The organism is Marinobacter sp. ES-1, assembly GCF_000475255.1.
GTDB classification, from domain to species: domain Bacteria; phylum Pseudomonadota; class Gammaproteobacteria; order Pseudomonadales; family Oleiphilaceae; genus Marinobacter; species Marinobacter vinifirmus.
Genome location: NZ_AXBV01000083.1, coordinates 1 through 43,790, shown reverse-complemented (window position 1 = coordinate 43,790; position 43,790 = coordinate 1). Strand labels below are relative to the sequence as shown.

Here is a 43,790-nt window from a genome sequence, read left to right as displayed (position 1 = left end):
GCTCAAGACAAAACTCAATTTTCGACGAGTCACTGTCCTGATATTTCGTATCCGAAATACCTCGGCCAGCGCCCACACGAATTACTTGGTTAACTTTTTAAAGAGCGTTGAGCTGTCGCTCAATCAAGGCCGCGTATTCTACATTGTTTCGCCACCTTGTCAACCGTTGATTTCGAAGAATTTTTAAAGCAATTTTTCGAATACTTTCAATCGGTTATCGCTGAGATGTTGCTCCGTTTCCGGCGCCGCCCCTCAAGCGAGATGCGCATTCTACAGAGCTTTGGGCAGGAGTCAACGGCCAATCTGAAAAAAAATCAAACCGGCCACCAAGGGCCCTGGCTCAGGCAACAATCACCACCCGGGCGATCTTCTTCTTGCCGGCCTGAATAACACAGTCATCACCTGCTACAAACATGCGTTCGCCTTCGAACTGCGAACCATCAACATAGACAGCACCACGGCCCAGCACATCCCGCGCTGCCGCTCCGTTCTTAACCAGCCCCGCCATGCGCAGGACCGCAGGCATCGGCAGACCATCCTGCCCCTCAAGGGAAACCTCAACTACCGGCACATTCTCCGGAATCTCGCCCAGCGCCACGCGATTGCCCGCCGATTTGTGCGCAGACTTTGCAGCCTCTTCGTCGTGGAAACGGGTGATCAATTCCTCCGCCAGGATCTTTTTGTAGTCCTGTGGATTGGCGCCTGCGCTGACTGCAGCACGGTATTCGTCAATCTCCGCCATCGGGCGGAAGCTGAGCAGCTCGAAATAACGCCACAGCAACTGGTCCGGCATGGACAGCAACTTGGTGTACATCTCACCCGGGGAATCGCTCACGCCGATATAGTTGCCCAGAGACTTGGACATCTTCTGAACGCCATCAAGCCCCTCCAGGATCGGCACGGTCAGAATTGCCTGCGGCTTCTGGCCATAATGCTTCTGAAGAATGCGCCCCATCAGCAGGTTGAATTTCTGGTCGGTACCGCCAAGCTCGATGTCCGCCTTCAACTCGACCGAGTCGTAACCCTGGATCAGCGGATACAGGAACTCGTGAATCGCAATCGGCTGCTCAGATCGATAGCGCTTGGTGAAGTCATCCCGCTCCAGCATCCTGGCGACGGTGTACTGGCCCGCCAGCCGGATCATGTCGGCGGCAGACATCTTGCCCATCCACTCGGAATTAAATACCACGCGGGTCTTGGCGGGGTCCAGGATCTTGAAAACCTGCTCTTTATAGGTGATCGCATTCTGGCGCACCTGCTCTTCCGTCAGCGGCGGCCGGGTAGCACTTTTTCCGGTAGGGTCACCGATCATGCCGGTGAAGTCGCCGATCAGGAAAATCACCTCATGGCCGAGATCCTGGAACTGACGAAGCTTATTGATCAGCACGGTGTGGCCAAAATGGAGATCCGGCGCAGTGGGGTCAAAGCCTGCCTTTACCCGCAGGGGGCGACCTTCCTTCAACTTTTCAATCAGATCCTCTTCGGGAATCAGCTCGTCAATACCGCGCTTGATGATAGCCAACGCTTCGTCTAGTGATGCCATGAACCTTTTGTCCCCAGTTTTAGGTGCAACAGGGCCTGCCGGTTACAGAGATCTACAAAAGACATCTGCGCGTTACCGGCTCCCTTGGTAAAGTAGCTCCTGATCACAAATCGATCAGGCTGAATATAATAAGGCCGGCATTATATCAGCGGCATAGCAGGTTGTACGACCAAGCAAAGACACCAACTGTAATGTTGCACTCTGTCCTGTTTATGTCATATACGGTAATCTGATGGTCTATACTTGAACTGGCGCTTTAATTAGCCGGCACAACCAACTGGAATACCGATTAAAACGGGTGAGCCACGTGCTGAAAAAATTTCCCAAGACACATATAACTCTGGCCGCAGCCGCCACCGTGGTTGTTACCACCGCTGCGCTCATGAGCCCCAGCGCCGATGTAGAAGCCCGGCGCATGTCTTACACCATCGACATTGAGCAGGGTGCCGCACCGGGCAACCCGGTTCCCGTCAAGCAAGCCACCAGACAGGCCGAACCGATTGAAGCTGCAGCAGAAGCCAACGCGCCAGCCGAAGTGCCCGCAACCGACGACCTGCCTGCAGTTCCAGCCGTTGTTGACACCGAGCCCACGCTGAACTGGAAAGAATTTGACATCAAATCCGGCGAGACGCTGTCATCCCTGTTCAAGAAGGCAGGCTTTAACGATGGCGTGATGCTCTCGGTGATTCACGGAGACGGCGAGGCTGACAAGCTACAGCGCCTGTACGCCGGTGAGCATATCCGCTTTGGTATCGATGACGAAGGCAGCCTGGCCGCCATCGAGCTGCAACGCAGCCTGCTGGAAACCCTGAAGATTGAAAAGACAGACTCCGGCTTTGTTGGCGAAACCGATATCCGCGAACCAGAGGCCCGCCCGGCATTTGCCACCGGCGTTATCGATGGCTCTCTATACCTGGCCGCTCGCGATGCCGGCCTTGATGACCGACTGACCATGGAGCTGGCCGGGATTTTCGGCTGGGATATCGATTTTGTTTACGATGTTCGCAAAGGCGACAGCTTTGAAGTGGTCTACGAAGAACTGTATGTAGACGGAGAAAAGTTCGACACCGGCCGCATTCTGTCTGCCCGCTTTATCAACCGCGGCAAAGAGAATGTAGCCCTGCTGTACACGGACACCAACGGCGACAGCGACTATTACACCCCGGAAGGCCAGAGTATGCGCAAGGCGTTCCTGCGGGTACCCATCAACGCCCGGCTGTCATCGCCCTTTAATCTGCAGCGCCGGCACCCGGTCCTGGATATCGTTCGCCCCCATGAAGGCACAGACTACGCAGCGCCTCCGGGCACACCCATCAAAGCCGCAGGTAACGGCCGTGTGCAGTTTGCCGGTTGGAAAGGTGGCTATGGCCGTACCGTTGTTCTCCAGCATGGCGACAACATTTCTACCCTGTATGCCCACATGAGCAAGCTGGGCAAGGGCATAAAGAACGGAACCCGTGTAAAGCAGGGCCAGACGATTGGCTATGTGGGCTCATCCGGCATGGTTACCGGCCCGCACCTGCACTACGAGTTCCGGGTTAACGGCGTTGCCAAGAACTCCCGGACCGTCAAGCTGCCAGATGCCCAGCCGGTGCCCAGTACCGAGATGGCGCGCTTCAAGCAACATACTGAACAGCGCCTGGCACAGTTCAACGTGTTCCGCGAAAGTGGCCGCCAGCTGGCATTCGCCTCGGATAACTGATCATGACGCTCTGGCTCGGCCTGATGTCGGGCACCAGCATGGACTCTGTCGATGCCGTGCTGGTGTCCTTCAGCGAGTCCGGCGTAACCATCCACGGTACGCTGTCTCTTCCATACCCTGAACAACTTCGCCACCGTCTGCTACAGGCGGTGCGCAACCAGGCCGACCCGGATGAAATTGGTGAACTGGACACACTCACCGGCCAGCACTTTGCCAAGGCCGCCAGCGACCTTATCCACCAGTCCGGAGTCCATCCGCAAGAGATCCGCGCCATCGGCAGCCACGGGCAGACTATCCGCCACCAACCGTCCGGCGCCGCGCCTTTTTCCATGCAGATTGGCAATGCTGCCTGGATTGCGGAAGCCACCGGCGTAACCACCGTTGCCGATTTCCGCTCGCGGGACATGGCCGCCCATGGCCAGGGTGCCCCCCTGGTTCCAGCCTTTCATCGCTGGCTGTTCGGTTCGGCGCAGCAGGATCGCTGCATTTTGAATCTTGGGGGCATTGCGAACATCACCTGGCTCCCTGCCGGGCAACGCAAACCGGTTATCGGTTTTGATACCGGGCCGGCGAACGCACTGCTCGATGCCTGGTGTCTGGACCAGACCGGCCGCCACTATGATGAGAACGGCCACTGGGCCCATGAAGGTGCCACTAACCCGGACCTTCTGGCCAGCCTGTTATCAGATGCCTATTTCAGCAAGGCTCCGCCCAAGAGCACCGGCAAGGAACGCTTCAATCTCGACTGGATTCACACCCACCTCCAGCGTTTTCCGGATTTGCCACCGGAAGACGTGCAAAGAACCCTGCTACAACTGACCATAACCACCATCCTCCAGCAACTGCCCCAGGAGAATGCCGATATGGCAGTGTTCGCCTGCGGCGGCGGCACCTTCAATCCGGTATTGATGAATGAGTTGAGACTGGGTTTGGGGTCGGTACACCTGGCCACAACTGCAGAGCTGGGGCTGGATCCGCAATGGGTGGAACCGGTAGCGTTTGCCTGGCTGGCCCGGCAAACCATAGCCGGCCTGCCGGGAAATCTGCCTGAGGTAACAGGCGCTTCAGGGGAAAGAATTCTGGGCGCGATTTACCCGGCCTGAATGCTCAGATAGAGAAGGAACTACCACAACCGCAGGTGGAACTGGCGTTCGGGTTTTGTACCACGAACTGAGAGCCCTGCAGTCCTTCCTGGTAATCGATGGTTGCGCCAACCAGGTACTGGTAGCTCATGGAGTCCACCAGCAGTTTCACGCCGTCCCGCTCGATCACCGTATCGTCGTCTTCCTGGTTCTCATCAAACGAGAAACCATACTGGAATCCGGAGCAACCACCGCCCGTAACAAATACGCGCAGCTTGAGACCAGGATTCTCTTCTTCCTCGATCAGCTCACGCACTTTGGCAACGGCGTTGTCACTGAAGAACAACGGGGTGGCCATTTGTTGGACTACACTCAAGATCTGCCTCCGGCAACGTATGACTGACTCACGATTATGGTATTCCTGACTAAAACAATCAACTATTCGGATTTACCCTCATCGGCTTCGGCCTTTGCGCCGTCATGAGTCAGCAGGCCACTGTTTTCGGTTTCCCGAACCAGGTTGCCGTTTACCGAAGCCCCCATGGCCATTTCGACCAGTTTGTAATAGACATTACCGGTGATCGACGCTTTTTCCGCCAGCTCAAGGTGGGCAGAGGAACGCACGTCACCCTTCACCTGGCCATTGATGATGATGTGCGGGGCAATCACATCGCCGGTGATCTCGCCAACTTCCGATACCCGGACTACCGCGTCGCTGCCTTCCTCGGCAATGACCCGGCCGCGAATCTTGCCGTCCACATGCAGGCCACCGGAAAAGTGCACATCACCTTCGATGGTGGTCCGGGACGAAATCAGGGTATCGAACTGCCCGGTCGCGCGGCGCGGTTTCTGTTTTTTCTTGCCCATCATCTATTCAGTACTCCGCTATCTGTTGCCAGTCGAAGGTGCGCTCAGCCTGTGACGCCTTGCGCCCTTCAGCCTGAGCCACTACCTGGATTTCAAGGGGTTCAAAGTTTTCAGGAAGCATCAGGCTACCTTCCACATCCTGAAAATACCGGAACCGGAATGCCACGCCGAGGTCTTCGATTTCATCGGACAGATCCCGCAGCGCGATCACTTCTTTTTCGCCGTCAAGGTTACCGATAACATTCACCGCCACAACCCCGGAAATGTAGCTTTTGTTATCTCCCACCTGGGTCAGCACCAGTTTGAAATCGAAGGCCCGGTTGTCCCGCCCGGGTAGCAGGGTAAAGCGGTCTACCTGCAGGCCCTCGGCCGTTTCTGAGGGTGCCATGATGTTGCGGTAGAAGGTCAGGTCCGCTTCCAGCTCGGAAATCCGGGTTTCCAGGTTGACCATGGTGTTCCGGGCTTCCCGGAGCGCGTGCTCGTCAATCGCCCGACCCCGCTCCAGGTTGACCATGTTCTGCCGGGCCTCACGATATTGGCCCCGCAACGTCTCTACTTCTTCCACCAGTTGCTCGCTGGATGCCTCGACCGAAGACAGCCGAAAGCCGCCCTGAGCCAGCCCGGCCACGTAGCCTGCCACGGCAGCAACCACGGTAAAGGTGAGCAGAATCACCGTCCGGCGCAGGCGGTGGCCCGGCCGGTGGCGGATAACAACATATTCTTCGGAAGGTTTGCGCGTGTCGCTCACAACTCAGCCTCAGGGCAGCAGAGCAGGTGCTTTCAGCCCCAGGGTTTCATCCAGGCCGAACATGATATTCATGTTCTGGATCGCTTGCCCGGCAGCGCCTTTAACCAGGTTGTCGATCACCGAGGTTACGATCACGATGTTGCTCTGTTCCTGGCGGTGAAGGGCCATACGGCAGCTATTGGCGCCGCGCACACTGCGGGTTTCCGGGTGGCTGCCGAAGGGCATGACATCCACGAACGGCTCGTTGCGGTACCGCTCTTCATACAGCGCCTGCAGGCGGTCGAAATCGGCGGCATCAGACAACTCGGCGTACAGTGTTGCTTCAATACCGCGAATCATCGGCACCAGGTGGGGTACAAAGGTAACACCCACGCTGGTTCCTGCGGCTTGGCTCAGGCCCTGGCGGATCTCCGGCAGGTGACGGTGCCCGGAAGCACCATAGGCCTTGAAGCTTTCCCCGACTTCGCCATGCAACATGCCGATCTTGCCCTGCCGGCCGGCACCGCTGGCACCGGACTTGGCATCGGCAATCAGCCGGGACGGATCCACCAGCCCGGACTCCAGCAACGGCAGGAAGCCAAGCTGCACGGCTGTCGGATAACAACCGGGATTGGCCACCAGCTGCGCCTGGCGGATTTCATCACGAACCACTTCCGGCAGGCCATAAACGGCTTTCTCTGCCCACTCCGGGCTTTCATGGGGCATACCGTACCAGTCGGCCCAGACATCCAGGTCTTTCAGGCGGAAATCCGCCGAAAGATCCACCACCCGCACGCCGGCTTTCATCAGCTCTGGCACTGCGCGCATGGCCACACCGTGGGGCGTGGCGAAAAACACCAGGTCGCACTCCGCCAGCACCGCGGGGTCCGGCTCGGAGAAAGCCAGGTCATAGTGACCACGCAGGTTGGGGTACATATCAGCCACCGGCATACCGGCTTCTGAACGGGAAGTGATGCAGGTAACTTCCGCTTCCGGATGAACCGCGAGGATTCTCAGCAGTTCCACACCTGTGTATCCGGTACCACCCACAATGCCTGTCTTTATCACACTAATCTCCAAGGTGTTCTGGCCAGAATTTGCCTGTAGTCTACCATGATAATCCAAGGACTTATTGCAGCCTTCAGACCCGGAGCTACAATGTCCGCCCAAACCCATTGACCAGGCCGTGTCAGCAACCGGAATCCCGCGCCAATGCGTAGTATCAGGCAACAGATTACCGAACATCTGATCCCCGTTTTCCGGCGGAGACTGTCCGGTGTGGATGCCCTGCCCCAACTGGCGGTGCTTGGCCTGTTATCCGGCATTGTAACCGGCGTGGTCATCCTGCTGTTCCGGCTTGCCATCGAATGGCCGCTGGAGTACTTCCTGCCGGGGACCGGTTCCGAGAACTTCGAGCAACTGGATATCCTTACCCGGGGCCTTCTGCCCCTGGCCGGCGCGCTGGGGCTCGGGCTGCTGCTGCACCGGCTCGCCATCCACGATCGCAAGGTCGGGATTGTGCACGTCATGGAGCGCCTGAATTACCACCAGGGCTACATTTCATTCCGCAGTGCCGTGGTGCAGTTTGTCGCCGGGGTGGCTACCGTGGTCAGTGGCCAGTCCGCCGGCCGGGAAGGCCCGGCGGTGCACCTGGGGGCTGCGTTTTCCAGCCTGCTCGGCCAGTGGATGCGCCTGCCCAACAACAGCATTCGTACCCTGGTGGCCTGTGGCTGTGCAGCGGCCATTTCCGCCTCGTTCAACACGCCCATTTCCGGCGTTATCTTCGCCATGGAAGTGGTGATGATGGAATACACCATTGCCGGATTTACCCCTATCATCCTGGCCGCTGTGAGCGCCGCCATTGTCACCCAGGTGGTTTACGGTTCCGAACCGGCGTTCAGCGTGCCTGCCCTGACCATGAACTCGATGCTGGAAATTCCCTGGATTATCGCCATTGCGGTGATTATCGGCATTGCTGCAGCGGCGTTTATCCAGCTGGTGGACAGCATGGGGCGTTTCCATCACCGGCCGGTGCTGTTGCGCATTGCCATGGCCGGCCTGCTGATGGTGCCTTTTGCTGTATTCATCCCGGAAACCATGGGCATCGGCTACGACACGGTCAGCCAGACCATTCACGGCGAAATGGCGTTCTGGCTGCTGCTCGGAGTGGGTGCCGCCAAGCTGATCATTACCGGCATTTCCATCGGCCTGGGCATGCCCAGCGGGGTGATCGGCCCCACGGTGTTTATGGGCGCCACCCTCGGCGGCGCCATGGGGCTGATCGGGGCCCAGATTTTTCCGGAGCAGGCTTCATCTGTGGGTTTCTACGCCATGCTGGGAATGGGCGCCATGATGGGCGCTGTATTGCAGGCTCCGTTGGCGGCCCTGATGGCACTCATGGAACTTACCCGTAACCCGAATATCATCCTGCCGGGCATGCTGATCATTACCACCGCCAGCCTGGTAACCAGTGAAGCCTTCGGCAAGAAATCGCTGTTCCTGACGATCCTGAAAAGCCAGGGGCTCAGCTACCAGAACTCCCCGGTGATCCAGGCCCTGCGCCGGGTTTCTGTGGGCGCCATCATGGACCGGAGCATTCTGCGCACCGAACGGGAACTGACAGTTGAGGAAGCCAGGAAGGCGCTCAAGTCCGAACCCAAGTGGTTGCTGATAGATGGCAGCAACGGACCCACGGCACTGCTGCCAGCGGTCGACCTGGCCCGTTACCTTGAAGACACCGCCAAGCAAGTGGCCGAAGAAGGTATCGAGGCGCCGGAGACGGTTGACCTGATGGAGATTCCGGCTAACCGGCGGGACGTTGCCCCGGTACAATACCAGGCCACCCTGGAAGAAGCCCTGAACGAGTTCGACAACTCCCAGGCCGAAGCGCTATACGTACAACGCCATGTGGCTCCGATGATCCAGCGGGTTTATGGTGTGGTCCTCCAATCCGATATCGAAAGTTATTACCAATACCGACGGAGCTGACAGATGCTGTGGGTTAAAGCCTTCCACATAATTTCCCTGGTGTGCTGGTTTGCCGGCATCTTCTACCTGCCCAGGTTGTTTGTGTATCACGCAGCTTGCGAAGACAAGCCCGGGCAGGAACGCTTCAAGATCATGGAGCGCAAGCTGTACCGCGGTATTACCACACCCTCGATGATTGCCACGGTGATCTTTGGTGTATGGCTGCTCAGCTATAACGTATCCGGTTATTTCAGCCAGGGCTGGCTGCACGTAAAGCTGCTGCTGGTGGCCCTGTTGATTGTCTACCACTTCTATTGCGGCCACCTGGTGAAGGTGTTCCGTGATGACAAAAACCACCGCAGCCATGTGTTCTACCGCTGGTTCAACGAACTCCCGGTATTTATCCTGCTGGCCGTGGTGATCCTGGCCGTTGTTAAACCTTTCTGAGGAGGCACAGCATTAACAATTACACCCGCCCACACGTTCTTGTACTGTCTGGCCTCGATCCGTCTGGCGGTGCCGGCATTCAGGCCGACATCCAGGCTATCACCTCACTGGGCGGCCACCCCCTGCCGGTTGTTACCTGCCTGACCGTACAGGACACCAACAACGTGTATGGCGCCGAAGCCGTTGACGCCCAGCTGATCCGCCAGCAATTGCAGTGCCTGGACAAAGACATCACCATCCACGCGGTAAAGACCGGGGCACTGGGCAACGCCGCCATTGTCGCTGTACTGAAGGACTTCCTGGACAGCCAGGATGACGAACTGCCCCTGATTGTCGATCCGGTCATCAAGGCCGCCGGTGGTGGCGACCTGGCCGATGACGAGCTGGTCCAGGCCATGAAGGACAAACTGTTCCCTCGCGCGGAAATGATCACCCCGAACGACGAAGAGCTGACACAACTCGGCGGCAGCGATGATGCCGACCAGGCCGCCCTGAACCTGCTGCAAGCCGGCTGTCGCTCCGTACTGGCAACCGGCGGCCACGGCACTGGCATTCACATTACCAACACCCTGTACAATCACTCCCCGGAACCCATGCACTGGGAAGTCGAGCGGGTTGGCAGTAACGAATACCACGGTACGGGTTGCACCCTGGCTGCCGCCATTGCCGCCGGGATGGCCAGCGGGTTATCAGCCCGGGCGTCCATCTCCCAGGCCCAGAACTATGTGCACCGCACCCTGCTGCATGCCCTCACCGTGGGCCAGGGCCAGCGGATTCCGGACCGGGGCATCCTGTGGGAACGCTGAGCCAGAAGTTGCAACCCGGGCTGTATGCAATCACCGACAACCGGCTGACACCCCCGGAAACCCTGCTGGATTCCGTTGAAGCCGCGCTGCGCGGTGGTGCCGTACTGGTGCAATACCGGGACAAGGGATCATCCTCCGCAGAAAGGCTGCGCCAGGCTGCAGACCTCAACAGCCTGTGCCGCAACGCCGGCGTGCCCCTGCTGATCAACGACGACCCGGAGCTGGCACACCGGGTTGGCGCGGCGGGCGTTCATATGGGCCAGGACGACGGCGCTCCGGTCGAAGCCCGCCGCCTGCTGGGCCCGGAGGCGATTATCGGCATCACCTGCCACCATCGCCTCGACCTGGCCCAGGCAGCAAAATCCGCCGGCGCCGATTACCTGGCCTTTGGCCGCTTCTACAACTCCGGCACCAAGCCCGGGGCGCCGGCGGCCAAGGCAACCGTGTTGACCGAAGCCAGGACACTGGGTTTGCCGATTACCGCCATTGGCGGCATAACCGCCGATAACGCCGAGCCGCTGATTCTGGCCGGCGCAGACCTGCTGGCCGTGGTCGGCGGTCTGTTCGGCGGCACACCAACCGAGATTGAAGCCCGGGCAAAGCAATTCTGCCAGCTGTTTGCCCGGCACCATCCGCTTTACACACATTCCGACTGACAGGAGCTCACTGTGACTCACTCTGAAGATCTGTTTGAACAGGCCCAGAAATACATCCCCGGCGGCGTTAACTCTCCGGTGCGGGCATTTCGTGGCGTGGGCGGCACCCCGGTGTTTTTCAACCATGCCGAAGGCGCCTACCTTTACGATGAAGACGGCAAGCGCTACATCGATTACATCGGCTCCTGGGGCCCGATGATCCTCGGTCATTCCGACCCGCGCATCAAAGCGGCACTGCACGCACAGGTCGACCTTGGCGTTGGCTACGGTGCGCCTACCGCCATCGAAACCGAGATGGCCAAGAAGGTGTGCGAACTGGTGCCGTCCATCGAGCTGGTTCGCATGGTCAACTCCGGCACCGAGGCCACCATGAGCGCCATCCGCCTGGCCCGTGGCTACACCGGCCGCGACAAGATAGTGAAGTTTGAAGGCTGCTACCACGGCCACGTGGACTCGCTGCTGGTGAAAGCCGGCTCCGGCGCCCTGACCCTGGGCGTGCCCAACTCCCCGGGCATCCCGGCCAGCCTGGCCGAGCACACCATTACCCTTACCTACAACGACATCGACAGTGTGCGGGAAACCTTCAAGGAGATCGGCGACCAGGTTGCCGCGATCATCGTGGAGCCGGTGGCCGGCAACATGAACTGCATTCCGCCGGTTCCGGGCTTCCTGGAAGGTTTGCGGGAAGTGTGTGACGAGCACGGCACCGTGCTGATTTTCGACGAAGTGATGACCGGTTTCCGGGTCTCCCTCGGCGGCGCCCAGGGTTACTACGGCATCACCCCGGACCTGACCGCACTGGGCAAGGTAATCGGTGGCGGCCTGCCAGTCGGGGCCTTCGGCGGCAAGCGGGAAATCATGGAGCACATCTCTCCGCTGGGCCCGGTTTACCAGGCAGGCACCCTGAGTGGTAACCCGCTGGCCATGACCGCCGGCCTGACCACCCTGAATGCCATTTCCGAGCCCGGCTTCCACGACAAACTGATCGAGAAGACCAACCAGGTGCGGGACGGCTTCAAAGCTGCAGCCGACGAAGCAGGCATTCCGCTGACCGTGCAGTCCGCCGGCGCCATGTTCGGTTTCTTCTTTACCAAGGAAGACTCCGTTACCCGCTTTGACCAGGTCATGGAGTGTGACGTAGAGCGCTTCAAGAAGTTCTTCCAGGGCATGCTGGCCGAAGGCGTGTACCTGGCACCGTCTGCGTTCGAGGCAGGTTTTGTGTGTGCCGCGTTGTCTGAAGAAGACATCGAGTTCACCATCGCCGCTGCGCGCAAGGTGATGGCTACCCTGTAACGGGTAAGCAAGCAGCCCCGGCCCGGGTCATCATCGGGCCGGGGCAACCTGTTGCTTTCAGAATACCCCTTCCAGCGAGACCGTCAGCGTATGCCGGTCGTAGTCATACCGGTCAATTCCACTGTCCTGGTTGCGATACAGCCACTGGTTGCGCACCAGCCACTGCCGGTTCAGCCAGTATTCCGCCATCAGCCCCAACTCCAGACGGGTGTCCTTCCGCCTGCGCTCCACCAACACATCCTGTTCCAGCCACTGGTGTGGTGAGTCATAGCGGCTGTGCCGCAGCGCGCTCTCTGCGCCTACCAGCAAATCCGGGTGTAACGGGTATATCGCCTCGATGCCGATTTCATGGTGGCGTGGCGAGACATTCACCACATAGCCTTCCTGGCTGAAATTGTCCCGGTTGTTGGACTCCCAGCGGTAGAAACCCTCCAGTAACCAGCGTTCAATCGTCCGTTCCCCCCGGGCTTCAAACCGATACCACTGGCCGTCATAGGCGCCATAACCGGGGCCGCCGTTTACCTGCTCTGCCGCCAGCTCAAAGGAACAACCGTGCAACAGGGCCGCCCCAGCACAGGCATCGGTGCGGGCCAGTAACGCCAGCCCGGCCCGGGTTTCCAGTTCATCGCCGCCAAGCCAGGCCCTGGAGCCGCCCCCACGTATTCCCAGTTCCCAGACATCGACCACCTGCAAAGCGGTTATCCGAGCCTGCAGTACCGAGGTGTCATAGTCGCTGTCGTGGTGATAGTCCTGGCCATAGAACACGCCATCCCAAACCAGTCGCCAACGCTCCGTGGCCTGGTAGCCAAGGCTGCCAGCCGCCACCAGCTCGGCAAAGGCGCTGCCGCGATTACTGGGTGAATCCTCGGGCACCCCGGCCATGTTGCTGTCGTAGCCCAGACCCGCAGAGATATAGCCCTGTCGGGCCAACATGGACTGCTGCCGGGAAGCGTTGTTCTGAACTGAAAGGTCCGCAAGCTGGCGCTCCGCAAGCTGCCGCACTTTATCCGGTGCGTCATCGGCTGCCGCCTGGCCAAACCAGTCGCGGGCCTGTCCGGTCCGGCCCTCAGCCAGTGCCACCAATCCGAGGTTATAACGGGCCAGGGCCTGGCTGTCGCCATTGAGTAACGTCGAAAAATGATTACGGGCCGCGGCATAGTCGCCGGTTTTGTAGCAGACCACGCCCAGGTTGTAGCGGAGTGCGGGCGTGTCGGCACCCAGCCCCAGCGAGCGCTCAAAGTGCTCCCGGGCCAGGGGGTAATTGCCTTCGCGGAATTGTTCGATACCGGCGGTCATCGCTTGCCCGGCAGAGTTATCGTCACTGGCACAGGCAGCACCGGCCAGTACCAGCAGGCTCAGAACAAGCAGGAATCTGAACAACAGGAAACCCCGAGGCTAGTGATTAGCAGATAAGCCCGGGTAAGGCCGGGCTGTCAGGGTTTTGAGGTTACCATAAGTGAGAAATTACGGACGTGACGATTGTGGCGGCATATCTGGCTTGCGCTCACGGGCATCCAGAGCCGGCTGTGGCAGCCGGTCAATTGCCGGTTCCGGCTTTTTTTCCCGAGCTTCCCTGGCCCGTTCAGATACTGACTGGCCAAAGTCGCGGCCACGCTCGCGGGCATCTTTTGACACTTCACGCCCCGGAGCATCCGGACGAGCCCGTCCCTGGTCGCCTGCCTTGCGCTGCAACACCGGTAATTCCGGCAGGCGGATTTCGCGGGTAACCGAGTTGGTCAGGTCTTCGCTGTCTTCCACCATACGCATGGTGACATCCAGGTCATTCGCCGCAGCTAAGGGCGCCACAACCAGCAAACTGGTGGTCAGCAGCCAACCGCCAAACGTTATGTTTTTACCAACACTCATGTTGCCGGTTCCTCCTGCTCATTGGGCACACTGTTACCGGGATGCTGGGGCACAACCGCCCGGAACACCTTCTGTCGCCCGTTGGCATCCAGTTCTGCAATCAGCTCACCGGCACCGGGAAACAGGATTTTCAGGGGCAGGGCCAGCACGTTATCGCCCTGTTCAAGGCTGACCTGCCAGCTAACCCGGTGCTGGCCCGGCAATCCGGACAGTTCCACATGGGGCGGCAACGCCAGGGTAAGCGTGACATTATCCAGGGGCTCACCGGCCGTGAAGGCCAGCCGTACCGTTCTGTCCACGGGCTCCGGCATCGGGCCAGCACTCTGCTCCTCCGGCGCCGGCTCACTGGCCAGTTGCGGCACAGGGTCCGGCTCCGGCATTCCACGCCCCAGCATCAGCCCGAGTACCAGGGCGGCAGCTACCGCACCACCCCAGGCCAGGTGAACCTTGCGGCCCTGACCGGAACCGGATGCCGCGGCCAACACCCGGCTTTCGAAATCCGCCGAAGCGGCCGGTACCGCATAGCGACTGGCCAGCTCGTCCTTCAGGACCGCTTCGATCTCTGCCTGCCGGGCACAAGACTGGCAGTGCTCCAGGTGCGCGCGCACCTGCTGCGCCTCCCCGGAAGCCAGCTGATTCCTGACCAAGTCAGGCAATTGTGATCGAATTTGCGAACAGGACATAGTCATCACCTCACAGTTCCTGACGCCCGGAACCGGGTTCCGGTTCCATGCATTCCTGAAGAAATTTTCGCAGGTTGGCCCGGCACCGGTGCAAGCGGGATTTTACCGTTCCCACCGGCACACCCAGCACCTCGGCAACATCTTCCTGACGCCAGCCATCCACATCGTGCAGCAGCAACAACGTGCGCTGATCCGGTGACAATCGTGCCAACGCCTTGTCCAGCATCGGGCCCAGCTGCGCCTGCCCCAGGGCCAGTTCCGGTGAATGGTCGTCCGCTTCCAGTGAATCCAGCCAGTCTGACTGGCTGTCGGCATCCATCAGGTCACTCACCGGCTGATCCGCCTGGCGACTCTTCTTGCGCAGGCCATCAATAAACTGCCGGTACAGAACCCGGTTCAGCCACGGGCGCAGCTGGTCTACGGATTCGAGTTCATCAAGCCGGGGGTAAAGTTTGACCACCACATCCTGCACAAGGTCTTCGGCATCCTGGCTGTTGCCGGTCAGTCGCCAGGCGAAGCTGTGCATAGCTTGCAGGTGCGGCTGCACCAGCCGCTGAAAACGCTTCTGGGCTGAGGGACGAAACGGAAGGATTGCCAAAAAACGACTGCCTGGTTGCGGTTTCGGGAAGCGCGCAGTCTATAACAGCTGCGCCCGCCATGCACTTGCCACGCACTATGGCCAAAACATGTGCAAATGTTAATCAAAGTGATGGAACCCCACCCGCAACGGCTTCGTGAGCTCAATACTGGCGACCACAACGCCGGACTTACAACGGAAAGAATACAAACCGGAGGATTTATGAAGAATTCAACCAAGGTATTCGCAGTTTCCGCCCTCGCCGGCGCCCTGGCTGCCTGCGGTGGCAGTGGCAGCGACGGAGGCAGTACCGGACAAACAGGTACAGTTTCGGTAGGACTGACAGATGCGCCTGTAGACCATGCCGAGGCCGTAAACATCGAAGTCACAGCTCTTGTACTCAAGCACCAGGATGGTTCTCCGGTGAGATACGAGCTGGAGATTCCCGAGCCGGTCAACCTGCTTGATTACCAGAATGGTCAGGTAAAGGCACTTCTGGACCGGGAAGAGCTGGATGCCGGCGAGTACCAGTGGGTAAGACTGGAAATCGGCGAAAACAACAACATCGTGATTGACGGCGGGGAAAACCCGCTTACCACTCCCTCAGCCCGAGGCATTCAAACCAGCGGATTCACGGTGCCTGCTGGCGGCGAAGTAGCAATCACCATTGATTTTGACGTCAGGAAGTCGATCGTTAACCCCCAGAACGACCCGAACAGTTACAAGCTGAAGCCGGTACTTCGCCTGGTTGATAACGCCCAGGTTGGTACGATTACCGGCGCAGTCAGTGCGGAACTGATCACTGAGGCTTGCGGGGGCGTGGCCACAACAGATGGTTTCTTGGGCAATATTTATGTGCATGCCGGAGCGGACCAGACCCCTGATGACATTGGCAGTGCCAACGAGCCATTGGTCGTGGTGCCAGTCGAATATGGAGAGGAGTACAGCTACCAGGCAAGCTTCATTCCGGAAGGTGACTACACGGTCAGCTACACCTGCGACAGCGACCTGATCGAGGATACGGAAGGCAACCCATCAGACGATGAACTGAACTTCACCAACGGCCAGAACGCTACCGTAACGGCTGGAGAAACAACCACTGTAAACTTCTAAACCATTACGGGGCTGCCAATTAGCAGCCCCGTTCAGCCTTACAACGCCCGTGCCCGATCCTCGGCCTGGCTGGCCCCCGCAACATTTCCCCTCGCCCGACGAATATCCGCCAGCAACAGCCAGCCTGAACGCTGCAGGCTTGAGTTGTTGCCCGCCAGCGACAGCCCCTTCAGGGTGAACTGCTCCGCCGCACCCAGGTTGTCACCGGCCACATAGGCTTCTGCCAGCTTGAAATAGACCTCTGCCGAACGGGGCGCGATTCGCTGTGCCCGCTCCAGACTGGAGATTGCTCCGGCAGAATCCCCTTGTTGCAAACGCTGGTCGGCGTCCCGAATCAGGGTTACCGCCGCTGCCGGCAGGGCGTCCCCGGATTCCCGGTAGCTAGGGGTACGGGACGGCTGTTCCGGCTCGCTCACGGCGGGCTCTTCGCTTTTGCGCCAGACACGAGGCTCCTGTTCAGAATTCTGTTCAGGCTCCGCAGTTCTCGGCGGCTCGGGTGCCCGGGAGGGTTCGCCGCCGCCCATCGGCGCATAAATGGAGCCACCACCGGGGCCGCTGGCACAACCCGCCAGGGCCAGCGCCAGGGCAAGCGGTGCGAAACGGATACTGGTTACTTTTATCATTGGAACAATCCTTCAAACCAACTGCGAATTTGCCGGCCGATATTGCCGTTGCAATCTGTGCTCATTACCGGCTCGCTGCCGGTAATAAATGGCACCAGCCGGGCATTGGCACAGCCCTCACCGGTCAGAGCCTGGGCCTCGGCATCTACCCAATGATACTGCACGCCGTCCGGCATTACCGGTGAAAACCCGTGCTGGGGAATCTGCGACATCATGGATGACCACACCGGCAGCGCGCCAGAGGCGCCGGTCAGCACCGTTGGCCCGTTGTCGTCACGGCCCACCCAGGCTACCGCCAGCAAGTCGCCGCTGAAGCCGGCAAACCAGGCATCCCGGCCATCATCGGTGGTGCCGGTCTTACCGGCCAGGGTGAGCTGGTCAGGCAAGGTATAGTAGGCAGAGCGGCCGGTGCCTTCCTGCATGGTTTCCTGCATGGCGTACTGCACCAGGTGCACGGCGGCCGGGTCTGCCACCTGGTCCACTTTCAGGTTGTAGCGGGACAACGGCTCGTTGTCGGCATCGGTCACTTCCCGGATGGTGCGCAAGGGGGTGTTGAAACCGCCGGTGGCCAGGCCCTGATACAGCTGGGCCACATCCACCGGAGCCAGGGACACAGAACCCAGTAGCATCGACGGGTAATCGGATATCGGCGTGGTCACCCCGAAATCCCGGAGTGTTTGCTGAACATTCGGAATGCCGATATCCAGCCCCACCCGCACCGCAGGCAGGTTATAGGATTTGGACAGGGCCAGGTGCAAAGGCACTTCGCCGCGCTCTTCCTTATCAAAGTTTTTCGGCTGCCAGAGCCGGCCGTCATCGAATTCCAGGGTGAACGCCTGGTCTTTCACCGGCGTGATCAGCGTGTAGCGATCCGGCTGTTCCAGGGCGGTCAGGTAAACAAACGGCTTGATCAGAGAACCCATCGGCCGGTGGGCATCCACCGCCCGGTTAAAGCCGGCAAATTGCGGATCCTTGCCACCCACCAGTGCCAGTACCTCGCCGGTATCCTTTGCGGTGACCACCAGTGCGGCTTCCAGTTCATCCGCATTGGCCAGTTTCGGCAGGGTTTTGCTGACCGCTGTTTCCGAAGCATGCTGCACCGCAGGGTCAAGTGTAGTGAAAATACGCAGCCCCTCACTCTGCAGGTCTTCCTGCTGGTAATCCCGGGCCAGGTGCCGGTGCACCAGGTCGATGTAGGCAGGGTAACGGTTCTCGGTAAACGAAGGCTTTGCGCTTACGCCCAGCGGCCGTGATTTCTGCTTCGCCAGCTCCGGTTCGGCCAGCAGCCCGGCCTCGGCCATTTCATCCAGCACCAGGTTCCGGCGCGACGTGGCCCGTTCCGGGTGTCGGCGAGGATTGTAATAGCTGGGGCCTTTTACCATACCAATCAACAGTGCCAGCTGGTGCGGGGCCAGGTCTTTCAGGCTTTCACCAAAATAGAACTGGCTGGCCAGGCCGAAGCCATGAATGCTGCGGGTGCCCGCCTGCCCCAGATACACTTCGTTCAGATAGGTTTCCAGGATGTCGTCTTTGTCGTAATGCAGCTCCAGCAAAATCGACATCAGGGCTTCGTTGCCTTTACGAACCAGTGTCTGCTCCCGGCTCAGGAAGAAGTTTTTCACCAGCTGCTGGGTCAGGGTACTGCCGCCCTGAACAATCCCGCCCGCCTTGATATTGGCCAGCATGGCCCGGGCAATGGACAGCGGCGCAACGCCAAAGTGATCGTAGAAACGGCGGTCTTCCACCGCCATCAGGCCCAGCGGCAGCAATTCCGGAACCTCTTCCAGTTGCACCAGTACCCGGTCTTCCCGATGGGCCGGGTAGATACCCCCAATGCGTGCCGGTTCCAGCCGCACAATCGCAGCCGATGGCCCCGCCAGTACTGAGAACGAGCTGACCCGGTCGCCACTCACCACCAGCGATAACCGGCGCCGGGCTTCTTCACCGTCCGGGAACAGGAAACCACGGGTACTGATGACAAAACGGCCACCATTACGCTGATAAGTGCCGGCCCGCACGCCATCACCCGGCCGATAACCGGACAGCTCCAGTTCACGCACCAGGCTCCCTGCGCTTACGCTGGCGCCGTCATACAGTTCCAGTGGCCGGGCATACACCCGGGATGGCACCTCAAAGCGCCGGCCTTCGAAACGGGAGGTGACCACCGCATCCAGGTACACCATCCAGCCGGCCAGCAACACCAGCCCCAGGGCACCGGCCCGGAACATGAAACGCCAGAACCCGGATTTCCGGTTTCCGGAGCGGGATTTGGGAGATTTTTTACGGGAAGAAGATGATTTACTCATGCCGCGATTATAACGAAGCCACATGGGCGACCGGCAGGCCTGTAATGTGTTATTTCTGTAATCTGCCCGCTATGATAGGCCAAGAAAAATCAACGAGTTCAGGGAACCCAGGAGAACAATGTGAGCGAGAACGCCCCGGATACACTGGTGAAGGCACTGCAGAACCCGGAATTGTACGACCACCCGGTGAAGGATTTCCGGGTTATCGAAACCCATATTTCCCAGGTTCTGCTGACCGGCGACTACGCCTACAAAATCAAGAAGCCCATGGATTTCGGCTTCCTCAATTTCTCAACCCTCGAACGCCGCAAACACTTCTGCGAAGAGGAGCTTCGGCTTAACCGCCGGCTGGCCTCGGAGCTTTACCTGGAGGTACTGCCCATCACCGGCAGCCCGGAGCAACCGCAAATCGGCGGAGCAGGCGAGCCCTTCGAATACGCCATCCGCATGCGCCAGTTCAATCAGGACGAGCTGTTCGACCGTCGCCAGGAACGGGGCGAGCTGACGGCCGAGCTGCTGGCCAGCGTGGCAAGGCAGGCTGCACAGTTTCACGACAGCCTGCCCCCCATTACCGATGACAAGCCGCTAGGCACACCGGAAGCCGTCTACGCCGCCATGCAGGAGAACTTCGACCAGGTCCGCCCCCTGCTGGAAAACAAGGCCCTGCTGACCCAGCTGGACGCCCTGGAAGACTGGACCCGCACCACCTTTGAACGCCACCGCGAGCTGATCGCCAGCCGCCGGGCCAACGGCCTGGTGCGGGAGTGTCATGGCGACCTGCACCTGGCCAATATTACCGTATTCAATGACAAGGTAACGGTGTTCGACTGCATCGAATTCAACGAGCCGTTCCGCTGGATTGATGTGATTAACGACCTGGCCTTCCTGCTGATGGACCTGGAATCCCGGAACGAGCCGGCGCTGGCCAACCTGGTTCTGAACACCTATCTGGAATACCGCGGCGACTTCGAAGGGCTGGCACTGCTGCCCCTGTACAAAGCCTACCGCGCCATGGTTCGGGCCAAGATTGCCCTGTTCACCATGGGCAACCCGAGCCTGAACGATCAGGAGCGGGAAGAACTGATGCAGCGCTATCGCGGCTACGCCCAGCTGGCGGAAAACTACGGCGCCATTCCCAATCATTACCTGCTGGCCACCACCGGGCTTTCTGCCAGCGGCAAGACCTGTGTAAGTGCCGCCATGGCCGGCGAGTTGGGGCTGATTCGGCTGCGTTCGGATGTCGAGCGCAAGCGCCTGCATGGCCTGGGGCCGCTGGACAGCAGCAAGTCAGGCCTGGGTGAAGACCTGTACAGCCCGGAAGTAACAGAGCAAACCTATCAGCACCTGGCGACCCTGGCCGGTGACCTGCTGGCCTCCGGCGCCTCGGTGATCGTGGATGCCGCCTGCCTGAAGGAACATGAACGCAACCTGTTTGCCAGTGTTGCGGAGAATCAGGGCGTGCCCTTTGCCCTGCTGCACTGCGAAGCACCGGAACAGCTGCGCCGGGCATGGGTGCGCAAGCGCAAAGGGGATGCTTCCGAGGCTACCGAAGAGCTGCTGGATGCCCAGCAAAGCTGGTTCGAACCCCTGACAACGGACGAGAAAACCCACACCGTGCACCTGCACACCGAGCAGGAGCATGTGGCCGAGGCCGTGGCAGACCGTATCCGCCAGCACCTGGGCCTGGCTCCGGCCCAGTAAGCCCTCAGGGTACCGGTCAGGGCTCCAGGTTGACCGGTACCGCCTCTGTCAGGTCCAGCCGGCCGGTGGGATTACCATCGTCACCGGCCAGGGCAGACCGATAAGCCACCACTTCCACCCCCGCTTCACAAGCCTGGCGCAGTAACTGGCCATAACGGGCGTCGATGTGGTCTGCCGGGCGTACTTCTTCGATACCGGTGTGGTTCACCAGGAAGAACAGCACCCCACGGTCGCCCTTTGCCACCTGCGCCATCAACTCACGCAAGTGCTTCTGGCCCCGCTCGGTGACCGCATCCGGAAAATAGCCCCGCCCGCCTTCGGCCAGGGTGACATTCTTGACCTCCACCCAGGCATCCGGCTCGCTGGCATGGCCGGAGAGCAGCAGGTCAATCCGGCTTTTTTCCTCACCGTACCGCACTTCGCTACGGACGGTACTGTAGCCGGCCAACTCCTCTACCACGCCGCTTTCAATGGCATGCCGGGCCTGGGCATTGGGCCGCGCCGTATTCACACAGGCCAGCACCCCGGGTGAGGTTTCCACCAACTCCCAGGTGTATTGCAGCTTGCGCTTGGGGTTGTCGCTGCGGCTGAGCCACACCCTGGCGTTCTCCGGCTGGCACCCCAGCATGGAACCGGTGTTGGGACAATGAGCGGTTACCTCCTCGCCACCGGGCAGGCGGACATCCGCCAGAAAGCGTTTGTAGCGCCGGATCAGGCGCCCTTCCACCAAAGGTTCAGGAAACTTCACGTGATCTCCCCATAAAGTCGGCGTTACAGGGCTGGCACCCCCGTAACTTATCTGCTATTTTCCGCAAACTCCCGATTCAGGACGAATGCTTTATCCAGGGTTAAACCGCGCAGCCACGCTGGCGCGGCGGAAGCAAAGCGTTCTTGTGAAGTACAAACAAGAGGCCGGGTTCAATGGCAAACACTGCAGAACAACCACGCGAACGTTTTACCAACTTCACCCCTTATGAAATGAAGAAGGGTGAAGAGTATATGAGTGCTGACATGCTGCAGCACTTCAAAGATCTGCTCCTGCAATGGAAACAGGAGCTGATGGAAGAAGTGGACCGCACCATGCACCATATGCAGGAAGACGCCGCAAACTACGCGGATCCCAGCGATCGCGCAACCCAGGAAGAAGAGTTCAGCCTGGAACTGCGCACACGGGACCGTGAGCGTAAACTGATCAAGAAGATTGACCAGACCATCGACCGCATCGACAAAGACGACTACGGTTTTTGCGACCAGTGCGGCGTGGAAATCGGTATTCGCCGGCTGGAGGCCCGCCCGACAGCCACGCTCTGCATCGACTGCAAAACCCTGGCAGAAATCCGCGAGCGCCAGACTGGCATCTGATCACGCCTCAATGGCCGGCAGCACCCGCTGCCGGCCAGATGACTCCCTATGAAGCAACCCCGCTACCGCGGGCGCTTTGCGCCTTCCCCAACCGGCCCCCTGCACTTCGGCTCCCTGGTTACGGCCCTGGCCAGCTGGCTGGAAGCCCGAACCGCTGGCGGTGACTGGCTGGTACGAATCGAAGACCTGGACCCACTGCGGGAACCACCCGAAGCCACCGGACAAATCCTCCATTCCCTGGACTGCCACGGCCTGTTCCCGGACGAACCGGTACGCTTTCAGTCAAAGCGCCATGACGCCTATCAGGACGCCATCAGCCAGCTGCTGGAATCCGGCAAGGCTTATCGCTGCCGCTGTTCCCGCAAACAACTCCAAGCCCATGGTGGCCGGCACCCGAACCACTGTCGCAACGGCACTGCCGGCGTTGGCAACGAGCCTTTCGCCATCCGCTTTGCCCTGCATGACGAAACCAGCCACTGGCATGACCAGCTGCTGGGCCCGCAGCAACAACAGGTACATGCCGAAATCGACGACCCGGTCATCCTGCGCAAAGAAGGCTTCTACGCCTACCAGCTGGCGGTGGTGGTGGACGACATCGACCAGGGCATCACCCACATTGTTCGTGGCTCAGACCTGCTGGACATGACCGCCCAGCAACAACAGATCTACCGGGCCCTGGGCGCACAGCCGCCCCACTGGCTGCATATTCCGGTGATCCTGAATGACCAGGGCCAGAAACTGAGCAAACAGACCCATGCCCCGGCACTGGACGATACCCGCCCGGCAGAGAACCTGGTTCAGGCACTGCAGGCGCTGGGACAAAATCCGCCATCGGAACTGGCCACTCGCGGTGTGGACGCGATACTGGCCTGGGGCCGGGCAAACTGGCAGCGACAGGCTATTCCCCTGACATCCCGGCAGGCCCGTGGTATAACCCCCGGTACACACACCCGTTCGGACCACTGAGCCGATGTACATTTACCGTCTGGTTTTTCTTCTGGTACTGGCCATCTATATTTTTTCCCCGAACATCCTGGATTGGTGGACGTCGCCGGATAACGTCTGGTACAGCCCCTATGTGATCTGGGGCGGGCTGATAGCCATCGGCGTCTGGCTGGAATGGCGACGGGATCCCAATGAGTTTTAGTGCCACCGGCCTGTTACTGGCCAGCCTTCTTTACCTTGTCCTGCTGTTCGGTATTGCCTGGGGCACCGAACAGGGCACAATGATGCGCCGCTGGGTGCGTCACCCCCTGGTGTATACCCTCAGCCTCGGGGTCTATGCCGGCATCTGGGCCGTGTATGGCGCCATTGGCATGGCAGCGGAGTCCGGCTACGGCTTCCTGGCCTATTACCTGGGCATCAGTGGTGCGTTTTTGCTGGCACCGGTGCTGCTTAACCCCATTCTGAGAATTGCCCGGGCCTACCAGCTCACATCCCTGGCCGACCTGTTCGCCTACCGGTATCGCAGCCAGTGGGCGGGCACCCTGGTAACCCTCTGTTCCGCCGCCGCTATCCTGTCCTTGCTGAGCATGCAGATACAGGCGGTTACCGTATCTGCCAGCCTGCTGGCGCCGGCCACCTCACCGGAAGCCATCAGCGTGATGTTTGCCCTGATCGTGGTGTTGTTCACCATGCTGTTCGGGGCACGACGGCATCAGAGTTCCGGCAACCATCAGGGCCTGGTACTGGCCATTGCCTTCGACTCGCTGGTGAAGGTCATCGCCCTGCTGGTGCTTGGCGGCGTCATCCTGTTCGGTGTCTTCGATGGCACCCGCGGGCTGGACGACTGGCTGGCGCAGAATTCCCACCCGGAAGCAGCCATGACCATGGCGATCAACGACGGCAGTTGGCGCGCCCTGCTGCTGATGTCCTTCGCCGCCGCCCTTGTGCTGCCACACATGTACCACATGACCTTCAGCGAAAACCCGTCACCCCGGGCGCTGGCCAAGGCCAGCTGGGGCCTGCCGCTGTACCTGCTGCTGGTGGGCCTGCCGGTTCCGCTGATTGTCTGGGGCGCCCAGGCACTGGACGTCACCTCGCCGCCCGCCTTCTTCAGTATCGGTGTTGCCCAGGCGCTGGGCAGCCCGGCCCTGACCATGCTGATGTACATTGCCGGTTTGTCTGCCGCCAGCGGCCTGATGATTGTCAGCACCCTCGCCCTGGCCGGCATGGTGCTGAACCACGTTGTGCTGCCTCTGAAAACCCCGAAGGATCAGGGCGACATCTACCGCTGGCTGCAGTGGGTCAAGCGCCTTCTGATCGCCGTTATCCTGTTCCTGGCCCTGCTGTTCCACGAAACCATCGGCCAGAAGCTGGACCTGTCCATTCTGGGCGCGATTTCCCTGTCCGGTACCCTGCAACTGCTGCCCGGCGCGCTCGGAGTCATCTACTGGCCGGAAGGCAATCGCCGGGGGCTGGTCGCGGGTCTGGTTACCGGCCTGACCATCTGGCTGTTTACCCTGGTACTGCCGTTCTCGTCTGCCACGGATCTGCTGTACTGGCTCGACCTGCCCATCAACCCGGGCTACGACAACTGGCACATCTTTACCTTTATCAGCCTTACGGCGAATATCTCGGTCTTTGCCCTGGTCTCGATCATCAGCCCCGCGTCGGCGGAAGAAACCAGCGCTGCCCAAGCCTGTTCCATGGGCGCACTGTCCCGGCCCCAGCGCCGGGAACTGCTGGCAGCATCCTCCCAGGAATTCATCCAGCAACTGGCGGATCCGCTGGGCCAGAGCGTGGCACGGCGGGAAGTGGAGCGGGCCCTGGTCCAGCTGAAACTGCCCAATGTGGAGTTCCGGCCGTACCAGCTGCGCCGGCTGCGGGACCAAGTCGAAATCAACCTGTCCGGCCTGCTGGGGCCCTCGGTGGCCCGGGATATTGTAAAGCGGCATCTGGGCTTCAAGCCTCTGACCCACGGCGTCACCGGCCAGGATATCCGCTATGTGGAGCGGGCGCTGGGGGATTACCAGAACCAGCTGACCGGCCTGGCCGGGGAACTGGACAACCTGCGCCGGCATTACCGGCAAACCCTGCAGAACCTGCCAATCCCGGCCTGCTCGGTGGGCGAGGACGGCGAAATCCTGATGTGGAACCACGCCATCGAGGCACTCACCGGCATTTCCGCGGACGAAGTGGTGGGCGCCCGGCTGATGGCCCTTCCCGAGCACTGGCACACCCTGCTGGATGACTTTAACCGGGGCTCGGAGCTACACCGCTACAAGCACCGGCTGGACCTGCGGGGCAAGCCCCATTGGCTGAACCTGCACAAAGCGGCCCTGAGCGGCCCGGACCACACCGAAGGCGGTTCCATTATCCTGGTGGAAGACCAGACCGAAACCCGCCTGCTGGAAGACGAACTGATGCACAGCGAACGGCTGGCCTCTGTTGGCCGCCTGGCCGCTGGCGTGGCCCATGAAATCGGCAACCCGGTCACCGGCATTTCCTCCCTGGCCCAGAACCTGAAGCTGGAAACCGACGACCCTGGCATCCTGGAAACCGCAGACCAGATACAGCAGCAGACCCGGCGCATTTCCGCCATCCTCCAATCCCTGATGAACTTCGCCCGTACCGGCAACCATGCCCACGCAAACCGCTATGAGCCGGTCAACATTCACCGCTGCGTGGAAGAATCCATCAACCTGCTGTCACTCAGCGAACGGGGCATGGGCATCCGCTTTGTTAACGACTGCCCGCCCTCCATGCAGGTGCTGGGCGACGAGCAGCGGCTGGTTCAGGTATTTGTTAACCTGTTGGCCAACGCCAGGGACGCCTCGCCAGACGGAGGTACCATAACGGTCAATGGTAAGGGCGACGGCTACTCCGCTATCATCGAGGTGATTGATGAAGGCTCCGGTATACCGGCAGATCAGCTGGACCACATATTCGAGCCCTTTTACACCACCAAGGCCCCCAACAAAGGCACGGGCCTGGGGTTATCCCTGGTGTACAGTATTGTTGAAGAACACTATGGCAACATCCAGGTAGAAAGCCCGGCCGACAAAGCCGCCGGCCGCGGCACCTGCATGAGGCTGCGCCTGCCCGCCTACGAGCCAGAAACCGATACCGGCAACAGCAGCCCGAACGAAAGGTCGTGAACGCAATATGCCCCGTATTCTGATAGTTGAAGACGAAGACATTATCCGCTCGGCAGTCCGCAAACTGCTGCAGCACGCCGGCTACGAAGTGGCCGATGCCGTCTCTGTAGAAGAAGCCGAAGGGCTGGACCCCGACAGCTTTGACCTGATCATCACCGATCTGCGCCTGCCCGGCGCGCCCGGCACCGAAATGATCACCCGGGCGCCGGACACCCCGGTGCTGATCATGACCAGCTATGCCAGCCTGCGCTCCGCCGTAAACTCCATGAAAATGGGCGCTGTGGACTACATTGCCAAGCCCTTCGACCATGACGAAATGCTGGCTGCCGTGGAGAACATCCTGGCCCGAGGCCACGAGCCCGCCAGCAGCCGGGCCGATGAAGACCCTGACCGAACCGCAGACACCCCATCCGGTGACCCGTCGACCGTCATGTTTGGCACCTGCGAGCCGATGCAGCGGGTATTCACCCTGATCCGCAAGGTAGCCCCCACCGAAACCACGGTGCTTATCCAGGGCGAATCCGGTACCGGTAAGGAACTGGCCGCCCGGGCCCTGCACCTGCTCAGCCCCCGGGCCAACAAGCCCCTGATTTCGGTAAACTGCGCCGCCATCCCCGAGAGCCTGATTGAATCGGAACTGTTCGGCCACGAAAAAGGCGCCTTTACCGGTGCGGTTTCAGCCCGTACCGGCCTGATCGAAGCTGCCGACGGTGGCAGCCTGTTCCTGGACGAAATCGGCGAATTGCCCGCCGAAGCCCAGGCCCGCCTGTTGCGGGTACTGCAGGAAAGCGAAATACGCCGGGTAGGCTCTACCCAAAGCCAGAAAGTAAACGTGCGGATGATCGCCGCTACCCACCGTAACCTGAAAGCGATGACCCGCACCGGCGAGTTCCGGGAAGACCTTTATTACCGCCTGAACGTGATGCAGATCCGTATTCCGCCACTGCGGGAACGCCGGGGCGATGTGCTGGGCCTGGCCAGCCGGTTCCTGAAACGGCAAGCAGAGAAACTCGGACGCCCGGACCTCAGCCTGAGCCCGGAAGCCATGCAGGCCCTAGAGCGTTACCGCTGGCCCGGTAACGTGCGGGAACTGGAAAACGCCATCGAGCGGGCGTCAATCCTGACCGATACCGACGTCATCACCCCCTCTGTGCTGGACCTGGACAGTGATTACGGCGACGAATACATCCCGGAAACCCTGGTGGAAGGCGACAACGAACAAACACCCACCCGCGACGCAGATTCTGCCAACGACTTGTCCCTGGAAGACTACTTCCAGCACTTTGTTCTTGAAAATCAAGATCGTATGAGTGAAACCGAGCTGGCCCAGAAACTCGGCATCAGCCGTAAATCGCTGTGGGAACGCCGCCAGCGGCTGGGCATCCCCCGTAAAAAAGGCGCCGGCAGCTAACCATCCGAAAGGTAACAAATGAGCCCCTGTTCATTTGTTACCTCCCTGTTCCTCACGGTAACACTCCCTCCCCAGATAACGTGACACAGGTAACACTTCCAGCGGGTACGGGGTAACACTTATATCTGCATTTTTCGTAACCCGCTGTTAATAAACACTTTTCAAAAACTGGCACGCCCCCTGCAACCTATTAAGCGCACAACAACAAAAACAAGAGTGACAACGCGGCGTCAAAACAAAAACAAAAAGCTGCAAGAGCGTCCGGTAACAAAAACAAAAACAGGACGCGAGCGAACTGAGTGTTTTGGGTACTTTGCTTTTTTAGTGGTCCCACAACATGCGCGAGTTGTAGAAGTGGAGAAGAATCGTCTTCCAGGCGACACCGCAACTGCTGTAAAGCCCGCGCCATGTTTCTGACTGCTCATGTATTCAAAGCTTTCCGTTTGCGTTGCTTATAAGCCCTGACCTTGGGGCAACACGGTGGGGTAGAAAAATCAAAAAGAATCCCGACAACAACAAGAACAATGCAGATCGTCAACGCTTTCAGGGCGGGTTCGTAATCGCGAACCCGCCTTTTGATTATCTGGCTTCCGCAAAAGCCAAACACCTTCCCGAAACACCCCCTGAAACGACTTTATTGCCAGCGATTCCCGCCAAACGTGTGCAATTCCTGCGCAAACCGTTAAAATCCCCGTTTTTGCGGCTCGCAAACACGGAATTCCATGCCTAGACGACTAGTAGAAAAACTCCGCTCTTTCATGCCCGGCAACGGGAAAAAGAAAGCCAGACACTACCAGCGGCAAGAGATCCCGAGGGATCAGCACAACGTGTCCCGCTCGATGATCAGCGAGCCGGCCAAGAAAGTGCTGCACCGGCTGAACAAAGCTGGCTACGAAGCCTACCTGGTGGGTGGCGGCGTGCGGGATATCCTGCTCGGCGGCAAACCCAAAGACTTCGACATCGCCACCAATGCCACCCCTGAAGAGGTCCACGACCTGTTCCGGAACTCCCGCCTGATCGGCCGCCGGTTCCGTATTGTGCACGTGGTGTTTGGCCGTGAAGTTATTGAAGTCACCACCTTCCGGGGCAATGCCCGGGATGCCGAAGACGATGTTGCCGACGATGAGCACCGCACCAGTGAGCACGGCCTGCTGCTGCGGGACAACGTATATGGCAACCAGGAAGAAGACGCCCTGCGCCGCGACTTCACCATCAACGCGCTGTACTACTGCATCCGCGACTTCAGCATTATCGACTTCGCCAATGGCGTGGAAGACCTGAAAAATCACCAGATCCGCCTGATCGGTGATCCGGAAACCCGCTACCGGGAAGACCCTGTGCGCATGCTGCGGGCCATCCGCTTTGCCGCCAAGCTCGGGTTCGAGATCGAACCGGAAACCGAAGCCCCGATCCGGGAGCTGGCGCCCCTGCTTAGCCACATTCCGCCGGCCCGGCTGTTTGATGAAGTTCTGAAACTGTTCTCCGCCGGCCATGGCGAAGCCACCTATAACCTGCTGCAGCAATACAACCTGCTGGAGCCGCTGTTCCCGGAGACCGCCCGTGCTATTGAAGCCGGCGAACCCGACGAACTGATCCTCCAGGCCCTGCGCAACACCGATGCCCGCATCGCCCAGGGCAAATCGGTAACACCGTATTTCCTGTTTGCCGCCATGCTGTGGCCTGCCCTGCAGGTGGAATGGCGCCGCCGCCAGGACAACGGCGACCCAGTGCAACCGGCGCTGCACGGTGCTATCGGCAAGGTTATCGGCCGCCAGGTTCAGGCCACATCCATTCCCAAGCGTTTCTCCGGCCCCATGAAAGAAATCTGGGAAATGCAGATGCGCCTGCCCCGGCGCCAGGGCAAGCGGGCCTTTGCCACGCTCACCCACCCCCGCTTCCGGGCTGCCTACGATTTCCTGTTAGTACGGGAATCTGCTGGTGAGATTGAACCCGGCCTCGGCCAGTGGTGGACCGAATTCCAGAGAGTGGACGAGCGCGGCCAGGAAAGAATGCTGTCCCAGCTTGGCTCGGCCACGGCGCCCCGCAAACGCCGGCGCAAGCGCAGCCCGGTAAAACGGCCGCCTCAGTCATGACCGTGCTGGCTTACGTTGGCCTGGGCAGCAACCTGCAGGACCCCGCTGCCCAGCTGGCTCGCGCCGTGTCCGCGCTGGCCAGCCTGCCGGACACCACGCTGATGGCACAGTCGCCGTTCTACGCCAGCCGACCCGTGGGCCCGCAGGACCAACCGGATTTTGTGAATGGCGCTGTCGAACTGCGCACCGCCCTGCGCCCACACCAGCTGCTGGACCACCTGCAGGCCATCGAGAAGGCCCAAGGCCGGGAACGGCTGCGCCACTGGGGGCCACGCACACTGGATCTTGACCTTCTTCTGTATGGCGACCAACAGCTGGCGGATAAGCGGCTGACGGTACCCCACGCCGAGCTGGCAAACCGGGATTTCGTGCTGCAACCCCTGCTGGATCTGAACCCGGAACTGAGCCTGCCCGATGGCCGCCGAATCGACCAGCTGCGGTCCCGGTGCCCGGACAATCAACTGCGCAAGCTGCCGCCCACAGGCGGACACAACTGATCACCGGGCGGCAACTCCGTGCTACTCTTGAGTCTGATATACCCCGGCATTAATCTAACCAGAAGGCTAGGATCTTATGGCAGTTACCATCAACACCCTGCGGGAATACAAGCAAAAGGGCGAGGCCTTTTCTGCCCTCACCTCCTATGACGCCACCTTTGCACAGGTGGTCAGTGAAGCGGGCGTAGACGTGATCCTGATTGGTGACTCGCTCGGCATGGTCCTTCAGGGCAATGACAGCACCCTGCCGGTGACCATGGAGCACATGGTTTACCACACCAGCTGTGTGGCCCGGGGCAACCGTGGTGCGCTGATCATGGCCGACATGCCCTTCATGTCTTATGGCACCGTGGCCGATGCCCTGGATAATGCAGCAGAACTGATGCGCGCCGGCGCCCACATGGTGAAGCTCGAGGGTACCGACTGGATGCGCGACACCATCGAAGCCCTGAGCGAGCGAGGCGTTCCGGTATGCGCCCACCTGGGCCTGACGCCTCAGTTTGTGAACAAGTTTGGTGGTTACAAGGTACAGGGCCGCGATGAAAAAGCCGCCGAAGCGATGATCGAACACGCCTGTGAACTGGAAGCCGCCGGTGCCGACGTGATCCTGCTGGAATGCGTACCCGCGCCGCTGGCTGCCCGCATCACCCAGGCAGTCAAAGCCCCGGTCATCGGCATCGGCGCCGGCAACGGCACCGACGGCCAGGTGCTGGTACTGCACGACATGCTCGGCGCCACCACTGGCCGCAAGCCGCGCTTTGTGAAGAATTTCCTGGCAGACACCGGCTCCATTTCCGAAGCCATTGCCGCCTACGCAAAAGCCGTTAAAGACCGCTCATTCCCGGCCGAGGAGCATACGTTCAAGGCATGAGAACCGTACACTCACTGAAAGAACTACGCAGCATCCTTCGCACTTACCGACAGCAGGGTAAAACCATCGCGCTGGTGCCCACCATGGGCAACCTGCACGAGGGGCACATTTCCCTGGTGCGCAAGGCCACGGAAGCCGCCAACGTCGTGGTCACCAGTATTTTCGTCAACCCGATGCAGTTCGGTGCCGGCGAAGACCTCGACAAATACCCGCGCACCCTGGCCGAAGACCAGCAGCTGCTGGAAGACGCGGGCAACACCCTGGTGTTTGCGCCAAGCGCCGATGAAGTCTACCCGGAAGGCCTGGCCAACCAGACCAAGGTGGTGGTGCCGGGCGTCAGCGAAGGCCATTGCGGAGCCAGCCGCCCCGGGCATTTCGAAGGCGTAGCCACGGTGGTCACCATGCTGTTCAACATGGTACAGCCTGACATCGCCATCTTCGGCGAAAAGGATTTCCAGCAACTGGCCGTCATCCGCAAGATGGTGCGGGACCTGATGATGCCCATCGAAATCATTGGCGCCCCGACCATCCGCGAAGACGACGGCCTGGCCAAGAGCTCCCGCAACGGCTACCTGTCTGACCAGGAAAGAGCCATTGCCCCGGTGGTGTACAAAACACTCACCAGCATCGCCAGCCAGCTGGAACAGGGCCGCTCGGACTTCAACACGCTGGAGCAGGAAGCTAAAGAGGCACTCGCCAGCGCCGGCCTGCGCCCGGATTACTTTAATATCGTGAACAGCCTGAGCCTCAAACCCGCAGCAGAAGCCGACCGTGAGCTGACCCTGCTGGTTGCCGCCTTCCTGGGTACCACCCGGCTGATTGACAATATTTCCGTAACCCGCTGAACCCGGAACTGCGGCCGCCACCCCGGAGGCCGCAGACAGAAAGGACATTCTGATGCCAGATAGTACGGCTACACTGACCCAAAGGCGCGAGTGGCAGGCGCTGACCCGGCACAAGGAAAACCTCGCCGAAAACCCGATGCGTAACCTGTTCCGCGACGATCCCGGGCGCGCCACCCGCTACCTGCTGGAGGCCGCCGGCCTGACCCTGGACTTCTCCCGCAACCGGCTGACCGATGAAACCCTCACCGCCCTGGCCAACCTGGCCCGGGCCTGCGGCCTGGAGCAGCGCACCGAAGCCCTGTTTACCGGCGGCATCGTCAACATCACCGAAAACCGGCCAGCCCTGCACACCGCCCTGCGCCAGCCAGCGGACACCGAAGTAACGGTGGAAGGCCGCAACATAATGCCGGAAGTGCACAGCACACTGGCGCGCATGGAACAGCTGGTTGAAGCGGTTCAAAGCGGCCGACACTGCGGCCACACCGGCAAGCGCTTTACCGACGTGGTGAGCATTGGGATTGGCGGCTCCTTTCTGGGCCCCAAACTGGTGGTCGAGGCCCTGAAGCCCTACTGGCAAGGCGACCTGAACTGCCACTTTGTTGCCAACATAGACGGCACCGACATCGCGGAAACCCTGAAACAACTGAACCCAGAAACCACCCTGTTCCTGGTTCAGTCCAAATCCTTCCGCACCCAGGAAACCCTCGATAACAGCCTGGTGGCCCGGCAATGGTTCCTGGCCAATGGCGGCTCCGATACGGCTATCGCCAGCCACTTTATGGCGGTCACCACCAACATCGAAGCAGCCACCGGCTTTGGCATTGCCGCTGACAACATCTTCCCCATGTGGGACTGGGTGGGCGGTCGCTATTCGCTGTGGTCCGCCATCGGCCTGCCCATTGCCCTGGCCCTCGGCATGGACCACTTCCGGGCCCTGCTGGCCGGCGCCCATGCCATGGACTGCCATTTCCGCAACACCCCGGCCGAGCGAAACCTGCCGGTGGTGATGGCCATGCTGAGCGTCTGGTACAACAACTTCTGGGGTGCCGAAAGCCACGCCGTACTGCCCTACGATGAATACCTGAAGCACCTGCCCGAGCACCTGCAACAGCTGGACATGGAAAGTAACGGCAAGCGGGTAACCCAGACTGGCCATCCTGTGGATGTCGCTACCGGCCCGATACTCTGGGGGGGCGTGGGCGCTAACGGCCAGCACGCCTACCACCAGCTGATCCACCAGGGCACCCGGTTGATTCCGGCAGACTTTGTGATTCCCCTGACCTCGCATAACCCGGTGGAACACCACCACGCCACCCTGTTTGCCAACTGCCTGAGCCAGGCACGGGCCATGATGGCAGGTAAAACCCGGGACGAAGCCATTCAGGAACTGCGGAATAGCGGCATGGCTGAAGAGGCGGCGCTGGCACTGGCCCCGCACAAGGTGATCCCGGGCAACCAGCCCAGTAATATCCTGATGATGGAACAGCTAACGCCAGAAACGCTGGGCGCACTGGTTGCGCTGTATGAGCACCGCACCTTTGTGCAGAGCGTTATCTGGGATGTGGACTGCTTTGATCAGTGGGGCGTGGAGCTGGGCAAGCAGATTGGCAACGAAATCCTGCCGCGCCTGCTCGGCGAAAAGGGCGACGGCACGTCAGGCGACAGCGCCACCGACCACCTGATTGCGCGGTTCCGTTCAGCCAACGGCCTGTGAAATCAGTCGCCCCTGCCAGATGAAATCCACCGGCCAGAGCTTCTGGCCGGTGCTATAGGCCTGCCACAGCCGGCCATAGCTTTCGCCACAGACCGGGTGCAACTCGTCCGGCGCGATATCGGCCAACGGGCGCAGCACAAAGGCATTCTTCACAATCTCGGCCCGGGGCAATTCAACGCCATCGGTTACGCCGGTAACATTACCCCAGGTCAGGATATCCAGGTCCAGCGTTCGCGGGCTGAACTTGGGAGCATCCGGCTTGCGCCCGTTTTCCCGCTCCAGCTGCTTGAAACAGGCAGACAACTCGCCAACCGGCAAGTCGGTCTCCACCCCCACCACCAGGTTCAGAAAGTCCGAACCGTCAAAGCCCACCGACTCGCTCTCGTAGACCGGCGAGATCACCAGCTCACCAAACCACTGTTGCAGGGCATCCAGTGCTGCCGTTACATGCCGGTAGCGGTCGATGTTACTGCCGATACTGATATACACCCTGGCCATCACCGCTCTCCCCTTTCAATTTTTACACCCACCGCCCTGGCCGCCGGCACGGCGCCGGGCTTTCGCAGGGTTAATCGCAACCAGCGTACCCCGAACTCATTCAGCAGCACCCCGGCCAACTCTTCCGCCGCCCGCTCCAGCAACTTCGGTTGCAGCGCCTGCAGCACGGCCGTTACCCGCTCGCTCACCGCAGCATAGTCCAGGGCATCGGCCACATCATCACTGCCCCCCGGGCGACGGTTGTCCCATGCCATTTCAAGGTCTACCAGCAGCCGCTGGGTGACGTCGCGTTCCCAGTCGTACACGCCGATAACGGTCTCTACCGCCAGGCCTTCGATGAAGACGATGTCTGTTGAAGCATCTGCCAAACCGGACTCCAGGATGTTCCACTCAAGGCTGATTGAATTATGCACAGGCAAGCGATACTGTGGCTGATCACCTGCCTGCCGGATTGTAAGGGCGGGCATTTTCTCACAGAACACCCGGTGCCGTCTGCGCACCTGCGATGCAGCCATGGATGTAACCAGCAACCCGATTGTGATTGTACTGCTCTGCTTCGGCGCCTACCTGGCCGGCTCGGTCCTGTTTGCCGTGCCCGTATGCCGCGCGTGGCAGTTGCCCGATCCGCGCGCGCTAGGTTCCGGCAACCCCGGAGCCACCAACGTTTACCGGGCCGGCGGCTGGAAACCGGCGCTGATCACCCTGGCGCTGGATGCCTTCAAGGGCTGGCTACCGGTGTGGCTGGCACACCTGGCGGGGCTGTCTATCCTGGTGCAGGCCATGGTGGCCCTGTGCGCGGTAACCGGCCATATGATTCCGCTGTTCTACCGGTTCAAGGGCGGCAAGGGCGTGGCAACAGCGCTGGGTGCCGGCCTTGCGCTGGCGCCGGTCACGACCCTGATCATGGCCGGCATCTGGCTGGCGATCATGTGGCGCTGGCGCATTTCTGCGCTGGCCTCATTGATTGCCATTGCCAGCGGGCCGGTCATCAGCGCCCTGCTGGAGCCGGACACCCTGCCGCTGTTTGGCCTGCTTACCCTGCTGATTGTGGTGCGCCACCGCAATAACCTGATCCGGCTGGCTCAGGGCCGGGAAACCGGCTTGTAATACTCAGTCTACAAGGCCGTTAGCCCGGGGCTCATTCACCGCCGGCAGGGTATTCATCGGCCAGCGCGGCACCGACACAATCCGCTCACCATCACGCTGCCCGGCCCGCAGCCGCTGGGCACCGGCGTAGGCAATCATGGCCCCGTTATCGGTGCAGAATTCCGGGCGGGCATAGAACACCGAGCCACGCAGCTTCGCGGCCATTTTCTCCAACCCGGCCCGCAGCCGCTTGTTGGCACTCACGCCACCGGCAATCACCAGCCGCTTGCAGCCGGTTTGCTCCAGTGCCCGCTTGCACTTGATGGTCAGGGTATCCACCACTGCCGCCTCGAAGGCCAGGGCGATATCGGCTTTTACCTGTTCGTCCAGGTTGCCGTTATCCCGGGCCGCATTCACCGTGTTCAGGGTAAAGGTTTTCAGGCCACTGAAACTGAAGTCCAGGCCGGGGCGATCGGTCATCGGGCGCGGAAACCGGTAGATGCCATCGCGGCCCTTTTCCGCCAGCGCCGCCACCCGCGGGCCACCGGGGTAATCCAGGCCCAGCATCTTGGCGGTTTTATCAAAAGCCTCACCGGCGGCGTCGTCTACCGATTCGCCCAGCATTTCATACTCGCCAATGCCGTCTACCCGCACCAGCTGGGTGTGGCCGCCGGATACCAGCAGCGCCACAAACGGAAATTCCGGCGGGTTGTCTTCCAGCATGGGCGCCAGCAAATGGCCTTCCATGTGGTGCACACCCAGTACCGGAATATCCAGCGCAAAACCCAGGGCATGGGCCACCGAGCCACCCACCATCAACGCGCCAACCAGGCCCGGGCCGGCAGTGTAGGCAATGCCCTCAAGATCCTTGCGGGTTTTGCCGGCCTCGGCCAGCACCTGGTCGCACAGGGGCAACAATTTGCGCACGTGATCCCGCGAGGCCAGCTCCGGCACTACGCCGCCGTAGTCGGCGTGCATGTCAATCTGGCTGAACAGGGCGTGGGCCAGCAGCCCCTGCTCGTCATCAAACAGCGCAACGCCGGTTTCATCGCAGGAGGTTTCAATACCAAGAATCAGCATAGTCAGGCCGTGTCCGCAGGAGGAGAAATGAAAGCTGCCGGCATTTTAGCAGAAACCCGAAAGCCTCCGGCAGTTTCGTTGAACAATGATTGACCTCAGCAAGTCCAGCCGTTATCATTGCCGCCCTAAATTAGCACTGGTCGAGTTTTAGCCAATCTGACCAGGGATCGAGCCCGCATGGCAAAGGCCGGCGGAACCAATTGAAACCGAATCTATCAGGTAGGTGATTTTCGAATGCCAGCTGTTAAAGTGAAAGAGAATGAACCGTTTGACGTAGCACTGCGTCGCTTCAAGCGTTCCTGCGAGAAGGCCGGTGTACTGTCTGAAGTACGTCGTCGTGAGCACTACGAGAAGCCGACCGCTGTACGTAAGCGCAAAGCAGCTGCCGCCGTTAAGCGTCATCTCAAGAAGCTTCAGCGTGAGCAGCGTAAGTTCGAGCGTCTGTACTGAGTTCAGAACGCATCGACAGCAAGACTGATTGCCGGAACGGCGTTTCGCCCTACCCGGCAAACTGAAAATGCCGCCGAGGCCTGGCTTCGGCGGCATTTTTGGCTATGGTGAATAGCGTCTTACCCCGGCACCAGGCTGAAGTGGAGCCACCATGAGCGGACTGATCCCTCAACGATTTGTTGAAGACCTGCTGGATCGTATCGACCTGGCGGAGCTGATCGGTTCCCGCGTTACCCTGAAAAAAGCCGGCGCCAATTATAAAGCCTGCTGCCCGTTCCACGACGAAAAAACACCTTCGTTCAACGTTCGGCCAGACAAAGGCTTCTACCACTGTTTCGGATGCGGCGCCCACGGCGATGCCATCAGCTTCGTTCGTGAGTTCGAGGGCCTCGGGTTTACCGAAGCAGTGGAAGAACTGGCCAGGCGCGCAGGGCTTGAAGTGCCTTACGACAAGGCTGCCAGGCAGGAAATGCAACAGGCCAGGACGCTGACAGACGCGCTGGACTTTGCCAGCCGCTTTTACCAGTCTGCCCTGGCCGGCCAGCAAGGTGCCTACGCACGGGACTACCTGAAGCAGCGCGGGCTGGACGACGCCATCATCCAGCAGTACCAGATCGGCTTCGCCCCGGGCACCGGCACGGCCCTGTACGACGCGGCCCCGAAAGACCTGAAGGGCCCGCTGGTTGAAACCCGGACGGTTTCCGATCAATACGGCCGCCCCAGGGACCTGTTCCGCAACCGGGTCATGTTCCCGATCCGGAACACCCGGGGCAAAACCGTCGCTTTCGGTGGCCGCACGCTGGGCGACGACAAAGCCAAGTACATCAATTCGCCGGAATCGGACGTATTCCACAAGAGCCGTGAAATCTACGGCCTGTTCGAGGCCCGGCAAGCCATCCGCCAGCTGGACAAGCTGCTGGTAGTGGAAGGCTACATGGACGTGATCGCCCTGGCCCAGCACGGCATTCACTACGCCGTTGCCACCCTGGGTACAGCGACCAACCAGGACAGCCTGAACGCCCTGCTACGGCAGGTAAGACACATCGTATTCTGCTTTGACGGCGACCAGGCCGGCTTCCGTGCTGCCGACCGGGCCATGGAAAACGCCCTGGAGCTGATGGCAGACGGACTGCACCTGCAGTTCCTGATGCTGCCGCAAGGCGAAGACCCGGACACCCTGATCCGAAAAGAGGGTGCCGAGGCCTTCCAGAAACGCATAGACGGCGCCACTCCGCTCTCGCGCTACCTGTTTGACCGCCAGAGCGAAGGGCTCGACCTGCAACTGCCGGAACACCGGGGCGAACTGAGAGCCCGGACCGAGCCGCTACTGAACAAAATGCCCCGCAGCACACTGCGGGACGCCATGTGGCACGAAATGCTGCGACTGTGCGGCGGCCGCAACCAGTGGCAGAACCGCCAGCAAGGCCAGAACTACAAGGCCCGGGGCTGGCGCAACGAAGGCCAGAACCGGCCGACAGAAGAGCGGATAGACGTAAAGCTCAGCAAAGACAGCACCTTGTGCCTGGCCCTGCTGGAAGCGCCGGAACTGGCCTCGGAAGTGAAAGCTCTGGCCGACCGCACACGACAGCTGGAACAGGCCGGGCGACTGGCCCGCTGGCTGCTGGACAAGGACATCCAGACCCGCAAGGCACTGGTAGCGGGACTGGCAACCGATAAGCAGGCCCGCGACAGGTTCTACAACCTGTTCGACGGACTGGAGCACATACCGGCGCGGGAAAGCACACTGGCTGCGGCCAGAGAGCTGTTAAGCCCGAACGAAGAAGCCGCGCGCCAGCAAAGGCTGGCAACCTTGCTCCGGAACCTGACAACACTCACCCCGGAACAACGGGAAGAGCTGAGAACCCTCAGCGCGGGTACGTTAAACCCGAAAGCGGAGGAGTAGAAACTTGAAACTATCGCAATTGATCACCATCTAACCGGTTGGTGACAGCAAAACCGAGCGACAGCTATAATAGCTGTTTAACTTTTTTCCTTTTTAAAAGCGAGTTCACAGGGTGTCTATGTCAGGCAATTCGCAGAAATCACGTTTGAAAGACCTCATCGCACGAGGCAAGGAACAAGGTTACCTGACTTACGCCGAGGTAAACGACCACCTGCCGGAAGATATCGCAGACCCGGACCAGGTTGAAGATATCATCCGGATGATCAACGACATGGGTATCCAGGTGTGCGAAGAAACGCCGGACGCCGATACCCTGCTGATGACCGAAGGCGATTCCACCGCCGACGAAGCCGCTGCTGCAGAGGCCGCCGCTGCCCTGGCCGCCGTGGAAACCGATGCCGGTCGCACCACCGACCCGGTGCGCATGTACATGCGCGAAATGGGTACCGTTGAACTGCTGACCCGCGAAGGCGAAATCGTCATCGCCAAGCGCATCGAAGAAGGCATCCGCGACGTAATGGCGGCCGTTGCGCACTTCCCGGGCACCGCCGGCACCGTTATTCAGGCCTACGAGCGCATCATCGAGAACGAAGGCCGCATCAGCGACATCGTAACCGGCTTCCTTGACCCGGACGACGCCGAGCCGTTCATGGGTGAAGAAACCGCCGAAGACACCTCTGCGGACGAGTCTGACAGCGCGGACGATGACGACGACACCTCCAGCGATGACGACAACGATAGCGGCCCGGATCCGGAAGAGACCCGCCTGCGCTTCGAGCTGCTGAAAGAAAAGCTCGATGCCGCCGACAAGGCCCTGGCCAAGCATGGCCGCAGCCACAAGAAAACCCAGGAAGCCCTGAACGAACTGGGCCAGGTTTTTGCCCCGTTCAAGCTGGCCAATAAGGCGTTTGACGAGCTGGTGAACGTAGTTCGCTCCACCAACGATCTGGTGCGCGAGAACGAGCGGGCGATCATGCAGATTTGCGTACGCGACTGCAAAATGCCCCGTAAAGACTTCATCAAGTGGTTCCCGGGCAACGAAACCGACCTTGAGTGGGCGAAGGAAATCGCCGCCACCAAGAAGCCTTACGCCGCTGCCATCGGCGAGCGCATCGACGAAATCGTGCGCCTGCAGAAGCGTATCCAGAACGTGCAGACCGAAGTGGATCTGGATGTGGCCGACATCAAGGAAATTAACCGCCGGGTGTCTATCGGTGAGGCGAAAGCCCGCCGCGCCAAAAAGGAAATGGTCGAGGCCAACCTGCGTCTGGTTATCTCCATTGCCAAGAAGTACACCAACCGTGGCCTTCAGTTCCTGGACCTGATCCAGGAAGGCAACATCGGCCTGATGAAGGCCGTCGACAAGTTTGAATACCGTCGCGGCTACAAGTTCTCAACCTACGCCACCTGGTGGATTCGCCAGGCCATCACCCGCTCTATCGCGGACCAGGCCCGCACCATCCGGATTCCGGTGCACATGATCGAAACCATCAACAAGCTCAACCGGATTTCCCGCCAGATGCTGCAGGAAATGGGCCGCGAGCCCACACCGGAAGAGCTGGGCGAGCGCATGGAAATGCCGGAAGACAAGATCCGCAAGGTACTGAAGATCGCCAAAGAACCGATCTCTATGGAAACCCCGATCGGCGATGATGAAGACAGCCACCTGGGCGACTTCATCGAGGATATCCAGGCCCTGTCGCCGGTGGATTCCGCCACCGCCGAAGGTCTGCGCGAAGCGACCCGCTCCGTGCTGGCCGGCCTGACCGCTCGCGAATCCAAGGTGCTGCGCATGCGCTTCGGTATCGAAATGAACACCGACCACACCCTGGAAGAAGTCGGCAAGCAGTTCGACGTAACCCGTGAGCGTATCCGTCAGATCGAAGCCAAGGCCCTGCGCAAACTGCGCCATCCTTCCCGCTCCGATCACCTGCGCGGCTTTATTGACGATCAGGGCAACGGTTAATCCGCAACACAGTAGCGGGCGCCACCCCTCGCGGGTATAATGGCGCCCGTTTTCCTTTCCGGGCCTATAGCTCAGTTGGTTAGAGCAGGGGACTCATAATAGAATGCGCTAACGGCTTGACGGAGAGATAAAGCAGAGTAAATACAGCCGCTTACCACTTGTAAGCGCTAAAGCCGAAAAGCCAATGTAACAGCTATGTAAGCGGCAAAAACAGTTTCGGGCCTTTAGCTCAGTTGGTTAGAGCACTCGACTCATAATCGATTGGTCGCTGGTTCAAGTCCAGCAAGGCCCACCATACAAAGCCCTGAGCCATAAGGTTTTCAGGGCTTTTTATCGGCTCTCGGCAATCGAAGTTGATTGCCGAAAAACTGCTTACATTGAGATGTAGTAGTGATTTTTTACAGAAATTTACTACAAATGTTTATTCGCAGTGGCTACACTGCGTACGAGGGTGGCATAACCCCCTATAAGGAGGTTCGTATGAAAGCTGCTAAGAAAAATGCACAGAACGAGAATGCATTAGCAAAGGTAGCTCGATCCGTCAGTTTTAGCTCGGATCGTCTTTCTAACAAAAGAACAGTCTCAAAGGATCGAGAGCGCTACATTAAGCGAGTAAGTGCACAGGCACTATCAGCTGTCAGCGCCTAAGAAAAAAATTAAGATTTTATGAGCGCCCCATCACTGGGGCGCTTTCGTTTTGAGGGGAAAAAGACTTGGCCAGGAAGTGGGTATTTGAATCTCTTGTTAACAATGATCAGGATTCAATTGGTCTGATAGCCTATGCCCTCTACAAGCACAAGAAGCATACGTTAGCCACATCGCTGAGGCAGGCTGGCAACGACGAGGATTACATCCAGCAACAGGTGCAGACCTTTCATGATCAAACTCTGCAAAATAACTCGCTGGAAGACTACAGAGAAAAAGCCAAGAACTTCTTAAATAAGATCTTCCAAGAAATTGAAGAAGATATCAGCGCGAAGTTTGAGAAAGAAATAGCTCAGGTCGAAAAGCAACACAAAAAAGAGCTGACAAACGAGAAGCGAAAACTCTTTAGAAACATCAAGGAATACCAGCACGCGAATCGAGCTTGGTATGAAAAGCTCGGAGCGTGGCTGCTATCCGGCATTCCTGGAATTGTGTCTTCGTTTCTCGTCACCTGCCTGATCATTGGCGCATCGATACTATTCATTTCGGAAGATAAGCGGCAGGACATGCTACGCAGCCTCTGGGCAGAATATTTTGGCGTGCAACAACAGGTTACCACTGAGCCCCAGAAGCCTGACACCAGCCGCCAGCCCTAGACTCCACGTAAATATGACGGCGGCATTTCAACTTAAAGGAGTGCAAGCGCTTACGCAGTGCTTGCACTGCGTTCTGACCGCCAAAGAAATACCAACAAAATCATTGCCTTAATTGACTTAAACCATTAACTCCGACTTATTCGTTCTGCATGGGCAGTGTCGCGACTTGCCGCCTTCTACGCCGCTAGCGTACTGGTGGCCTGCCGATCGTCGCCTGTGCCAGCCCACAACGAGCGCAAACGACAGCGCCCCGAGACATTGCTGCCAAGGGGCGCTGAAGGCTGGGTCACAGATCGTGGAGCGGGTGACTGCCCCAACTGAGGCGGTTTGATTTACGTGCGACTCACCTCTATGGCACAGCTCCCGGACCGGAGACACTTTTACCCAATGGCGACAAGTACGAGATGGCTCAAGTCTCCCTTGTCGTACTGCGGAGGGCAGTCCTTCTTGATATTCGCTTTCAGTTCCGCTTGCATGTTGCTGGCAATGGCTCCCCACTCGTCAACGGGCATCAACTCGGGAAACAGGGCCACAACCTTCCTTTGACCACGCACCCGTTCCAAGGCCTCCAGCCGTTTCAGTGTGGCCATTGATACCCGCGCTCTCATGTCACACCCGCCAGCTTGGCAATCATCTCAACCCGCACGGCGTGGGATGGATGGCGGCAAGCAATCAAATCAGCTGCACCGTTGAACGCGGTAAAGGTATCCGCCTCGTCGCGGGGGATGCGTGTCTCAATGATCGTTCCTTCGTGCTCTTTCCAGAGCCACGGTTTTCCCTATCAAAGACCTGCATACTGACGCAGAGGTTGATAGCAATCTTCCAGACGTCCTCCAACTTCGTGTATTTTCGAAACCACCAGACAACCACCCGCAGAATTATCAGGTGGTTGCAGCCGGACTTCGGGGGAAGCTGGGCCCACCATTTCTTTCTATTCTCCCTCTGCCTTCCGAAGCCGCCGCAACCACACCGTCAAAAAACTTACACCTCACTTTCAGAACTTCCGAAAACACTCCTGAATACAAACAACTAAGAAGCTGGCACACATACTGCTATCTCTCTAGCGAGAAAGGACAAGATTACGAACCGCAACGAAGGAGTGTCACATGTACCGCTCAACAATAACCAAAACACTATTGCTTGCCGGCATTGCTGCCGCCGGGATGGCGGCCCTCGCTTCCAAACCAATGCAGAGCTAATGCTGGATGCGCCAAACCTTCATCTGCCAATCGAGGGTCTGCTTGCGCATAACCTGTTTAGCTATCCGCTCACCCTTGAACTTGACGGGCCAATTACGTTCTTTGATGACGGCCGGATGCAAGTTGAACAGCGCAACCTGAACGTTCCTGAGATCACCGTCGACGTGGCGGGATCGAGTGATGCCTCCACCGGCCTGCTCGGCTTCTTGAGCTGCCTGGGTAGTATCTTTACCGGCGGCGGCCTCGACGCCTGTGAAGAATTGGCCAGCGGAAACGGGAAAGCCGTGCAATTGCCACTGAAGATTCCCGAGCAAGGCGTCTACCTGAACTTCATCTCCAACCCGGTAAAAGACCTGCCGGTCCAGTACGAGCAGCAAACCGCTCAGTAAGTTAACCAGGTAATACGGACCCTCCTCAGGCCAGCCTTCGGGCTGGCCTTTTTTGTTTGCCCGGCG

Annotated in this window: 42 protein-coding genes and 1 tRNA gene; 26 read left to right on the top strand and 17 right to left on the bottom strand. The window is 59.7% G+C overall.

All coding sequences use genetic code 11. The features are described from left to right. Positions 1 to 340: 340 nt before the first annotated feature. On the bottom strand, positions 341 to 1,543 hold the full coding sequence (gene tyrS / locus Q668_RS14050; protein WP_022990258.1) for a tyrosine--tRNA ligase: 1,203 nt from the start codon (positions 1,541 to 1,543) through the stop codon (positions 341 to 343). Between the two features lie 307 nt (positions 1,544 to 1,850). On the opposite strand from tyrS, the gene Q668_RS14045 reads away from it, so the two are divergent. Together Q668_RS14045 and Q668_RS14040 are read left to right on the top strand one after the other, a co-directional pair. Continuing rightward, entirely contained in the window at positions 1,851 to 3,245 is a 1,395-nt protein-coding gene (locus tag Q668_RS14045) for a peptidoglycan DD-metalloendopeptidase family protein (protein ID WP_036220093.1), read from the top strand. A gap of 2 nt (positions 3,246 to 3,247) precedes the next feature. After that, positions 3,248 to 4,348, top strand: coding sequence for an anhydro-N-acetylmuramic acid kinase (locus Q668_RS14040; RefSeq protein WP_022990256.1), 1,101 nt, complete (start codon positions 3,248 to 3,250; stop codon positions 4,346 to 4,348). Between the two features lie 4 nt (positions 4,349 to 4,352). Here the strand turns inward: Q668_RS14040 and erpA are convergent, their stop codons facing one another. The 4 genes from erpA to argC all read right to left on the bottom strand — a co-directional run bounded on the left by erpA (position 4,353) and on the right by argC (position 6,989). Then, a complete protein-coding gene (gene erpA / locus Q668_RS14035; RefSeq protein ID WP_022990255.1) occupies positions 4,353 to 4,685 on the bottom strand; it encodes an iron-sulfur cluster insertion protein ErpA in 333 nt (110 codons plus the stop codon). 80 nt (positions 4,686 to 4,765) lie between these two features. Then, positions 4,766 to 5,197 (bottom strand): bactofilin family protein, encoded by a 432-nt coding sequence (locus tag Q668_RS14030; protein ID WP_022990254.1) that lies wholly within the window; start codon positions 5,195 to 5,197, stop codon positions 4,766 to 4,768. A gap of 4 nt (positions 5,198 to 5,201) precedes the next feature. Continuing rightward, a complete protein-coding gene (locus Q668_RS14025) occupies positions 5,202 to 5,942 on the bottom strand; it encodes a DUF6776 family protein (protein ID WP_022990253.1) in 741 nt (246 codons plus the stop codon). 9 nt (positions 5,943 to 5,951) lie between these two features. Continuing rightward, a complete protein-coding gene (argC, locus tag Q668_RS14020; RefSeq protein ID WP_036220073.1) occupies positions 5,952 to 6,989 on the bottom strand; it encodes an N-acetyl-gamma-glutamyl-phosphate reductase in 1,038 nt (345 codons plus the stop codon). Between the two features lie 144 nt (positions 6,990 to 7,133). Here argC and Q668_RS14015 point away from each other — a divergent pair, with 144 nt between their 5' ends. Genes Q668_RS14015 through hemL form a run of 5 tightly spaced genes read left to right on the top strand, consistent with a single transcriptional unit; the run spans position 7,134 to position 12,090 of the window. Continuing rightward, a complete protein-coding gene (locus Q668_RS14015) occupies positions 7,134 to 8,909 on the top strand; it encodes a chloride channel protein (protein ID WP_022990251.1) in 1,776 nt (591 codons plus the stop codon). 3 nt (positions 8,910 to 8,912) lie between these two features. Continuing rightward, a complete protein-coding gene (hemJ, locus tag Q668_RS14010) occupies positions 8,913 to 9,335 on the top strand; it encodes a protoporphyrinogen oxidase HemJ (RefSeq protein WP_022990250.1) in 423 nt (140 codons plus the stop codon). 44 nt (positions 9,336 to 9,379) lie between these two features. Then, on the top strand, positions 9,380 to 10,141 hold the full coding sequence (gene thiD, locus Q668_RS14005) for a bifunctional hydroxymethylpyrimidine kinase/phosphomethylpyrimidine kinase (RefSeq protein WP_036220069.1): 762 nt from the start codon (positions 9,380 to 9,382) through the stop codon (positions 10,139 to 10,141). Beyond that, complete coding sequence (thiE, locus tag Q668_RS14000; protein WP_036220090.1) at positions 10,138 to 10,797, top strand: thiamine phosphate synthase; 660 nt, start codon at positions 10,138 to 10,140, stop codon at positions 10,795 to 10,797. Before thiD ends, thiE begins: the two co-directional genes overlap by 4 nt. 12 nt (positions 10,798 to 10,809) lie before the next feature. Next, a complete protein-coding gene (gene hemL, locus Q668_RS13995; RefSeq protein ID WP_022990247.1) occupies positions 10,810 to 12,090 on the top strand; it encodes a glutamate-1-semialdehyde 2,1-aminomutase in 1,281 nt (426 codons plus the stop codon). Between the two features lie 57 nt (positions 12,091 to 12,147). Here hemL and Q668_RS13990 read toward each other — a convergent pair whose 3' ends face one another. The 4 genes from Q668_RS13990 to Q668_RS13975 all read right to left on the bottom strand — a co-directional run bounded on the left by Q668_RS13990 (position 12,148) and on the right by Q668_RS13975 (position 15,237). After that, positions 12,148 to 13,470: a tetratricopeptide repeat protein gene (locus Q668_RS13990; RefSeq protein ID WP_022990246.1), complete on the bottom strand. Its 1,323-nt coding sequence runs from the start codon at positions 13,468 to 13,470 to the stop codon at positions 12,148 to 12,150. Between the two features lie 84 nt (positions 13,471 to 13,554). Next, positions 13,555 to 13,956: a hypothetical protein gene (locus Q668_RS13985; RefSeq protein ID WP_022990245.1), complete on the bottom strand. Its 402-nt coding sequence runs from the start codon at positions 13,954 to 13,956 to the stop codon at positions 13,555 to 13,557. Further along, positions 13,953 to 14,639 carry an anti-sigma factor family protein gene (locus Q668_RS13980; protein ID WP_227498367.1) on the bottom strand — a complete coding sequence of 229 codons (687 nt, stop codon included), beginning with the start codon at positions 14,637 to 14,639 and terminating at the stop codon, positions 13,953 to 13,955. Before Q668_RS13980 ends, Q668_RS13985 begins: the two co-directional genes overlap by 4 nt. A 10-nt stretch (positions 14,640 to 14,649) precedes the next feature. Continuing rightward, positions 14,650 to 15,237: an RNA polymerase sigma factor gene (locus Q668_RS13975; protein WP_022990243.1), complete on the bottom strand. Its 588-nt coding sequence runs from the start codon at positions 15,235 to 15,237 to the stop codon at positions 14,650 to 14,652. Between the two features lie 201 nt (positions 15,238 to 15,438). Between Q668_RS13975 and Q668_RS13970 the strand changes: the two genes are divergently transcribed. Next, complete coding sequence (locus Q668_RS13970; protein ID WP_022990242.1) at positions 15,439 to 16,329, top strand: DUF4382 domain-containing protein; 891 nt, start codon at positions 15,439 to 15,441, stop codon at positions 16,327 to 16,329. Positions 16,330 to 16,367: 38 nt separating this feature from the next. Here the strand turns inward: Q668_RS13970 and Q668_RS13965 are convergent, their stop codons facing one another. Both Q668_RS13965 and mrcB read right to left on the bottom strand, forming a co-directional pair. Continuing rightward, positions 16,368 to 16,952 (bottom strand): tetratricopeptide repeat protein, encoded by a 585-nt coding sequence (locus Q668_RS13965; protein ID WP_022990241.1) that lies wholly within the window; start codon positions 16,950 to 16,952, stop codon positions 16,368 to 16,370. After that, on the bottom strand, positions 16,949 to 19,258 hold the full coding sequence (mrcB, locus tag Q668_RS13960) for a penicillin-binding protein 1B (RefSeq protein WP_036220081.1): 2,310 nt from the start codon (positions 19,256 to 19,258) through the stop codon (positions 16,949 to 16,951). Before mrcB ends, Q668_RS13965 begins: the two co-directional genes overlap by 4 nt. A 120-nt stretch (positions 19,259 to 19,378) precedes the next feature. Here mrcB and Q668_RS13955 point away from each other — a divergent pair, with 120 nt between their 5' ends. Further along, positions 19,379 to 20,959: an AAA family ATPase gene (locus Q668_RS13955; protein WP_022990239.1), complete on the top strand. Its 1,581-nt coding sequence runs from the start codon at positions 19,379 to 19,381 to the stop codon at positions 20,957 to 20,959. A gap of 16 nt (positions 20,960 to 20,975) precedes the next feature. Here the strand turns inward: Q668_RS13955 and sfsA are convergent, their stop codons facing one another. Next, positions 20,976 to 21,707 (bottom strand): DNA/RNA nuclease SfsA, encoded by a 732-nt coding sequence (sfsA, locus tag Q668_RS13950; RefSeq protein ID WP_022990238.1) that lies wholly within the window; start codon positions 21,705 to 21,707, stop codon positions 20,976 to 20,978. Between the two features lie 173 nt (positions 21,708 to 21,880). Between sfsA and dksA the strand changes: the two genes are divergently transcribed. The 10 genes from dksA to pgi all read left to right on the top strand — a co-directional run bounded on the left by dksA (position 21,881) and on the right by pgi (position 33,852). Then, entirely contained in the window at positions 21,881 to 22,321 is a 441-nt protein-coding gene (gene dksA / locus Q668_RS13945) for an RNA polymerase-binding protein DksA (RefSeq protein ID WP_022990237.1), read from the top strand. A 48-nt stretch (positions 22,322 to 22,369) separates the two neighbouring features. Then, on the top strand, positions 22,370 to 23,287 hold the full coding sequence (gene gluQRS / locus Q668_RS13940) for a tRNA glutamyl-Q(34) synthetase GluQRS (protein ID WP_022990236.1): 918 nt from the start codon (positions 22,370 to 22,372) through the stop codon (positions 23,285 to 23,287). A 4-nt stretch (positions 23,288 to 23,291) separates the two neighbouring features. Further along, the gene (locus Q668_RS17325; RefSeq protein WP_022990235.1) at positions 23,292 to 23,468 is read left to right on the top strand and encodes a hypothetical protein; all 177 of its coding nucleotides are present in this window, start codon (positions 23,292 to 23,294) and stop codon (positions 23,466 to 23,468) included. Beyond that, positions 23,458 to 26,421, top strand: coding sequence for an ATP-binding protein (locus Q668_RS13930; RefSeq protein ID WP_022990234.1), 2,964 nt, complete (start codon positions 23,458 to 23,460; stop codon positions 26,419 to 26,421). Before Q668_RS17325 ends, Q668_RS13930 begins: the two co-directional genes overlap by 11 nt. Before the next feature lie 7 nt (positions 26,422 to 26,428). Next, on the top strand, positions 26,429 to 27,832 hold the full coding sequence (locus Q668_RS13925) for a sigma-54-dependent transcriptional regulator (RefSeq protein WP_022990233.1): 1,404 nt from the start codon (positions 26,429 to 26,431) through the stop codon (positions 27,830 to 27,832). A gap of 722 nt (positions 27,833 to 28,554) precedes the next feature. Then, complete coding sequence (pcnB, locus tag Q668_RS13920; protein WP_036220063.1) at positions 28,555 to 29,925, top strand: polynucleotide adenylyltransferase PcnB; 1,371 nt, start codon at positions 28,555 to 28,557, stop codon at positions 29,923 to 29,925. Continuing rightward, on the top strand, positions 29,922 to 30,422 hold the full coding sequence (gene folK / locus Q668_RS13915) for a 2-amino-4-hydroxy-6-hydroxymethyldihydropteridine diphosphokinase (protein ID WP_022990231.1): 501 nt from the start codon (positions 29,922 to 29,924) through the stop codon (positions 30,420 to 30,422). Before pcnB ends, folK (Q668_RS13915) begins: the two co-directional genes overlap by 4 nt. Before the next feature lie 76 nt (positions 30,423 to 30,498). Beyond that, positions 30,499 to 31,293 (top strand): 3-methyl-2-oxobutanoate hydroxymethyltransferase, encoded by a 795-nt coding sequence (panB, locus tag Q668_RS13910; protein WP_022990230.1) that lies wholly within the window; start codon positions 30,499 to 30,501, stop codon positions 31,291 to 31,293. Further along, entirely contained in the window at positions 31,290 to 32,138 is an 849-nt protein-coding gene (gene panC / locus Q668_RS13905) for a pantoate--beta-alanine ligase (protein ID WP_022990229.1), read from the top strand. Before panB ends, panC begins: the two co-directional genes overlap by 4 nt. A 52-nt stretch (positions 32,139 to 32,190) precedes the next feature. Continuing rightward, positions 32,191 to 33,852 (top strand): glucose-6-phosphate isomerase, encoded by a 1,662-nt coding sequence (gene pgi / locus Q668_RS13900; protein WP_022990228.1) that lies wholly within the window; start codon positions 32,191 to 32,193, stop codon positions 33,850 to 33,852. Here pgi and folK (Q668_RS13895) read toward each other — a convergent pair. Next, a complete protein-coding gene (folK, locus tag Q668_RS13895) occupies positions 33,835 to 34,350 on the bottom strand; it encodes a 2-amino-4-hydroxy-6-hydroxymethyldihydropteridine diphosphokinase (RefSeq protein ID WP_022990227.1) in 516 nt (171 codons plus the stop codon). The two genes, pgi and folK (Q668_RS13895), sit on opposite strands and share 18 nt — an antisense overlap. After that, positions 34,350 to 34,718: a dihydroneopterin aldolase gene (gene folB, locus Q668_RS13890; RefSeq protein WP_036220078.1), complete on the bottom strand. Its 369-nt coding sequence runs from the start codon at positions 34,716 to 34,718 to the stop codon at positions 34,350 to 34,352. Before folB ends, folK (Q668_RS13895) begins: the two co-directional genes overlap by 1 nt. A gap of 145 nt (positions 34,719 to 34,863) precedes the next feature. Between folB and plsY the strand changes: the two genes are divergently transcribed. Continuing rightward, the gene (gene plsY, locus Q668_RS13885; RefSeq protein ID WP_022990225.1) at positions 34,864 to 35,457 is read left to right on the top strand and encodes a glycerol-3-phosphate 1-O-acyltransferase PlsY; all 594 of its coding nucleotides are present in this window, start codon (positions 34,864 to 34,866) and stop codon (positions 35,455 to 35,457) included. A gap of 3 nt (positions 35,458 to 35,460) precedes the next feature. On the opposite strand, the gene tsaD is transcribed toward plsY, so the two are convergent. Further along, positions 35,461 to 36,516 (bottom strand): tRNA (adenosine(37)-N6)-threonylcarbamoyltransferase complex transferase subunit TsaD, encoded by a 1,056-nt coding sequence (tsaD, locus tag Q668_RS13880; protein WP_022990224.1) that lies wholly within the window; start codon positions 36,514 to 36,516, stop codon positions 35,461 to 35,463. Positions 36,517 to 36,750: 234 nt separating this feature from the next. Between tsaD and rpsU the strand changes: the two genes are divergently transcribed. From rpsU to Q668_RS17320, 6 genes are all read left to right on the top strand, one after another. Next, entirely contained in the window at positions 36,751 to 36,966 is a 216-nt protein-coding gene (gene rpsU, locus Q668_RS13875; protein WP_007153483.1) for a 30S ribosomal protein S21, read from the top strand. A gap of 151 nt (positions 36,967 to 37,117) precedes the next feature. Next, entirely contained in the window at positions 37,118 to 38,869 is a 1,752-nt protein-coding gene (gene dnaG / locus Q668_RS13870; protein ID WP_022990223.1) for a DNA primase, read from the top strand. Between the two features lie 118 nt (positions 38,870 to 38,987). Beyond that, on the top strand, positions 38,988 to 40,835 hold the full coding sequence (rpoD, locus tag Q668_RS13865; RefSeq protein ID WP_036220059.1) for an RNA polymerase sigma factor RpoD: 1,848 nt from the start codon (positions 38,988 to 38,990) through the stop codon (positions 40,833 to 40,835). A gap of 218 nt (positions 40,836 to 41,053) precedes the next feature. Then, positions 41,054 to 41,130 (top strand) — tRNA-Ile (locus Q668_RS13860). Positions 41,131 to 41,315: 185 nt separating this feature from the next. Further along, a complete protein-coding gene (locus tag Q668_RS17220; RefSeq protein WP_161628533.1) occupies positions 41,316 to 41,483 on the top strand; it encodes a hypothetical protein in 168 nt (55 codons plus the stop codon). 65 nt (positions 41,484 to 41,548) lie between these two features. Next, positions 41,549 to 42,136 (top strand): hypothetical protein, encoded by a 588-nt coding sequence (locus Q668_RS17320; RefSeq protein ID WP_022990221.1) that lies wholly within the window; start codon positions 41,549 to 41,551, stop codon positions 42,134 to 42,136. A 380-nt stretch (positions 42,137 to 42,516) separates the two neighbouring features. On the opposite strand, the gene Q668_RS13850 is transcribed toward Q668_RS17320, so the two are convergent. Both Q668_RS13850 and Q668_RS17545 read right to left on the bottom strand, forming a co-directional pair. Further along, a complete protein-coding gene (locus tag Q668_RS13850; RefSeq protein WP_152521793.1) occupies positions 42,517 to 42,726 on the bottom strand; it encodes a hypothetical protein in 210 nt (69 codons plus the stop codon). 605 nt (positions 42,727 to 43,331) lie between these two features. Continuing rightward, on the bottom strand, positions 43,332 to 43,790 hold a 459-nt coding region (locus Q668_RS17545), incomplete at its 5' end, for a hypothetical protein (protein WP_227498366.1).

What these genes read in the sequence shown, in the direction of transcription:
- tyrS (WP_022990258.1), bottom strand. Translation starts at nt 1,543, where the DNA reads ATGGCATCACTAGACGAAGCGTTGGCTATCATCAAGCGCGGTATTGAC.
- Q668_RS14040 (WP_022990256.1), top strand. Translation starts at nt 3,248, where the DNA reads ATGACGCTCTGGCTCGGCCTGATGTCGGGCACCAGCATGGACTCTGTC.
- erpA (WP_022990255.1), bottom strand. Translation starts at nt 4,685, where the DNA reads ATGGCCACCCCGTTGTTCTTCAGTGACAACGCCGTTGCCAAAGTGCGT.
- Q668_RS14030 (WP_022990254.1), bottom strand. Translation starts at nt 5,197, where the DNA reads ATGATGGGCAAGAAAAAACAGAAACCGCGCCGCGCGACCGGGCAGTTC.
- Q668_RS14015 (WP_022990251.1), top strand. Translation starts at nt 7,134, where the DNA reads ATGCGTAGTATCAGGCAACAGATTACCGAACATCTGATCCCCGTTTTC.
- hemJ (WP_022990250.1), top strand. Translation starts at nt 8,913, where the DNA reads ATGCTGTGGGTTAAAGCCTTCCACATAATTTCCCTGGTGTGCTGGTTT.
- Q668_RS13985 (WP_022990245.1), bottom strand. Translation starts at nt 13,956, where the DNA reads ATGAGTGTTGGTAAAAACATAACGTTTGGCGGTTGGCTGCTGACCACC.
- Q668_RS13980 (WP_227498367.1), bottom strand. Translation starts at nt 14,639, where the DNA reads ATGTCCTGTTCGCAAATTCGATCACAATTGCCTGACTTGGTCAGGAAT.
- Q668_RS13970 (WP_022990242.1), top strand. Translation starts at nt 15,439, where the DNA reads ATGAAGAATTCAACCAAGGTATTCGCAGTTTCCGCCCTCGCCGGCGCC.
- Q668_RS13965 (WP_022990241.1), bottom strand. Translation starts at nt 16,952, where the DNA reads ATGATAAAAGTAACCAGTATCCGTTTCGCACCGCTTGCCCTGGCGCTG.
- mrcB (WP_036220081.1), bottom strand. Translation starts at nt 19,258, where the DNA reads ATGAGTAAATCATCTTCTTCCCGTAAAAAATCTCCCAAATCCCGCTCC.
- dksA (WP_022990237.1), top strand. Translation starts at nt 21,881, where the DNA reads ATGGCAAACACTGCAGAACAACCACGCGAACGTTTTACCAACTTCACC.
- gluQRS (WP_022990236.1), top strand. Translation starts at nt 22,370, where the DNA reads ATGAAGCAACCCCGCTACCGCGGGCGCTTTGCGCCTTCCCCAACCGGC.
- Q668_RS17325 (WP_022990235.1), top strand. Translation starts at nt 23,292, where the DNA reads ATGTACATTTACCGTCTGGTTTTTCTTCTGGTACTGGCCATCTATATT.
- Q668_RS13930 (WP_022990234.1), top strand. Translation starts at nt 23,458, where the DNA reads ATGAGTTTTAGTGCCACCGGCCTGTTACTGGCCAGCCTTCTTTACCTT.
- Q668_RS13925 (WP_022990233.1), top strand. Translation starts at nt 26,429, where the DNA reads ATGCCCCGTATTCTGATAGTTGAAGACGAAGACATTATCCGCTCGGCA.
- pcnB (WP_036220063.1), top strand. Translation starts at nt 28,555, where the DNA reads ATGCCTAGACGACTAGTAGAAAAACTCCGCTCTTTCATGCCCGGCAAC.
- folK (WP_022990231.1), top strand. Translation starts at nt 29,922, where the DNA reads ATGACCGTGCTGGCTTACGTTGGCCTGGGCAGCAACCTGCAGGACCCC.
- panB (WP_022990230.1), top strand. Translation starts at nt 30,499, where the DNA reads ATGGCAGTTACCATCAACACCCTGCGGGAATACAAGCAAAAGGGCGAG.
- panC (WP_022990229.1), top strand. Translation starts at nt 31,290, where the DNA reads ATGAGAACCGTACACTCACTGAAAGAACTACGCAGCATCCTTCGCACT.
- pgi (WP_022990228.1), top strand. Translation starts at nt 32,191, where the DNA reads ATGCCAGATAGTACGGCTACACTGACCCAAAGGCGCGAGTGGCAGGCG.
- folK (WP_022990227.1), bottom strand. Translation starts at nt 34,350, where the DNA reads ATGGCCAGGGTGTATATCAGTATCGGCAGTAACATCGACCGCTACCGG.
- plsY (WP_022990225.1), top strand. Translation starts at nt 34,864, where the DNA reads ATGGATGTAACCAGCAACCCGATTGTGATTGTACTGCTCTGCTTCGGC.
- tsaD (WP_022990224.1), bottom strand. Translation starts at nt 36,516, where the DNA reads ATGCTGATTCTTGGTATTGAAACCTCCTGCGATGAAACCGGCGTTGCG.
- rpsU (WP_007153483.1), top strand. Translation starts at nt 36,751, where the DNA reads ATGCCAGCTGTTAAAGTGAAAGAGAATGAACCGTTTGACGTAGCACTG.
- dnaG (WP_022990223.1), top strand. Translation starts at nt 37,118, where the DNA reads ATGAGCGGACTGATCCCTCAACGATTTGTTGAAGACCTGCTGGATCGT.
- rpoD (WP_036220059.1), top strand. Translation starts at nt 38,988, where the DNA reads ATGTCAGGCAATTCGCAGAAATCACGTTTGAAAGACCTCATCGCACGA.
- Q668_RS17220 (WP_161628533.1), top strand. Translation starts at nt 41,316, where the DNA reads ATGAAAGCTGCTAAGAAAAATGCACAGAACGAGAATGCATTAGCAAAG.
- Q668_RS13850 (WP_152521793.1), bottom strand. Translation starts at nt 42,726, where the DNA reads ATGGCCACACTGAAACGGCTGGAGGCCTTGGAACGGGTGCGTGGTCAA.